Origin of the sequence: Sedimenticola hydrogenitrophicus (genome assembly GCF_029017505.1) — a bacterium.
Lineage (GTDB): Bacteria > Pseudomonadota > Gammaproteobacteria > Chromatiales > Chromatiaceae > Sedimenticola > Sedimenticola hydrogenitrophicus_A.
In genome coordinates, this window is record NZ_JAQGEI010000042.1 from 1 (window position 1) to 48,305 (window position 48,305).

Annotated in this window: 45 protein-coding genes, 1 tRNA gene and 1 pseudogene; 29 read left to right on the forward strand and 18 right to left on the reverse strand. The window is 60.4% G+C overall.

The window, feature by feature from the left end; genetic code table 11:
* Nucleotides 1–91: 91 nt before the first annotated feature.
* The 9 genes from O9K64_RS20390 to O9K64_RS20430 form a co-directional block, all read right to left on the reverse strand.
* A complete protein-coding gene (locus O9K64_RS20390; protein ID WP_275099955.1) occupies nucleotides 92–385 on the reverse strand; it encodes a thioredoxin family protein in 294 nt (97 codons plus the stop codon).
* Between the two features lie 136 nt (nucleotides 386–521).
* Nucleotides 522–1,583, reverse strand: coding sequence for a permease (locus tag O9K64_RS20395; protein ID WP_275099957.1), 1,062 nt, complete (start codon nucleotides 1,581–1,583; stop codon nucleotides 522–524).
* Nucleotides 1,584–1,701: 118 nt separating this feature from the next.
* Nucleotides 1,702–2,238, reverse strand: a complete 537-nt coding sequence (gene sigZ, locus O9K64_RS20400; protein ID WP_275099958.1) for an RNA polymerase sigma factor SigZ — start codon at nucleotides 2,236–2,238, stop codon at nucleotides 1,702–1,704.
* 55 nt (nucleotides 2,239–2,293) lie between these two features.
* Entirely contained in the window at nucleotides 2,294–3,565 is a 1,272-nt protein-coding gene (gene arsJ, locus O9K64_RS20405; protein WP_335342327.1) for an organoarsenical effux MFS transporter ArsJ, read from the reverse strand.
* A complete protein-coding gene (locus tag O9K64_RS20410) occupies nucleotides 3,562–4,008 on the reverse strand; it encodes a C-GCAxxG-C-C family protein (protein WP_275099959.1) in 447 nt (148 codons plus the stop codon). The genes arsJ and O9K64_RS20410 overlap by 4 nt, the downstream gene beginning before the upstream one ends.
* 1 nt (nucleotide 4,009) lies before the next feature.
* Nucleotides 4,010–5,017 (reverse strand): ArsJ-associated glyceraldehyde-3-phosphate dehydrogenase, encoded by a 1,008-nt coding sequence (locus tag O9K64_RS20415; protein ID WP_275099960.1) that lies wholly within the window; start codon nucleotides 5,015–5,017, stop codon nucleotides 4,010–4,012.
* A 175-nt stretch (nucleotides 5,018–5,192) separates the two neighbouring features.
* Nucleotides 5,193–6,110 (reverse strand): sulfurtransferase, encoded by a 918-nt coding sequence (locus O9K64_RS20420; RefSeq protein WP_275099961.1) that lies wholly within the window; start codon nucleotides 6,108–6,110, stop codon nucleotides 5,193–5,195.
* Nucleotides 6,111–6,112: 2 nt separating this feature from the next.
* The gene (arsB, locus tag O9K64_RS20425; protein WP_335342328.1) at nucleotides 6,113–7,213 is read right to left on the reverse strand and encodes an ACR3 family arsenite efflux transporter; all 1,101 of its coding nucleotides are present in this window, start codon (nucleotides 7,211–7,213) and stop codon (nucleotides 6,113–6,115) included.
* Nucleotides 7,214–7,250: 37 nt separating this feature from the next.
* A complete protein-coding gene (locus tag O9K64_RS20430) occupies nucleotides 7,251–7,598 on the reverse strand; it encodes a metalloregulator ArsR/SmtB family transcription factor (protein WP_275099962.1) in 348 nt (115 codons plus the stop codon).
* Between the two features lie 208 nt (nucleotides 7,599–7,806).
* On the opposite strand from O9K64_RS20430, the gene O9K64_RS20435 reads away from it, so the two are divergent.
* Complete coding sequence (locus O9K64_RS20435; protein WP_275099963.1) at nucleotides 7,807–8,085, forward strand: CopG family ribbon-helix-helix protein; 279 nt, start codon at nucleotides 7,807–7,809, stop codon at nucleotides 8,083–8,085.
* A complete protein-coding gene (locus O9K64_RS20440; protein ID WP_275099964.1) occupies nucleotides 8,073–8,363 on the forward strand; it encodes a type II toxin-antitoxin system RelE/ParE family toxin in 291 nt (96 codons plus the stop codon). Before O9K64_RS20435 ends, O9K64_RS20440 begins: the two co-directional genes overlap by 13 nt.
* Before the next feature lie 25 nt (nucleotides 8,364–8,388).
* Here O9K64_RS20440 and O9K64_RS20445 read toward each other — a convergent pair whose 3' ends face one another.
* From O9K64_RS20445 to O9K64_RS20455, 3 genes are all read right to left on the reverse strand, one after another.
* On the reverse strand, nucleotides 8,389–10,029 hold the full coding sequence (locus O9K64_RS20445) for an acyl-CoA synthetase (protein WP_275099965.1): 1,641 nt from the start codon (nucleotides 10,027–10,029) through the stop codon (nucleotides 8,389–8,391).
* Between the two features lie 208 nt (nucleotides 10,030–10,237).
* On the reverse strand, nucleotides 10,238–10,957 hold the full coding sequence (locus tag O9K64_RS20450) for a response regulator (RefSeq protein ID WP_275099966.1): 720 nt from the start codon (nucleotides 10,955–10,957) through the stop codon (nucleotides 10,238–10,240).
* Nucleotides 10,954–13,020 (reverse strand): PAS-domain containing protein, encoded by a 2,067-nt coding sequence (locus O9K64_RS20455; RefSeq protein WP_275099967.1) that lies wholly within the window; start codon nucleotides 13,018–13,020, stop codon nucleotides 10,954–10,956. Before O9K64_RS20455 ends, O9K64_RS20450 begins: the two co-directional genes overlap by 4 nt.
* Before the next feature lie 184 nt (nucleotides 13,021–13,204).
* Here O9K64_RS20455 and O9K64_RS20460 point away from each other — a divergent pair, with 184 nt between their 5' ends.
* The 5 genes from O9K64_RS20460 (at nucleotide 13,205) to O9K64_RS20480 (ending at nucleotide 18,087) form a co-directional block, all read left to right on the forward strand.
* Entirely contained in the window at nucleotides 13,205–13,984 is a 780-nt protein-coding gene (locus O9K64_RS20460) for an ABC transporter ATP-binding protein (RefSeq protein ID WP_275099968.1), read from the forward strand.
* Nucleotides 13,977–14,714, forward strand: coding sequence for an ABC transporter ATP-binding protein (locus tag O9K64_RS20465; protein ID WP_275099969.1), 738 nt, complete (start codon nucleotides 13,977–13,979; stop codon nucleotides 14,712–14,714). Before O9K64_RS20460 ends, O9K64_RS20465 begins: the two co-directional genes overlap by 8 nt.
* Nucleotides 14,715–14,747: 33 nt before the next feature.
* Entirely contained in the window at nucleotides 14,748–15,956 is a 1,209-nt protein-coding gene (locus O9K64_RS20470) for an ABC transporter substrate-binding protein (RefSeq protein ID WP_275099970.1), read from the forward strand.
* A gap of 238 nt (nucleotides 15,957–16,194) precedes the next feature.
* Nucleotides 16,195–17,112 (forward strand): branched-chain amino acid ABC transporter permease, encoded by a 918-nt coding sequence (locus tag O9K64_RS20475; protein ID WP_275099971.1) that lies wholly within the window; start codon nucleotides 16,195–16,197, stop codon nucleotides 17,110–17,112.
* A 48-nt stretch (nucleotides 17,113–17,160) separates the two neighbouring features.
* Nucleotides 17,161–18,087: a branched-chain amino acid ABC transporter permease gene (locus O9K64_RS20480; protein ID WP_335342329.1), complete on the forward strand. Its 927-nt coding sequence runs from the start codon at nucleotides 17,161–17,163 to the stop codon at nucleotides 18,085–18,087.
* Between the two features lie 319 nt (nucleotides 18,088–18,406).
* On the opposite strand, the gene O9K64_RS20485 is transcribed toward O9K64_RS20480, so the two are convergent.
* Nucleotides 18,407–18,483 (reverse strand) — tRNA-Arg (locus O9K64_RS20485).
* A gap of 424 nt (nucleotides 18,484–18,907) precedes the next feature.
* Between O9K64_RS20485 and O9K64_RS23695 the strand changes: the two genes are divergently transcribed.
* Nucleotides 18,908–19,495, forward strand: a complete 588-nt coding sequence (locus O9K64_RS23695; RefSeq protein ID WP_335342330.1) for a c-type cytochrome — start codon at nucleotides 18,908–18,910, stop codon at nucleotides 19,493–19,495.
* A gap of 362 nt (nucleotides 19,496–19,857) precedes the next feature.
* Here O9K64_RS23695 and rep read toward each other — a convergent pair whose 3' ends face one another.
* On the reverse strand, nucleotides 19,858–21,867 hold the full coding sequence (rep, locus tag O9K64_RS20495) for a DNA helicase Rep (protein WP_275099972.1): 2,010 nt from the start codon (nucleotides 21,865–21,867) through the stop codon (nucleotides 19,858–19,860).
* Between the two features lie 473 nt (nucleotides 21,868–22,340).
* On the opposite strand from rep, the gene O9K64_RS20500 reads away from it, so the two are divergent.
* From O9K64_RS20500 to O9K64_RS20545, 10 genes are all read left to right on the forward strand, one after another.
* Complete coding sequence (locus O9K64_RS20500; protein WP_275099973.1) at nucleotides 22,341–23,054, forward strand: TIGR00730 family Rossman fold protein; 714 nt, start codon at nucleotides 22,341–22,343, stop codon at nucleotides 23,052–23,054.
* A 397-nt stretch (nucleotides 23,055–23,451) separates the two neighbouring features.
* Nucleotides 23,452–23,784: a DUF2782 domain-containing protein gene (locus O9K64_RS20505; RefSeq protein WP_275099974.1), complete on the forward strand. Its 333-nt coding sequence runs from the start codon at nucleotides 23,452–23,454 to the stop codon at nucleotides 23,782–23,784.
* Nucleotides 23,785–23,914: 130 nt separating this feature from the next.
* Complete coding sequence (gene phoB, locus O9K64_RS20510) at nucleotides 23,915–24,613, forward strand: phosphate regulon transcriptional regulator PhoB (protein WP_275099975.1); 699 nt, start codon at nucleotides 23,915–23,917, stop codon at nucleotides 24,611–24,613.
* Nucleotides 24,610–25,908 (forward strand): phosphate regulon sensor histidine kinase PhoR, encoded by a 1,299-nt coding sequence (gene phoR, locus O9K64_RS20515; protein ID WP_275099976.1) that lies wholly within the window; start codon nucleotides 24,610–24,612, stop codon nucleotides 25,906–25,908. The genes phoB and phoR overlap by 4 nt, the downstream gene beginning before the upstream one ends.
* A gap of 443 nt (nucleotides 25,909–26,351) precedes the next feature.
* On the forward strand, nucleotides 26,352–27,398 hold the full coding sequence (locus O9K64_RS20520; protein ID WP_275099999.1) for a PstS family phosphate ABC transporter substrate-binding protein: 1,047 nt from the start codon (nucleotides 26,352–26,354) through the stop codon (nucleotides 27,396–27,398).
* A gap of 120 nt (nucleotides 27,399–27,518) precedes the next feature.
* On the forward strand, nucleotides 27,519–28,907 hold the full coding sequence (gene pstC, locus O9K64_RS20525) for a phosphate ABC transporter permease subunit PstC (RefSeq protein WP_275099977.1): 1,389 nt from the start codon (nucleotides 27,519–27,521) through the stop codon (nucleotides 28,905–28,907).
* A complete protein-coding gene (gene pstA, locus O9K64_RS20530; RefSeq protein ID WP_275099978.1) occupies nucleotides 28,900–30,198 on the forward strand; it encodes a phosphate ABC transporter permease PstA in 1,299 nt (432 codons plus the stop codon). The genes pstC and pstA overlap by 8 nt, the downstream gene beginning before the upstream one ends.
* A gap of 217 nt (nucleotides 30,199–30,415) precedes the next feature.
* Nucleotides 30,416–31,162: a phosphate ABC transporter ATP-binding protein PstB gene (gene pstB / locus O9K64_RS20535; RefSeq protein ID WP_335342331.1), complete on the forward strand. Its 747-nt coding sequence runs from the start codon at nucleotides 30,416–30,418 to the stop codon at nucleotides 31,160–31,162.
* A gap of 3 nt (nucleotides 31,163–31,165) precedes the next feature.
* Nucleotides 31,166–31,894 carry a phosphate signaling complex protein PhoU gene (gene phoU / locus O9K64_RS20540; protein ID WP_275099980.1) on the forward strand — a complete coding sequence of 243 codons (729 nt, stop codon included), beginning with the start codon at nucleotides 31,166–31,168 and terminating at the stop codon, nucleotides 31,892–31,894.
* A 342-nt stretch (nucleotides 31,895–32,236) separates the two neighbouring features.
* On the forward strand, nucleotides 32,237–33,211 hold the full coding sequence (locus O9K64_RS20545; protein ID WP_275099981.1) for a quinone oxidoreductase family protein: 975 nt from the start codon (nucleotides 32,237–32,239) through the stop codon (nucleotides 33,209–33,211).
* 298 nt (nucleotides 33,212–33,509) lie between these two features.
* On the opposite strand, the gene nhaA is transcribed toward O9K64_RS20545, so the two are convergent.
* From nhaA to O9K64_RS20560, 3 genes are all read right to left on the reverse strand, one after another.
* A complete protein-coding gene (gene nhaA, locus O9K64_RS20550; RefSeq protein ID WP_275099982.1) occupies nucleotides 33,510–34,706 on the reverse strand; it encodes a Na+/H+ antiporter NhaA in 1,197 nt (398 codons plus the stop codon).
* Nucleotides 34,707–35,071: 365 nt separating this feature from the next.
* Nucleotides 35,072–35,995 (reverse strand): ribosome biogenesis GTPase YlqF, encoded by a 924-nt coding sequence (ylqF, locus tag O9K64_RS20555; protein WP_275099983.1) that lies wholly within the window; start codon nucleotides 35,993–35,995, stop codon nucleotides 35,072–35,074.
* Between the two features lie 319 nt (nucleotides 35,996–36,314).
* Nucleotides 36,315–38,108 carry a methyl-accepting chemotaxis protein gene (locus O9K64_RS20560; protein ID WP_275099984.1) on the reverse strand — a complete coding sequence of 598 codons (1,794 nt, stop codon included), beginning with the start codon at nucleotides 38,106–38,108 and terminating at the stop codon, nucleotides 36,315–36,317.
* A 627-nt stretch (nucleotides 38,109–38,735) separates the two neighbouring features.
* Here O9K64_RS20560 and O9K64_RS20565 point away from each other — a divergent pair.
* Nucleotides 38,736–39,338, forward strand: a complete 603-nt coding sequence (locus tag O9K64_RS20565; RefSeq protein ID WP_275099985.1) for an HD-GYP domain-containing protein — start codon at nucleotides 38,736–38,738, stop codon at nucleotides 39,336–39,338.
* Nucleotides 39,339–39,536: 198 nt separating this feature from the next.
* On the forward strand, nucleotides 39,537–40,250 hold the full coding sequence (locus O9K64_RS20570; RefSeq protein WP_275099986.1) for a cyclic nucleotide-binding domain-containing protein: 714 nt from the start codon (nucleotides 39,537–39,539) through the stop codon (nucleotides 40,248–40,250).
* A 46-nt stretch (nucleotides 40,251–40,296) separates the two neighbouring features.
* Here the strand turns inward: O9K64_RS20570 and O9K64_RS20575 are convergent, their stop codons facing one another.
* Nucleotides 40,297–41,904, reverse strand: a complete 1,608-nt coding sequence (locus O9K64_RS20575; RefSeq protein ID WP_275099987.1) for a PAS-domain containing protein — start codon at nucleotides 41,902–41,904, stop codon at nucleotides 40,297–40,299.
* Nucleotides 41,905–42,084: 180 nt separating this feature from the next.
* Here O9K64_RS20575 and O9K64_RS20580 point away from each other — a divergent pair, with 180 nt between their 5' ends.
* From O9K64_RS20580 to tnpA, 9 genes and pseudogenes are all read left to right on the forward strand, one after another.
* On the forward strand, nucleotides 42,085–42,969 hold the full coding sequence (locus O9K64_RS20580) for an alpha/beta fold hydrolase (protein ID WP_275099988.1): 885 nt from the start codon (nucleotides 42,085–42,087) through the stop codon (nucleotides 42,967–42,969).
* A 168-nt stretch (nucleotides 42,970–43,137) separates the two neighbouring features.
* Complete coding sequence (locus O9K64_RS20585; protein ID WP_275099989.1) at nucleotides 43,138–43,938, forward strand: type IV pili methyl-accepting chemotaxis transducer N-terminal domain-containing protein; 801 nt, start codon at nucleotides 43,138–43,140, stop codon at nucleotides 43,936–43,938.
* A gap of 134 nt (nucleotides 43,939–44,072) precedes the next feature.
* A complete protein-coding gene (locus O9K64_RS20590) occupies nucleotides 44,073–45,008 on the forward strand; it encodes a 2-dehydropantoate 2-reductase (RefSeq protein ID WP_275099990.1) in 936 nt (311 codons plus the stop codon).
* A 106-nt stretch (nucleotides 45,009–45,114) separates the two neighbouring features.
* Entirely contained in the window at nucleotides 45,115–45,570 is a 456-nt protein-coding gene (locus O9K64_RS20595; protein WP_275099991.1) for a response regulator, read from the forward strand.
* A gap of 301 nt (nucleotides 45,571–45,871) precedes the next feature.
* The gene (locus O9K64_RS20600; RefSeq protein ID WP_275099992.1) at nucleotides 45,872–46,060 is read left to right on the forward strand and encodes a hypothetical protein; all 189 of its coding nucleotides are present in this window, start codon (nucleotides 45,872–45,874) and stop codon (nucleotides 46,058–46,060) included.
* Nucleotides 46,061–46,134: 74 nt separating this feature from the next.
* A pseudogene (locus O9K64_RS20605) lies at nucleotides 46,135–46,359 on the forward strand (type II toxin-antitoxin system RelE/ParE family toxin); the annotation flags it as partial.
* Nucleotides 46,360–46,420: 61 nt separating this feature from the next.
* Nucleotides 46,421–46,828, forward strand: coding sequence for a hypothetical protein (locus tag O9K64_RS20610; protein ID WP_275099993.1), 408 nt, complete (start codon nucleotides 46,421–46,423; stop codon nucleotides 46,826–46,828).
* Between the two features lie 79 nt (nucleotides 46,829–46,907).
* Complete coding sequence (locus O9K64_RS20615; RefSeq protein WP_275099994.1) at nucleotides 46,908–47,771, forward strand: DMT family transporter; 864 nt, start codon at nucleotides 46,908–46,910, stop codon at nucleotides 47,769–47,771.
* A 169-nt stretch (nucleotides 47,772–47,940) separates the two neighbouring features.
* Nucleotides 47,941–48,237 carry an IS66 family insertion sequence element accessory protein TnpA gene (tnpA, locus tag O9K64_RS20620; RefSeq protein WP_275099995.1) on the forward strand — a complete coding sequence of 99 codons (297 nt, stop codon included), beginning with the start codon at nucleotides 47,941–47,943 and terminating at the stop codon, nucleotides 48,235–48,237.
* Nucleotides 48,238–48,305 lie beyond the last annotated feature (68 nt).

A 48,305-nucleotide genomic window follows, 5' to 3' on the forward strand; every position in this document is an offset into this window, starting at 1 on the left:
GGACTCGATTGATCAGTGACCGCGCTGGAAACGCATTGGCTTGAGTAGGTTAATCGAGTCTGACCCCATTGAAAGCCCTGGTTGATTCAGGTTACTCACAACACTTGCTGGTTGCGATGTTGCCGCCACAGCAACCGCCACCGTTGCTGCTGCCGCTGAGCCAGCCGTCGATCTTCTCTTTGGACGGGATACCGCCGGCATGCACCACCTGGCCATCCAGCACCACGCCGGGCGTGCTCATGACGCCGTACCGCATGATTTCGCTCAGCTCTTCCACTTTCTCCAGCTTAACTTCAACCCCCTTGGCTTGCGCCGCCTCCTGGATCAGTTTGAGGGTGGTCTTGCAGCTGGCGCAGCCGGTACCGAGTACTTTGATTGTCTTCATTGGGTTTCTCCTAAACAAAAATTTAAAGAATAATGTCGTTGTAATTTCGTTGGGGTCGGAGTCAAACCGGGTTCAATTTAGCGGGATTTGGCCACGGCATTGATCCGGTTTGACTCCGACCCCTATTGATTGGCTCTCAGATCAGCAGATTGAACAGGAAGCCGACCACCAGGATGCCACTGGCGACCACGCCGACGAAGGTGGCGATCAACGGCAGCTTGAGCACCTTGCGCAGGATCAGTATCTCCGGCAGTGACAGGGCGATAACGCTCATCATGAAGGCCAGGGTGGTGCCGAGCGCCGCCCCCTTGCCGATCAGCGCCTCCACCACCGGAATGATGCCGGCGGCATTGGTGTACATCGGTACACCCATCACCACCGCGGCGGGCACCGACCACCAGGCCTCCTTGCCCATGAACGAGGCCATGAAATCCTCGGGCACGAAACCGTGGATGGCGGCGCCCACCGCGATGCCGATCAGGATATAGGGCCAGACCTTGCCGACGATCTCCCTTACATGGTGCCAGCCGGCCAGGAAGCGGGTAGGCCAGTTCAGTTCGGCGCCATCGGTCGGTAGGCCGCCGCCGGCGTGGATTTCGCGCACCCAATCCTGCAGGTGCCGCTCCATCCCCAGCTTGCCGATCAGCAGTCCGGCCAGGATGGCCACCGCCAGCCCGAGTCCCAGGTAGAGCGCCGCCACCTGCCAGCCGAACAGGCCCAGCAGCAGGGCGAGGGCGATCTCGTTGACCATCGGCGCCGAGATCAGGAACGAGAAGGTGATGCCCAGCGGCACCCCGGCGGAGAGAAAGCCGATGAACAGCGGTACCGCCGAGCAGGAGCAGAAGGGGGTGACGATGCCGAGCAGCGCCGCCAGGGTGTTGCCCACCCCCAGGCGTTTGCCGGCCAGCAGGGCGCGGGTGCGCTCCGGGGCGAAAAAGGTCTGGATAATGCCCATGAAGAAGACGATACCGATCAACAACAGCAGCACCTTGGGGGTGTCGTAGGAGAAGAAGTGGATCGCCTCGCCCAGTTGGTTGCCGCGGTCAAAACCGGTCAGGGAGAGGACTGCATCTGCGAAGTCGGTGAGGTGGAAATAGGCCAGGAACCACAGCGGAACCGCCACCGCCAAACCGATCAGCCAGGCGGAGGTGCCGGGGTTGGGGGTGGCGTGAAGGGTCTCTGTCGAGGTGTCGGTCATCTACGGCGTTTCCAGTCAGGTTGCTCCCGCAAGGGATGGTTCACCTATGAAGACGAATGACCGGACAAAAGGATGCAGTTGAGAAGTGTGAAGTTTGAAGGAGCCCTCTTTTCAAACTTCACACTTTAGAAGGGCGTGGGGTAAAACCGCACACCTTACCGGACTCGTCATAGCGCACCTGGCATGCCTGTTTGAGCTGCTGCTTAAGGCGCTTGCGGGCCCGCTGGATACGCGACTTGGCGCCGGCGGGGGTGAGTCCCTTCAGGGTGGCGTATTCGGCCTGGGTTATACCCTCGATATCGCACAGGGTGATCACCTCGCTGTCCTGTGCTGACAGCTCCTTGAGTACCCGGGGCAGGCATTGCGTCAGGTCATCCACCACGGGCGGTTCGGCGGGTGGCGGTTCGGCCAGGTCATCGGGAATCTCGACGAGTCGCTTGTGTGTCCGGCGGTAGTCGATCAGGCGGTTTTTTGCCACCCGGAACAGCCAGGCGCGGCTGTTCTCCAGCTGGCAGAAGCGGCTGCCTTCGGCAAGCGCCTTGAGGAAGGTCTCCTGCAGCAGATCCTCGGCGAGGGCGGTGTCGTGCATCTGCCGGCGCAGATAGTTCCGTAGTTCGCTCTCATGGTTGGCCCAGGCGGTAATGATACAGTTCATTCAAACTCCATCCCGGCATACGCCGACTGGATGTTGCGGCGGACTTGTTCCCGTCTCATCCTTTCTGGTCCTCGAGCTGTTGTCGGTTTTCATCGATCTGGGGCAGGCCGAAGGAGAACAGGCCGGTCATCAGCACGAACGCCGCCGACCACCAGAGACAGCCTTCCAGCCCCTGGGTCTGATAGGCCCAGCCGGAGAGCACCGTGCCCGCGAGGCGGCCGCCGGCGTTGGCCATGTAGTAGAAGCCGACGTTCATGGAGACCCGTTCGTGATCCGAGTAGGCGAGGATCAGGTAGGAGTGCACGGCCGAGTTGATGGCGAAGACGATGCCGAACAGGATCAACCCGATAATCAATACCCACTGCGCCGGCCAGCCCTGTTGCAGGCCGAGGGCGATACCCGCCGGGAACAGCAGCAGAACAAAGGCCCAGAGCCGCGCCGTGTCGCCATCCGTTTTCAATGGGGTCAGACTCGATTGATCTATCAGTCGAGTCTGACCCCATTGAAATAGGCGGAGCAGTCGCGGGGCGTTGGCCTGCACCAGGCCGTAACCGATCACCCAGAGGGCGAGAAAACCGCCCACCTGGCTGAACGACCAGCCCAACACTTCGTAGAGAAACACCGGTAGGCCGACCACGAACCAGACATCGCGCGAGCCGAACAGGAAAAAGCGTGCCGCCGCCAGCCGGTTGATGGCCGGGACCTTGGAGAATACCTGGGTGAATTTGGGCTTGGTCTTCATCTTGCCGACAGCGGACGGCAGCAGCAGGGCGGTGGCGATCAGGACGATCACCAGCATTCCGGCCAGCAAGGCCAGGGCACCGCGAAAACCGACCGACTCCAGTAGCGCGGCGCCGATAAAGAAGCCAGCCCCCTTGAGGGCGTTCTTCGACCCGGTCAGTATCGCCACCCATTTGAACAGCTTGCCCTCGCCACCGCCGCTCATGAACTTGACCGAGGCCTTGGCCGACATCTTGTTGAGATCCTTGGCGATGCCGGAGAGCGCCTGCGCCGCCATCACGTAGGGGACCGAGAGCCAGGCATCCGGTAGCGTGAGCGCCAGCAGTGCCAGCACCTGCAGCCCCATGCCGATGTGCATGGTGAGGTTGAGGCCGATGCGTGCCCCCAGCCAGCCGCCCACCAGGTTGGTGACGATGCCGAAGAACTCGTAGAACAGGAACAGCATCGCCACCTCGAACGGCGAATAGCCGAGCAGGTGGAAATAGAGCACCACCAGCATGCGGATGGCGCCATCGGTGATGGTGAAGGCCCAGTAACCCCCCGTAACCACGAGGTAATTGCGTAACGAGCTCACATCATCCATCATCGCGGACTCAATATGTCCGCTGTCATGTCAGCGGCTCCGCTGGTGAAGTCCCGGCATCGGTGCCAGAGTTCGTTTTTGGTAAAATGCTCCTGGCCCTCCGGTTTCCCCAGGTCGCACCCCAGCAGTTCACCGCACATCGTGCTGCCGAAACGTTCCCGAAATCCCTCCACCAGTTGGCGAATGGAGGCATAGTTCGGTTCGACAGATTGTTCCGCCCCGTCGCGTCCGGACATCAGGTTAATCGCCAGTATGGCCCCACTGACCGCCCCGCAAGTCCCGCCGGTACGTGCCATGCCGCTGCAAAACCCGGTGGCAATACGCGGGATAAGCGGGGAATCGAATCCGTAGTGATCGGCAACGCTCTGCAGTACGCTTTCAGCGCAATAGAGTCCCGCCTCAAACCCCGCGGCGGCCGCCTTGCCCAGGTCATCCGTGTCGTTCATCTCACAGGCCTCCCGAACGCACCACTTTCTGGAGCAAATCGATCAGCCGGTTCACATAGCCCCACTCGTTGTCATACCAGGCGTAGATCTTCACCTGGGTGTCGTCGATCACCATGGTGGAGAGGGCGTCGACGATCGACGAGCGGGGATCGTTGAGATAGTCCACCGAGACCAGGGGACGCTCTTCGTAACCGAGAATGCCCTTGAGTTCGCCCTCGGCCGCCGCCTTGAAGTAGCCGTTGATCTCCTCCACTGTCACCGGGCGCGCCGCCTCGAATACAAAATCGGTGAGCGAGGCGTTGAGCAGCGGCACCCGCACCGCCAGGCCGTTGAGTTTGCCGGTCAGTTCCGGGAAGATCTTGGTGATCGCCCGGGCCGAACCGGTGGAGGTGGGGATCAGCGACTGGCCGCAGGCGCGCGCCCGGCGCAGGTCCTTGTGGCCTTTGTCGATAATGGTCTGGGTGTTGGTGATGTCGTGGATGGTGGTCATGCAGCCGTGCACGATGCCGACCTGTTCGTGCATCACCTTGACCACCGGCGCCAGGCAGTTGGTGGTGCAGGAGGCGGCGGTCAGCAGGTGGTGGATATCGGGGTCGTAGCGGTCGTCGTTGATGCCGTAGACGATGTCCAGTGCACCCTCTGTGGGTGCGGCCACGATCACCTTCTTGACCCCCTGATCGAAGTAGTGCTGCAGGGTCTCCGGCTTCTTGTGGTGCTTGCCGGTCACTTCGATGACGATGTCGCAACCGGACCAGTCACCGTCGGCAATCGTCGCATGGCTGCTGTAGGCCAGCGCTTGGTCATCGATCACGATGCGTCCGTCCCGGGCATTCGCCACCCGGTCCCAGGTACCGTGTACCGAATCGAACTGCAGCAGATGGGCCGATCCGGTGGCGTCCGTAGCGGTCTCGTTGATGCGGACGAAGTCGAAGTCTGGCCGCTGCCAGCCGGCGCGCAGGCCCAGCCGACCCATGCGGCCGAAACCGTTGATGCCTACCCTGATGGTCATGACTGTTTAATGCCTCGTTGAGTTAGAGTACGTACTGAGCCGTAGGGTGGATAAGCGACAGCGCATCCACCATGGCATTGGTGGATGCGCCTACCGGCTTATCCACCCTACATCTGTTATGTTCAAGTTTGTAGTTGGGGTTCGCTCCTCACCCCAACCTACGGGCTGTGGCGGATCACAGCTCGTAATCACCGCTGTAGGGCGCCTCGCCCTGCACCACCGGCAGGGTCAGCTCGTTGCCCCAGTGGGACCAGCCGCCGTTATAGAGTCGCACATCCTTATAACCGAGATATTTCAGCTGCAGATAGGCCAGGCTCATGCGGAAGCCATCGTGGCAGTAGGCGTAGACGGTCTTATCCTTCGGGATATCCCGGTACAGTGCCGCCAGCTCCTCATCGGATTTCCACTTCTGGCCGCTGGTCCCCTCCAGGCTCACCACGTTGACGGCGCCGGGGATATGGCCGCCCTGGATGGCGTGCTGGATCACCTTGCCGGTGTACATGTCGCGGGGCCGTGCATCCAGCAGCACCACGTCGGGATCGCGCCGCGACAGCACGTCGTCATAGACATCGGTCCATTCGACGAACAGTGCCGGGTTGGCCTCTTTCAGGGTCACTGTCCCCGGCGTCCTTTGCGGAGTCGGCTCCTTGCTCATCTCTTCGAAGGCACTCCACTCCACGGTGCTGCCGTTGAGGATCTTCACCTGCGCCATGTCGAAGCCGTAGAGCTCCAGCAGATAGTGGATACGCGACACCAGGGCGGTGTTCGAGTCGTCATAGAGCACCAGGGTGGAGTCGTCGTGGACCCCCCAGCGGCGCAGGGTCGCCTGGAACGCCTCCCGCGAGGGGAAGCGCATCAGCGGCGCGGCCTGGTTATCCCCCAGGTCCCTGAAGCGCTGCACCTGCACCGCGCCCGGAATATGGCCGACCGTGTAGTGGCGGTGCGGATAGTAGCGCGCCTCCAGCACGATCAGGTTCTCCTCGTCGATGCGCTCCGCGAGCCACTCCGAATCGACCAGAAAGGCGGGGGCGGCCCAGCCGAGGGCAGGCAGCAGGAACAGTAGGGCGGCAAGCCCCTTGTTGATGAAATTCATGGTTATACTCCAGGTGATTTTATGGCCGATTCATACCAGCCTTTGGTGTTATTGACGATCTTGACGACCGAGAGCATGACCGGCACCTCGATCAACACGCCGACCACGGTGGCCAGTGCGGCGCCGGACTCGAAACCGAACAGCACGATGGCGGTGGCCACCGCCAGTTCGAAGAAGTTGCTGGCGCCGATCAGGGCCGAGGGTGCCGCCACGCAGTGGGCGACGCCGAAGTGGCGATTCAGCAGATAGGAGAGGCCGGAGTTGAAGTAGACCTGGATCAGGATCGGCACCGCCAGCAGGGCGATGATCGTCGGCTGCGCCAGGATCTGCTCGCCCTGGAAGCCGAACAGCAGTACCAGGGTAATCAGCAGGGCCATCAGGGAGAGCGGGCCAAGCCGCTCCAGGGTGCGTTGCAGCGCCGCCGGCCCGCCGCTGTGCAGCAACAGCCGGCGCCACAGCTGGGCAATCGCCACCGGGATCAGGATGTACAGCACCACCGAGAGAAACAGGGTGTCCCAGGGCACGCTGATGGCGGAGAGTCCCAGCAATAGCCCGACGATGGGGGCAAAGGCGAAGATCATGATGGTGTCGTTGAGTGCCACCTGGGTCAGGGTGAAGTGGGGTTCGCCGTTCGACAGGTTGCTCCAGACGAAGACCATGGCGGTGCAGGGGGCGGCGGCCAGCAGGATCAGCCCGGCGATGTAGCTGTCGATCTGGTCGGCCGGCAACCAGTCGGCAAACAGGCCGCGGATAAAAATCCAGGCCAGTAGGGCCATGGAGAAGGGCTTGACCGCCCAGTTGACGAACAGGGTAACGCCGACCCCGCGCCAGTGCTCCCTGACCTGCTGCAGGGCGCCGAAGTCGATCTTCAGCAGCATCGGAATGATCATCAGCCAGATCAGGATCGCCACCGGAATATTGACCTGGGCGATCTCCATCCGGCCCAGCAGCTGAAACGGGGCGGGGAGCAGATGGCCCAGCAGGATGCCGGCAATGATGCAGAGAAAGACCCAGAGGGTCAGGTAACGCTCAAAAAAATTCATGCGGGCGCCGCTCTGCTGTTTCGCGGCACCTTCATGTTGACTGGCACAATGGCTGGACATGGGGGATCCTTGTGGTCGGATGTTGGGGCTGCGGGTGTCAGCTGGCGCAGAGTTCGACGGCGCGCCGGGTCGCTGCATGCAGCGTGGCGCTGTCCCCGGCGAAAGGCTCCTGGTCACGGATGCCCGCCGCGGTGGTGCCTATCACATCCCTGGCCCAGGTCGGCAGACCGGGGTTGATCCGGTAATGGATCCACAGCCCCTCCTTGCGGTCCAGCACCAGCCCCGCCTTGCGCAGGGCGCCGAGGTGGTGGGAGATCTTGGGCTGTGGCAGATCCAACGCCTGGGTCAGCTCGCAGACGCAAAGCTCATCGCTTTCGGCAAGCAGCGACAGGCAACGCAGGCGGGTGGGGTCCGACAGCGCCTTGAAGAGTTGGGTGGGATCCATATCTATCTGCCTCTATATCTAGATAGGTAGATATATTACTGGAATTTCCTATTGGCACAAGCACCAAGATACAGCGCGTTGGGGTAAGCCTGCGAACCCCAATTCGTCCAAGATAATGGCAGGGTGGCCGACGATAGACAGATAGACAGCAGGACAGGAAATAGCTAAAGTAGCGTTAGGTATTACCTTTTGCTGAGGAGGCTTCGTTATGGCAACGGCAACATCCATCAAGCTCGACGATGAGCTGAAAGGGCGTGTACAGCACCTGGCCGAAGCGCGCCGCCGCACTTCGCACTGGATCATGCGCGAGGCCATCGCGCAGTACGTCGAGCGCGAGGAAAAACGCGAGGAGTTCAGGCAGGATGCGCTGCGCGCATGGGAAGGGTATCAGCGGACGGGCCTGCACCTGACGCTTGAGGAAGCCGATGCCTGGCTGGCGAAACTTGAAGCCGGCGAGGATGCGGAGCTGCCTGAGTGTCGGGTCTGATCTGGACACCGCCGGCGCTGGCTGACGTTCAAAGACTCTACCGTTTTCTTGCACCGAAAGATGCTGACGCCGCACAGCGGGGCGTGAAGGCGATTCGCACGGGGGTCAAGGTTCTGGCCCATCAGCCACACCTCGGTCGTCCCGTAGAGGAGATGGACGCGGAATATCGGGAATGGCTGATCGACTTCGGAAACAGTGGCTACGTTGTCCTGTATCGCATCGAAGGTGAGACGGTCGCTATCTTGGCCGTTCGCCACCAAAAAGAGGCGGGGTATTGAATGACGAAGATGGCGAGCCTGCCGATCATAACGCCTTCGCCTGCGCTCTCAATACGAACTTCTTTATTTTCCCGGTGGATGTTTTCGGTAGCGGACCGAATACCACGGTTTTGGGCGCCTTGAAATGGGCCATGCGCGCCCGACAGAACGCGACAATCTCCTCCGCGGTCGCTTCGATGCCCTCTTTTAGCGCCACGAAAGCACACGGAGTCTCGCCCCACTGGGTATCCGGGCGGGCGACCACCGCAGCCTCCATGATGGCCGGATGGCGGTAGAGGGTCTCCTCGACCTCCAGGCTGGAGATATTCTCACCACCGGAGATGATAATGTCCTTGGAGCGGTCTTTGATCTCGACATAGCCATCGGCGTGCCAGACCGCCAGGTCACCGGTATGAAACCAGCCGCCGGCAAAACTCTGGGCCGTGGCCTGCGGATTTTTCAGATAGCCCTTCATCACGTTGTTGCCACGCAGCATGACCTCGCCCAGGGTTTTGGCGTCACGCGGAACCGGTACCAGCGTATCCGGGTCGGCCACCATCAGCCCTTCAAGCATGTGATAGCGTACACCCTGGCGCGCCTTGAGCACCGCCTTTTCCGCTGCCGGGAGATCATTCCAATCGTCTTTCCAGGCGCAGACCACCGTCGGTCCATAGACCTCGGTCAAACCATAGACATGGGTGACCTCGATGCCCAGTCGCTCCATCTCCTCGATCACCGCGGAGGGTGGGGCGGCACCGGCCGTCATCACCTTGACCTTGTGCTTTATGCCCTGTTTCAGTTTATCCGGTGCATTGTTCAAGGTGTTCAACACGATCGGCGCGCCACAGAAGTGATCCACCTTCTCTTGCTTGATCGCGGCGAAGATCGGCTCCACACGCACCTGGCGCAGACAGATGTTGGTCCCTGACAGCAGCGCCACCGTCCACGGAAAACACCAGCCATTGCAGTGAAACATCGGTAGCGTCCACAGGTAGACCGGATGCTGGGGCATATTCCAGGCCAGCGCATTCGAAACCGCATTGAGATAGGCGCCACGGTGGTGATATACGACCCCCTTGGGATTGCCCGTGGTGCCCGAGGTGTAGTTGAGACAGATGGCATCCCACTCGTCCGGCGGGTTGTCCCAGGGGAAATCGGCGTCGCCCTCGGCGATCAGGGCTTCGTAATCGAGTTCGCCAATGAGTTCTCCCCCTGCATAGCCGGGGTCGTCTATGTCCACTACCAGCGGGCGCTGGTCAAGTGCCTGCACGGCTTGTTTGACCACAGATGAGAACTCGCGATCGGTGACGACGACCCTGGCTTCGCCATGCATGAGAATAAAGCCGATGGCATCCGCATCGAGGCGGGTATTGATACTGTTCAATACCGCACCCGCGGCGGGCACGCCGAAGTGCATCTCAAACATTTCCGGCGTATTGGCGGCGATCACCGCCACGGTGTCGCCTTTTTGGACGCCGCGCTTCCGTAGCGCGGAAGCGAGTTGTCGGCAGCGAGTGAAGGTTTTCGCCCAACTTCGCCTGGTTTCTCCATGTACCACCGCGATGCGGTCAGGAAACACCGCGGCCGATCGTTCGATGAAAGTCAGCGGACTGAGCGAAACGAAGTTGGCGGGGTTGGCTGTCAGCCCCGCGTCAAACCGGGTTGTTGAAGGGAGGATGTTGCTCATAGTCGTGACTCCTCGATCGCACGCCAATGGAGGTATGTACGGGTGACTATGAATGCGGATATTAAAGAGAATTCGTGGCGGCGGATTTGTTTATTTAAATGTTTGTAAAAGGTTGTAAATGGGTAACTACTCACCCGGTCTGTAAGTGATTGGCCTGTCTTGTTGGCCTATCACCCCGTGAGTAGTTACGTAAAGGGCCACTATTCCGTTACTGTGTCGCCACCTTGGCGGCAAACATGTAGCCGGCGCCGTGTACCGTTTTTATTATTTCGGGGTGGCGTCGGTCGTGCTCAATCTTCTGGCGCAGGTGACCGATGTGTACATCAATGCTGCGGTCGAAGGGAGTACCTTCACGGTCACGGGCGAAATCGAGGATCTGATCACGGGTTAATACCCGGTTGGGATGGGTGGCCAGGGTGACCAGTACATCGTATTGCGCGGTGGTCAGTTCCACGGGTTGGCCGGCCTCCGTTTTGAGCTGTCGGGTATGGAGGTCCAATATCCAACCGGCAAAATGCAGCTGCCGTTTGTTGGAGAGCGTGACGTTTTCACTTTCCGGCTTGACGCGGCGCAATACGGTACGCACCCGCGCCAGCAGTTCCCTGGGCTCGAAGGGCTTGGGGAGGTAATCATCCGCACCCAGTTCCAGGCCGACAATACGGTCTACCGGTTCACCGCGTGCGGTCAGGATGATGACGGGAATATCCATCTCTTGCCGCAGATTGCGGAGGTACATCAAGCCATCTTCGCCCTGGAGGTTGAGGTCGAGCACAATCAGGTCATAGAGCTTGTCGCTAATCCGCTGCTGCATCTCGGCACCACAGTAGGCCGTCTCCACCTCATAGCCACCCGGTTGGAGGCAACGTGCGACCAGATTGCATACCTCAGGCTCATCATCGACCACCAGTACGTTCTGTGTCTCTTTCATGATCCGTGTCCAGTGTCCGGATTTGCCGGGTTGTCCAGTGCCTGACGAACCCGTTCCGCCAGTTCCGTATGCTCAAAGGGTTTGCACAACAGGTCGCTGTTTCGCAAGGGAAAACTATCATTGACAAAGACCTTGTCGGGATAACCGGACATGAGAAGATATTTCATGTGTGGCGCATGGCGAATGGCCGAGCGAACCAGATCGATGCCGCTGATACCACCGGGCATCTCGATATCGCTCAACAGCAGGTCAAACGACAGACCCTCCTTGATCAAGGACAGGGCACGGATGCCGTCGCACGCCTCGGAGACACGGTATCCCAGTTTACCTAATACCTTCGCGGTAAAGTTTCTTACCGCCGTTTCATCCTCCACCAGCAGGATCTGCTCACTGCCGTGCGGCATGCTGTATCTGTCCGGTTGTTGAATCACGGATACCGCTTCGTCGCCTGTGTGGCGTGGCAAATAGAAACTCACCTGGGTGCCTTTTTTCGGTTCGCTCTCGATGGTGACATATCCGCTGGAGCGGCGCACAAAACCATAGACCATGCTCAGGCCCAGGCCGGTACCACGGCCCTGTTGTTTGGTGGTAAAAAATGGCTCGAAGACCCGCTCCAGGATCTCCTTGGGCATGCCGCCGCCGTTATCCCTGACCGAGACGACGACATAGTCGCCGGGCTCGACATGCTGCTGCACAACGGGATCACCCGGTAGCACCGTTCTTCCCCCCACATCGATCACCAGTTTTCCGCAGCTGGGCATGGCATCACGACTGTTAATCACCAGATTCAATACGGCACTTTCAAGTTCGCTCGGATCAGTGTGAACATTCCACTGTTCACCGCTAATGCGCACCGCCACTTCGATTGTGCTCCCCAGGGTACGGTGCAACAGCTCGCTCATGCCGAGAATGGTCTGTTGCGGATCATACACCATGGCCCGCAACACCTTTTTACGTGAAAATGCCAGTAGCCGGTTGACCAGTGCCGCGCCCCGGCGTGCTGCATCCAGGGCCGGGGCAATCATTGGGTCGATGTCCTGGTTGCTCTCCTCGGCATCGTTGATCAGCGCCAGGTTGCCGACGATAATGGTCAGCAGATTATTGAAGTCATGCGCGATGCCGCCTGTCAATTGTCCCACGGCATCCATTTTCTGTGCCTGTCGAAGGAGGGTCTCGGTCCGTTTCAGCTCGGTGATGTCCTGGCTGAGGATAAAGTAGCCTAGCGTCTCGCCGTCCGGCGCCTGGTGGGGAATGTAGTTGACGAGGCAATCGATGGTGCGGCCATCCTGTAACTTCAATGAGAACTCGGCTGATTTCGTGATACCGGACAACGCTTCGTCCAGATCCCGCTGGTGACCCGGATACAGTTCACCACCCAGGACTTCCCATACCGGTTTGCCAACGACTTGCTCGGGGCTTTGGCCGAACCACTCCTGGTATCCCCGATTACAGAATCGATAAATCTTGCCCGCATCCACGTAGCCGATGAGTGCGGGCACGGCGTCCGCGATACGGCGAATCCACTGTTCGCTCTGGCGCAGGTTTTCCAAGGCCTCATGCAGTGCCGCGGTCCGTTCACGTACACGCAGCTCAAGGGTGTCGATGCTCTCCTTCAGCGCTTCCTCGGCACGGGCCTGCTCGGTGATATCCTTGTACACGGTGACGAATCCGATGCCCGGTATGGGGTTGCCGCGTACCTCAAGCACCTGCCCGCTTGGCCGTCGCCGGATGACGTTGTGTGACTCGAAATTTTTTGCCAGGCGTACACGTTCCGCAGCCAGCTTTTTCGGGTCGCCCCGGCCGTACTCGCCCCGTTCGGCGTTGAACAGCATGAACGCTTCGAACGGTGTGCCCCGCCGGGCCAGGTGCATCGGGAATTCGAGGAGGGTGAAAAAACGCTCGTTCCATGCCAGCAGGTGCAGGTCACGATCAAAAATCGTAAATCCCTCATCCATGTGCTCCACGGCGGTTTGAAATATGGCCGCCCACTGTCTGTCTGACAGCTCCCAGGGGAGCGCCTGGGCGTGTACTTGATGGTCGCCGACGGGACTGGACTTGGTCATTTCGGGTATCGTGACTCACTTAGCTACATAGGCCTAAGGGAACTCCATTTTGGGTTCAGGCGCAAGTGAATTCATAAAAATTTACAAATACTCAACAACCTTTTTGTGGATTACATATTCGTTTTACAACCGCGCCGCAACATCGTTACCAGCCATACCGGGTACAGAGATAAGAGCTGGATTCATGACCACTTTCTTTCATACTGCCGAGCAGCGCGAGTACATCTTGGAAACGGTCGGACTGTCCAAGGAGTTCCGGGGTTTTGTGGCCATCAACCAAGTGGACCTGAAGGTGCGTAAAGGCACCATTCATGCGCTGATTGGTCCCAATGGTGCCGGTAAAACCACCGTGTTTAATCTGCTGACCCGGTTTCTCAAGGAGACCGCCGGCGCGATCATCTACAAGGGGCGCGATATCACGCACAGCCGTGCGGATTCCATTGCCCGACTCGGGATCGTCCGCTCGTTCCAGATCTCTTCGGTATTTCCGCACTTGACTGTACGCGAGAACGTGCGCGTTGCCTTGCAACGCAAGCATGGGATGGATATGCATTTCTGGCGCCCCGCCAGGGAGTTGAACCGGCTTAACCGGGAGGCCGACGCATTGCTGGACGAGGTGGGGCTTGAGTCGTTCGTCAATCTTCAGGCAGTGGAACTATCCTATGGTCGTAAGCGGGCACTGGAGATCGCCACCACGCTGGCCCTCGACCCGGAACTGATGTTGCTGGATGAACCCACCCAGGGCATGGGGCATGAAGATGTCGGACGTATCGCCGATCTGATCCGCAAGGTGGCTGCCAACCGCACCATCCTGATGGTGGAACACAACCTGGACGTCGTTGCCAACCTGTCACATTGGATCACCGTGTTGCAGCGGGGCGAGGTCCTGGCGGAAGGCAGCTACGACGAGGTCTCGGGTAATCCGCAGGTGATCGAGGCCTATATGGGGACCGCGCATGGCTGATTCGGCAGAGATCAATGCAAGCCGGGGTGACACCGTGCTCCAGATCCAGGGGCTGCAGGCCTTCTATGGTGAATCGCATATCCTTCACGGGGTCGGGCTTGACGTGTGCGAGGGTGAAGTGGTGACCCTGTTGGGTCGTAATGGCGCCGGCAAGACCACCACGTTGAAATCGATCATCGGCATGGTAAGCCAGCGCGAGGGGTCGATCCGCTACCGCGGGCAGGAGACCATCGGACTCAAGTCCAACCGGATCGCACGCATCGGTATCGCCCTCTGCCCGGAGGAGCGTGGCATCTTTTCCAGCTTGACGGTGGAGGAGAATCTGTATCTGCCGCCGGTTATCGCGGAGGGCGGGCTTTCCATTGCTGAGCTTTACCAGCTTTTCCCCAATCTTGAGGAGCGGCGTCACACGCGCCAGGGGACGCGCCTGTCCGGTGGGGAGCAGCAGATGCTCGCCATCGCGCGGATTCTGCGTACCGGTGCCCGCCTGCTGCTGCTCGATGAACCCACCGAGGGCCTGGCCCCGGTGATAGTCCAGCAAATTGGTCGCGTCATCGAAACCTTGAAAGCGCGCGGCTTCACCATTCTGCTGGTCGAGCAAAACTTCCATTTCGCCTCGGCGCTCGCCGACCGCAACTATGTCATGGAGGACGGCAAGATAGTCGCCGTCGTGCAGCGCAACGAGTTGCGCGAGAAGGAAGCCTTACTCCAGGAATACCTGGGCGTATAACAAAACGCTATCTATGAGAGAGGAGTCACCAGCATGTTTAAACACACCCTACTGGCCAGTGCATTGGTCGCGACGCTCGCCTCCGGCCCGGCAACCGCGGATGCGATCTCCGGCGACAAGATAAAGATCGGCGTGCTCACCGATATGGCGGCCGTCTACGCGGACCTGTCCGGTACCGGCTCCGTCATCGCCGCCGAGATGGCGGTGCAGGACTTCGGCGGCACGGTGCTCGGTAAACCGATCGAGGTGGTATCCGCCGACCATCAGAATAAGGCCGACATTGCCGTCTCCAAGGCGCGTGAGTGGATCGATGCCGAGGGTGTCGATATGATCACCGACCTGGTCACCTCATCGGTGGCACTCGCGGTACAGGAGGTGGGACGTGAGAAAAACCGCGTCACCATGGCGACTGGCGCGGCCAGCTCGCAACTGACCGGTAAGAGCTGTTCTCCGCGCGGCTTCCACTGGGCCTACGATACCTTTTCATTGGCCAATGGCACCGGTACCGCCGTGGTGAAGAACGGTGGCGACAGCTGGTTCTTCATCACCGCGGACTATGCCTTTGGCCACGCCCTGGAGGGGGATGTATCGGATATCGTGAAAGCCAATGGCGGTACGGTGGTGGGTGCGGTCCGGCATCCGTTCCCGTCGTCTGACTTTGCCTCTTTCCTGCTTCAGGCGCAGGCGTCGGGCGCCAAGATCGTCGGTCTTGCCAACGCCGGTTCGGACACCATCAACGCCATCAAGCAGGCGGCAGAGTTCGGTATCGTGGAGGGCGGACAGAATCTGGCCGGCCTGCTGATGTTCGTTACCGACATCCACAGTCTTGGTTTGAAGGCCGCCAAGGGGCTCTATATGACCACCGGTTGGTATTGGGACCTCAACGACGAAACCCGTGCCTGGGCGGCCCGTTTCGAGCAGAAGGCCGGCAAGAAACCGACCATGATTCAGGTGGGTACCTACTCGGCGGTACTCAGCTACCTGAAGGCGATAGAGAAGGCGGGTACCGACGAAGCGGGGGCTGTCGCCGAGACGCTCAGGTCGATGCCCGTCAACGATGTCTTTGCCAAGGGCGGGATGGTGTATGCCAACGGCCGCATGGCTCACGATATGTACCTGGCCCAGGTGAAGACGCCGGCGCAATCCAGTGGCGCCTGGGACTATCTCAATATCGTGCACACCATTCCGGCACGCCAGGCCTTTCAGGATCCGGCCAAGAGCGGTTGCGCAGTCATAAACTGAGGCTGTTGGGTAATGGCACTTACTTAAGGCGAATTGCAGGATCTTCGTCATTCCGGCGCAGGCCGGAATCCAGGAATACCGCCACCATTAAGCAGTCTGGATGCCATCCTTAGGTCCGTAAACGGTGCATCCCTGCACCACTCCTCCGGCCTGCGCCGGGATGACTGTGGTTCTTGGCTTAAGTAAGTGCCATTCTTTCCAGGCCCCAATACTTTGCTGTCTCCGTGGGTGAAGAGCGATGACGACAATATTTGACCTTCCTGTATCGTATTTTGGGTTGCAGTTTTTGATCGGCCTGCAAAACGGTGCATTCTATGCACTGCTCAGCCTGGGGCTTGCGGTGATCTTCGGCATGTTGAACGTCATCAATTTTGCCCACGGCGCGCAGTACATGATGGGGGCATTTCTCGCCTGGCTGCTGTTGGATATTGCCGGTATCTCTTACTGGTGGGCGCTGCTACTGGTGCCACTCATCATGGGTTTGCTGGGGGTGGTCATCGAGCGCGCCTTTTTGCGCTGGCTCTACGACCTGGACCATCTCTATGGATTGCTGCTCACCTTCGGACTGGTGTTGATCATCGAAGGTCTCTTTGTCAGTGTCTTCGGTTCCTCGGGACTGCCCTATGAAAAACCCCAGGCACTCGCCGGTGCGCAGCGCATACCGCTGGCCATGATTACCGGTAATGAGCGCGACATGATGATGATTCCGCTCTATCGCCTGTGGATTGTTGCTGTCTCCATCGTCTGCTGTTTCGGTACCTGGTACGCCATCGAGCGGACCCGGCTTGGGAGCTATCTGCGCGCCGCCACGGAGAATCCCGCGCTGGTGCGTTCCTTCGGTATCAATGTCTCTGTGCTGATCACCCTGACATACGGTTTTGGCGTGGCCCTGGCCGGGTTTGCCGGCGTGCTTGCCGCCGGAGTGCAGGCACTCACCCCGCACATGGGTTCGAATCTGATAATTGTGGTATTTGCCGTGGTGGTAATCGGCGGCATGGGTTCAATCCTGGGTTCCATTATCACCAGTTTTGGACTCGGTATAGTCGAGGCACTGGCCAGGATCGCCTATCCGGAGGCCTCCGGTGTAGTGGTTTTTGCGATCATGATTGTTGTGCTGCTGATGCGGCCGGCGGGTCTGTTCGGAAGGGAGAATTAAGCTATGTGGTCATCCAGTCTGCAACGTCGTTTGCCACGGATTGTCGATATGCCACGAATGACCATCGTGGCCGGTATTATCGTGCTGGGCGCACTGCTGGTCCTGCCACAATTCATCTATCCCGTCTTCCTGATGAAGGCGATGTGTTTCGCACTGTTCGCCTGCGCCTTCAACCTGCTGTTGGGATTTACCGGGCTGCTCTCATTTGGCCATGCGGCATTCTTCGGCTCGGCATCCTATATCTCCGCGCATGCGCTGAAGGTGTGGGGATTCACCCCGGAGCTGGCCATTCTGGCCGCCACCCTGAACTCGGCGCTGTTGGGCTATCTGTTCGCCTATGTCGCCATACGCCGTCAGGGGATTTACTTTGCCATGATTACTCTGGCGCTTTCGCAAATGGTTTTCTTCGCCGCACTGCAGCTTCCGTTCACCGGCGGCGAGGATGGTATACAGGCGGTGCCGCGCGGGGCGCTTTTCGGTTTTATTGACCTCTCCGATAACCGGACCCTCTACTTCTTCGTGCTTGCGATCTTTCTGTTCGGCCTGTTTGCGGTCTGGCGCATCGTGCATTCGCCATTTGGCCAGATCCTGAAGGCCATACGGGAAAACGAAACGCGCGCGATGTCACTGGGCTATAGGGTGGATTATTACAAACTGGTTGTGTTTGTGCTCTCCGCTACCCTGTCAGGTCTCGCGGGTGGCACCAAGGCGCTGGTGGTGCAGGTGGCGAGCCTGACCGACGTCACCTGGCAAATGTCCGGCGAGGTGGTGTTGATGACGCTTCTCGGGGGTATGGGCACTATCTTTGGGCCGGCGGTTGGCGCCACCGTCGTACTGTCACTGCAGAACTACCTCAGTTCGTTGGGTTCTCTGGTCACCATTATCATCGGTGTCATCTTTGTCGTCTGCGTGTTGGCGTTCCGGCGCGGTATCGTGGGCGAACTCCAGGCGCGCTGGCCACGGCGCAACCAATAGGTCTCGACCAACGAGGCTAAACTCAAGTTTCGGAGTTCGGTTCCAAATGCCGGGCGGGCCACCCCCTTTCCGGGACACGCTGTGAATACGTCCCTGTACGCTCGGCGTCGGCATGGCATCCTCGGCTCCGTAAACGGTACATCCCTGTACCACTCCTCCTGCCTCCGACGGTCCCGGAAAGGGGGTAGCCCGCCCTGAACGACGCCTTTTGAACTCCGAAACTTGAGAGCTAAAGATGCTTATTGGCCCGCAAGGCCGCGCATGCCGGCGTGCAACAATGACGGAAGCCGTGGGTATTATATTGAAATACAAAGGGAATTGGCGCGCCCGACAGGATTCGAACCTGTGACCCCTGCCTTCGGAGGGCAGTACTCTATCCAGCTGAGCTACGGGCGCTTGCGATCGTGGACCACCGTTTTGGGGCAGCGGCGGCCGAAGAGGGCGTATCTTACCCTGAGGTACCGGTGGCGTCTATCCCATGGCGCCTATTTCCAGGCGGGGAGACCGGCTTGACGGTCGATCTTTATGGCGGTTGTCGCTATACTGCGCCCCGTTAGGGCTCGCGCAAGAATAATTCCGTGGTACCGAGGGCGTTCCTGGGCCCCGCTGGCAAGGCACGTTTTGCAGGCATGGCCTCCGCGGCATAAGTCCATCCCTGGACAAAGCTGTTCCCTTGGCAAAAAGCGTAACGCTGCCAGCGGGGTCCAGGGACGACCGAATAGAGGAACTTATTCTTGCGCGAGCCCTTAAATCGGGGGCGGGGCCGATGCATGGCGCCAGACGCCCGTTCATTTGGTCCTGAAGTATAAGGAGTTAGATTGTGAGCCCTAACGGTGTATCCCTGTTCAAGAGTATGTCCCTAGCGGCCATCGCCGCCCTGATTGTGAGCACCCCCTTGATGGCGCAGGAACGGGCCGAGGTGATCGAGCGTATCAAGCCGGTCGGTCAGGTCGCGATCGAGGGACAGGCCCAGGTGGCCGAGACCCCCGCCGCCGCTCCCGCCGCGGCGCCCACACCTGAAGCGGCTACCCCGGCGGCTGCAGCCGAAGCGCCCGCACCTGAAGAGGCTGCCCCGGCGGCTGCAACCGAAGCGGCCGTCACTCCGGCGGAGTCGGCCCCGGCCACCGCCGCGCCGGCAGCACCGGCTGCATCAGCCGATTCGGGTGCGGCACTCTATACCGCCAAGGGCTGCGTTGCCTGTCATGGTGCCGGCGGCACGGCGCCGATCATGCCCACCTATCCCAAGGTGGCCGCCCTGCCGGAGCCGTACATTGTGAATCAGATGAAGGATATCAAGAGCGGTGCCCGCAGCAACGGCCAGAGTGCGGTGATGAAGGGGATCATGGCGACGGTATCCGACGAGGAGATGCAGGCGATCGCCGCCTGGCTGAGCAAGCAGCCGCGCTAGGGCGTCAGGCTCTGGACGACAAAAGGGCATGCCACGGCATGCCCTTTTTGGTTGTGCGACCAGCCCGTAACCCAACGCGTCCACGGCCGTCAACAGTGGGTATGCATTCCCACGCGGAGCGTGGGAACGAGGGGGTAACCAGCCCGTAGGTTGGGTTAGCGGCGCACTGGCACTGCACGTCCAGACCACAACAATGCCTGGGCGCCGCGTAACCCAACGCATCCACGGCCGTCAAACGGTGGATATGCATTCCCACGCGGAGCGTGGGAACGAGGGGGGACGCATCCACGGCCGTCAAACGGTGGGAACGAGGGGGCGGCAGCGGGTATTCGCGCTGGATTGGCGTCAGGTCCGACAGTCGCCTACCGGCCCAGCAGCGAGCGCAGGTTGGCCAGGTGGGCGTTGCCCCGTTCCTGTTTCTCCTCCCTGGAGAGGCTGTCGCCCTGGCGCCCCTCCCACTTCAGGTCGGCCTCCGGCAGTTCGGCCAGGAAGCGGCTCGGGGCGCAGGCGATGATCTCGCCGAAGCGCTTGCGCTTCTCGGCAAAGCTGATGGTGAGGGTGCGCTGGGCGCGGGTGATGCCGACGTAGGCGAGGCGCCGCTCCTCCTCGATATTGTCCTCCTCGATGCTGCTCTTGTGCGGCAGCAACTCCTCCTCCACACCCACCAGGAAGACATGGGGGAACTCCAGCCCCTTGGAGGCGTGCAGGGTCATCAGGTGCACCTGGTCGTTGCCGCTGTCGTCGTCCTGCCGCTCCAGGATGTCCTGCAGCGCCAGGTGACTCACCATCTCGGCCAGGCTCTCACCCACCTTGTCGCCCTTGTGCAGATGGTCCAGCCATTGCACCAGCTCCAGGACATTTTCCCAGCGCCGTTCCGCCACCTTGTCACTGGAGGCCTTTTCGTACAGCCAATCCTCGTACTGCAGCTCCTTGAGCAGGTCGCGCACGGTCTCGACCGGGTGGTCGCGCTCCGCCCGCTGCTGGAACTGCCGGACCCAGCCGGCAAACTCGCGCAGGCGCTCCAGCGGCCGCGCCGAGAGGTGCTGCTCCAGTCCCAGTTCGTCGCAGGCGGCCAGCAGGCTGGCATCGCGCTCGGTGGCGTAGCTGCCGAGCCGCTCCAGGGTGCTGGCACCGATCTCGCGCCGCGGGGTGTTGACGATACGCAGAAAGGCGGCGTCGTCCTCCGGGTTGGCTAGCAGGCGCAGGTAGGCCATCACGTCCTTGATCTCGGCGCGGCTGAAGAACGAGGTGCCGCCGCTCAGGAAGTAGGGGATGTTGTGCTGGCGCAGGGCCGACTCGAACAGCTTGGCCTGGTGGTTGCCGCGATAGAGGATGGCGTAGTCGCCGTGGGCGGCACCGGAGGTGAATTTGTGGTGGATGATCTCCGAGACCACCTTCTCCGCCTCGTGCAGCTCGTTCTTGCAGCTCATCACGCGGATCGGCTCGCCCGGGCCCAGGTCGCACCAGAGGCGTTTCTCGAACACGTGGGGGTTGTTGGCGATCAGGGTGTTGGCGGCCTTGAGGATGCGTCCCGAGGAGCGGTAGTTCTGCTCCAGCTTGACCACCTTGAGGCGCGGGAAATCCTCCTTCAGGCGGATCAGGTTCTCCGGCCGGGCGCCGCGCCAGGCGTAGATCGACTGGTCGTCGTCGCCTACCACGGTGAGGGACTGGCGCACCCCCACCAGCTGCCGCACCAGTTCGTACTGGCTCAGGTTGGTGTCCTGGTACTCGTCCACCAGCAGGTGGCGGATGCGGTTCTGCCACTGCTCCAGGGTGTCGGGGGACTCGCGGAACAGCCGCACCGGCAGCAGGATCAGGTCGTCGAAATCCACCGCGTTGAAGGCGCGCAGGGAGCGCTGGTAGTGGGCGTAGAGCAGCGCCGAGCGCTGGTCCAGGTCACTCTCGGCGCGGGACAGGGCCTCCTCCGGGCTGAGCATGTCGTTCTTCCATTCGGAGATGCGCCACTGGTAGCTGGAGGCCACCTCGTCGTCCCCCGCGCCCTTGCGCAGCAGCTCCTTGAGCAACCCCTCGGCATCCTGGGCATCGAAAATGCTGAACCCGGATTTCAGCCCCAGCAGCTTGTGCTCGCGGCGGATGATGTTGAGTCCCAGGGTGTGGAAGGTGGAGATGCCGAGCCCCTTGGCGTTTTTTCCCCGCAGCAGGGCCGCGACCCGCTCCTTCATCTCCCGCGCCGCCTTGTTGGTGAAGGTGACGGCGGTGATGTGGCGCGGCTGCATGCCGATGGTTTCGATCAGGTAGGCGATCTTGCGGGTGATCACCCGGGTCTTGCCCGAACCGGCCCCGGCCAGCACCAGCAGCGGGGAATCGATGTGTCGGGCAGCCTCTTGCTGACTGGGGTTTAGGTCGGACATCGCTAATTTAAGGGCTCGTGCAAGAGTTACTTCCTATAGGGGGCGGAGTCAAATGGCACTTACTTAAGGCGAATTGCAAGATTTTCGTCATTCCGGCGCAGGCCGGAATCCAGGAATACCGCCACCACTAAGCGGTCTGGATGCCATCCTTAGGTCCGTAAACGGTGCATCCCTGCACCACTCCTCCGGCCTGCGCCGGGATGACGGTGGTTCTTGGCTTAAGTAAGTGCCATTCGGGTCGGAGTCAAATTTGATGAACATTGTCGTATGACATACCCCGTTTCCTTGATCAAATTTGACTCCGACCCCCTGCGCGAATGAATAACTCCCCGCATTCGGTGCCACGGAGCGGAGCTTTCGCGGCCCGTGAACAGAAAACAGGATAGAATCTGGTAATTTGGGTGCCACTATTCGGATGGGAGCGCCGGCAGGTCACTGGCGGTATTATGCGGAAAAGACGAGGAATAGACCAGATGGCGAAGAACAAAGATTACAGCGAGCGGCCACAACAGAGCCAACTCTCCCGCGAGTCCTGGAAGGTGTTCCAGATCATGGCGGAGTTTGTCGAGGGCTTCGAACAGCTCTCGGGCATCTGGCCTGCGGTCAGTATCTTCGGTTCGGCGCGCGCCGGGCGGGAGAGCCCGGACTATCTGAAGGCGGAACAGATCGCCTATCTGTTGTCGGAGAGCGGCTTCGCGGTGGTCAGCGGCGGCGGTCCCGGCATCATGGAGGCGGCCAACAAGGGCGGTCATCGCGGACGGGCGCCCAGCGTGGGGCTCAATATCGAGCTGCCGAAGGAGCAGCTGCCCAACGCCTACCAGGATATCTCGCTGCATTTCAAACACTTCTTCTCGCGCAAGGTGATGTTCGTGAAATACGCCTCGGCCTACGTGGTGATGCCGGGCGGCTTCGGCACCCTGGACGAGTTTGCCGAGATCCTCACCCTGATCCAGACTGGCAAGACCCGGCGCATCCCCATCATCCTGGTCAATGCCGGGTTCTGGAGCGGCCTGCTGGAATGGATGCGCAACACCCTGTGCGTCAGCGGCACCATTTCGGCCAGTGAGCTGGATCTGGTGCAGATCTGCGAGGAGCCCCAGGAGGTGGTGGACGCCATTTTTACCCACTATGAGTCGCGTGGCTTCGAACCCTCGCTCTCCGAGCAGGAAATCCTCCTGGAACTGTAAGGCCATTTCCGGTCAAAATTGTACCTTTGTGCGGCGCATACGGGTGCGCTGCGGCGTTACTCCTCGCTTGTGTGGGCCAGCCACACCGCGCTCGTCGCGCCTTGCATCGCATCCCGTCTGCATCCGAACATTAGGTACAATTTTTCCCTGCAATGGCCTAATATGATTCCGCTTCCGGCCTGCCTCCGGCCTGCAGCAGGCCGGATCGACGCGGTACAGGTAATTCGGAACGGGGTGACTAGACTTAAAGTAGGGAACACCACCGACGGTTTGCCGTCCAAATTATTATGGGTTTGGGCCGGCAGCATGCCGGTGTTGGACCCGGGTCTCAGAAATCGAGGGCAGAATCTGCTACCTATTGGGACAGGTTGCCCGGACACAAGGAAACGAGAACAAAATGAAAAAAACATTGCTGGTCACACTGCTTTTGCTGATTGCGCCGTATCAGCTTCTCGCCGAGGAGTCGGCCCCGCAGCCCCAGTCACCGGATCTGCCGCCCAAGGTGGAGAGCGGCGAGGTGCTGGAGCCGGAGGTGACCATTATCGAGAGCGACCGCGGTACCACCGAGGAGTACCGCATCAACGGCCGGCTCTACATGGTGAAGATCACCCCGATTGCCGGTCCGGCCTACTATCTGTTGGACAGCGATGGTGATGGCGAGCTGGATGTGCGTGAAGAGGCGCGTCCGGGCAACATCTCCATCCCGCAGTGGGTGCTGTTCAGCTGGTGACCGCTTACCGACCCGACTGCTCCAGGGGACTGTCGGCGCGGTTGGTGGGAACGCCTGTCATCAAACTGTAATGTTGCAACTGTGTAATATTCGCTCCCAGGCTGAATGACAGAAGGCAGAGTGAGCTGACATGGCGACAAAGATACTGGTCGTTGAAGATGAATCCGCGGTACGGGAGATGATCCAGTTCGTGCTTGAGCAGTCCGGTTACGACGTGATCGGCGCGGCGAGTGTGGACGAGGCGAAGGAGCGCATGGCGGCTGTGCCGCCGGATATGATCCTGATGGACTGGATGTTGCCGGGCATCAGCGGGGTGGAGTACACCCGGGAACTGAAGCAGGATCCGGTCACCCGCGATATCCCGATCATCATGCTCACCGCCCGCGGCGAGGAGGATGACAAGGTGCGCGGGCTGGAGTGCGGCGCCGAGGATTACGTCACCAAGCCGTTCTCGCCCAAGGAGCTGGCGGCCCGCATCAAGGTGATCCTGCGCCGGGTCGCCCCGCATGCCACCGAGGAGGCGGTGCAGGCGGGCGGGATGCGCCTGGATCCGGTCTCCTACCGGGTCACCATGGACGATCGGCCTATCGAGCTGGGACCCACCGAATTCAAGCTGCTGCACTTCTTCATGACCCATCGGGACAAGGTCTACAGCCGCTCCCGGCTGCTGGACAAGGTGTGGGGCACCAATGTGTATATAGAGGAACGCACGGTGGATGTGCATATCCGGCGCCTGCGCCAGGCCCTCGAACCCTTCGAAATGGACGGGCTGATCCAGACGGTCCGCGGCGCAGGTTATCGATTCTCGGAGCAGGTCACTACTCGATGAGTTTGGACCAGGCGTGGCGGAGTGAACTGGTCGGTGTCGGATTTATCACCCTGCTGCTCATACCCCTCGGTCTGGGCATCGGCCATCTGGCCATCCTCCTCTGGGGCGGCCTGAGCCTCTACCTCGCCTGGCACCTGTACCAGCTCTATCGCTTCACCCGCTGGCTCGGCAAGCCCAAGAGTCACCCGCGCCCCCATCTGTTCGGTATCTGGCGTCCCCTGATGCGGCGGGTGGACGAACTCTCCGGCCGCGGCCAGAAACGCAAACGCAAACTCAGCCGCATGCTCAGCGGGTTCCTGGAATCCACCGGGGCCCTGCCCGACGCCACCCTGGTACTGAACGATGAGGGGCGGATCGACTGGTGGAACAGCGTGGCGGCGGAATTTCTCGGTCTGGACCGGAAACGGGACAAGGGGGCGCTGATCGACGACCTGATCTCCGATCCGGTGTTCCTGAATTATCTGCACACCGGCCACTACGGCCGGCCGCTACAGATGCCGGCGCCGGTCAATGCCAATGTCAGCCTGGAGGTGCGTATCGTCCCCTATGGCAAGGGCAAGCGCCTGCTGCAGGCGCGGGACATTACCCGGCTGCACCAGTTGGAGATCGTCCGCCGCGACTTTGTGGCCAACGTCTCCCACGAGATCCGCACCCCCCTGACCGTGGTGCACGGCTATGTGGAGACCATGCTGGAGAGCCGCGAGGCGTTTCTCGGACCCTGGAAACGGATCCTCGGCCAGATGCAGATCCAGACCCTGCGCATGCAGCGGATCGTGGAGGACCTGCTGCTGCTCTCGCGACTGGAGACCCAGCGCAGCAACGAGGGGCAGGGCGTGGTCGGGATCTATCCGATGCTGCGCGGGATAGTCGAGGGAGCGCGCCACCTGAGTGGCGACCAGGGGCACCGGATCAGCCTGGAGGCCGACGAGCGGCTGCGCCTGGTGGGCAACTGCCATGAGCTGGAGAGCGCCTTCGCCAATCTGGTCTATAACGCGGTTCGCTACACCCCGGAGGGTGGGGATATCCGCATCCGCTGGTGGCTGTCGGGCAACGGCCCCTGTTTCTCCGTCAGCGACAGCGGTATCGGCATTGCCCCCGAACACATCCCGCGCCTGACCGAGCGCTTCTACCGGGTGGACGTGGGGCGCTCCCGGGAGAGCGGCGGCACCGGGCTTGGCCTGGCGATCGTCAAGCACGTACTGAGCCGGCACGATGGCAAGCTGGTGGTCGAGAGCGAGCCGGGCAAGGGGAGTGTCTTTACTTGCCGGTTTCCGCATGCCCGGGTGGCTTCCTGAAGTTTGAAGGTCACTACTCACCCGGTCTGTAAGTGATTGGCCTGCCTTGCCGGCCTCACATGATGGCTTGCTTCCTCGAATCCGGCCCCATTTTCAGCGCCTGCCCAAACTCGCTTCGCTCAAACAAGGGCAGGCTTGAATCTGAAAAAGGGGCCGGATTCGAGGCGCCATCAAGATCGGCCAACAAGGCAGGCCAATCACCCCGTGAGCATTGGTGAGGAGTGGTACATGGATGTACCCTTTACGGACCTGAGGGTGGCATGCGCCTACCGGCTTATCCACCCTACATCCTTACCCCATGAGTAGTTACGTTTGAAGTTTGAAGGGGGGGAGGCACTGTCATAAAACTGTAATATTAAACCAAGATTCCTGTAACAAAAGATCCCGATAATCTCCTCCAGGTTGAAAACAGCAATTACCCAAATGACCTGGAGGTCTCAGTGATCAACAATCGTATCTTCCTGGCTGCCGCCCTGGCTGCCACCGCCGTCACCACCGCCCAAGCCGCCTCGCGCGACTATATCTCGATCGTCGGCTCGTCCACCGTTTACCCGTTCTCCACCGTGGTCGCCGAGACCTTCGGCAAGACCACCGCCTTCAAGACCCCCAAGGTCGAGTCCACCGGTTCCGGCGGCGGCCTCAAGCTGTTCTGTGCCGGTGTTGGCGTCGAGCATCCCGATATCACCAACGCGTCACGCCGGATCAAGAGCTCGGAAGTCGAGAATTGCGCCAAGAACGGCGTCACCGACATCGTCGAGGTGAAGGTCGGTTATGACGGTATCGTCATCGCCAACTCAAAATCCGCGCCGCTGATGCAGCTGACCCGCCGGGATGTATTCCTGGCGCTGGCCAAGAAGGTACCGAACCTGAACGGCGGCGGCGAGCTGATCGACAACCCCTACAAGACCTGGAAGGATGTCAACGCCAGCCTGCCGGACACCGCGATCGAAGTGCTGGGGCCGCCCCCCACCTCCGGCACCCGCGACGCCTTCGTGGAACTGGCCATGGAAGGCGGCTGCAAGACCTTCGACTTCATCAAGGCGATGAAGAAGCAGGACAAAAAGGCCTACAAGGGAATCTGCCACACCATCCGTGAGGATGGCGCCTATATCGAGGCGGGCGAGAACGACAACCTGATCGTGCAGAAACTGGAGAGCAACCCCAAGGCACTGGGCGTGTTCGGCTTCAGCTTCCTCGACCAGAATGCCGACAAGGTGCAGGGCTCCATCGTCGACAAGATTGCCCCGACCTTCGAGGCCATCGCCGATGGCAGCTATCCAGTGTCGCGTCCGCTCTTCTTCTATGTGAAGAGGGCGCACGTCGGCAAGATCCCGGGTATCGCGGAGTACCTCGCCGAATTTACCAGCGATAAGGCCTGGGGTGACGAGGGCTATCTGGTGGACAAGGGCATGATCCCGATGCCAAACCAGGAGCGCAACCAGTTCGCCGCCGACGTCAAGGGGCTGAATCTGCTCAAGCTGACCAGGTAAGTCGATCGCTCATGCAAATCGTTGTGCATGCATGGCGCGACGTGCTGTAACAAGGCCCTCTCCCGGTTACCGGGAGAGGGCATTGCCGTTGATAAGCTGAGTCGTTGTTGCTGAAGTATTATGTCTAACACCCTACTCATTCTGATCCTGCTGGGCCTGATGGCGTTGGCCTACCGGTTGGGCATGCGCCGCTCCCAGCGGTTGGTGGGCGGTCCCGGCGGCGTGCGTGACCTCCACTCGCTGCCCTCCTATTATGGTTTCTTCACCGCCATCTGGTGCGGCTTGCCGGCGCTGCTGGTGCTGTTTCTCTGGGTCTCCCTGCAGTCCGGGGTGATCCGGGATCTGGTGATAGCGGATCTGCCGGAGGCGGTGCGCGCGCTGCCCCCCGCCCAGCTGGGCCTGGTGATCAACGATATCCAGAACCTGGCCCAGGGCAATATCGTCTCCGGCGAAGTGAGCCTGGAGATGGAGCGGGCGGCGGCCCATTACCAGCGCCTGCGGCAGACCAGTTTCGCCGCCTCCGTGGTGGTGGTGCTGAGCCTGGCGCTGCTCGGCCTGTCCGTCGGCTGGCGCCTGGTGTCGCCGACGTTCCGCGCCCGTAACCGGGTAGAGTCGGTGATCAAGTGGCTGCTGGTGGGCTGCTCCACCATCGCCATCTTCACCACCCTGGGGATCGTCCTCTCGGTGCTGTTCGAGTCGATCCGTTTCTTCGAAATGGTGCCCATCGGCGAATTCCTGTTCGGTCTGGATTGGAGTCCGCAGATGGCCATCCGCGAGGACCAGGTCGGGTCCTCGGGTGCCTTCGGCGTCATCCCCCTGTTTGCCGGCACCCTGCTGATCGCCCTGATCGCCATGCTGGTGGCGGTGCCGATCGGCCTGATGTCGGCAATCTATCTGTCCGAGTATGCCGGTGCCCGGTTCCGCGCCTGGGCCAAGCCGCTGCTGGAAATCCTGGCGGGTATTCCGACCGTGGTGTACGGCTTCTTCGCCGCCCTCACCGTGGCCCCCTTCATCCGCGACAACGGCGCGCTGCTGGGCCTGGATGTCTCATCCGAGAGCGCCCTGGCGGCCGGTCTGGTGATGGGCATCATGATTATCCCGTTCATCTCGTCGCTCTCCGACGATGTGATCAACGCGGTGCCCCAGAGCATGCGTGACGCCTCCCTGGGGATCGGTGCCACCCATTCGGAAACCGTGCGCAAGGTGATCCTGCCGGCGGCCCTGCCCGGCATTGTCGGCGGCATCCTGCTGGCGGTCTCCCGCGCCATCGGCGAGACCATGATCGTGGTGATGGCAGCGGGACTGTCGGCCAATCTGACCGCCAACCCGCTGCAGAGCGTGACCACGGTAACGGTACAGATCGTCACCCTGCTGGTGGGCGATCAGGAGTTCGACAGTCCCAAGACCCTGGCCGCCTTCGCCCTGGGGCTGCTGCTGTTCCTCATTACCCTGGTACTCAATGTGGTGGCCCTGCACGTGGTGAGAAAATATCGGGAAGCCTATGAATAAGCCTGCAGTCGATCAGATCCGCACCATTGACCGGGTCAATGCCACCCTCAAGCAGCGCTACAACCGGGAGCGCCGTTTTCGCCGCTTTGGTTTGGCCGCGGTGATCCTGGGCCTGCTGTTTGTTGCCCTGATGTTCCTGAATATCATCAGTCACGGTTATAGCGCCTTTTATCAGACCCGTATCCTGCTGGATATCGAGTACCGCCAGGAGGTGATCGATCCGGCCGGGGCGCGCGATCCCGCCACGCTGTCGGCGGCCGATTACGCCGCCCTGGTCAAGACCGCGTTGCGTACCCTGTACCCGGAGGTGAAGGGGCGCGGCGAGAAGCGTGAGCTCTATGGCATGGTCAGCAGCGGGGCCGCCCTGGTGCTGCGGCAACGGGTGATGAGTGATCCTGAACTGATCGGTAGCCGCCAGACGCTCTGGTTGCCGGCGGATGACGATATCGACATGCTGGTGAAGGGGCGTATCGACCGCAACGCGCCGGAGTCGGAGCGTCGTATCAAGAACCGGGTGCTCGCCTGGGTGGAGCAGCTGGAGGCCCGCGGGGCGATCGAAAAGCAGTTCAACCTCGGCTTCCTCACCGGCGGCGATTCACGCGAGCCGGAACTGGCCGGAATCGGCGGTGCCGTGATGGGCTCCCTCTACACCCTGATCGTCACCCTGCTGCTGTCGTTTCCCATCGGTGTGGCGACGGCGCTCTATCTGGAGGAGTTCGCCCCGCGCAACCGCTGGACCGACCTGGTGGAGGTCAACATCAACAATCTGGCGGCGGTGCCCTCCATCGTCTTCGGCCTGCTCGGCCTGGCGGTGTTCATCAACTTCTTCGGCCTGCCGCGCTCGGCCCCGCTGGTGGGCGGCATGGTGCTGACCCTGATGACCCTGCCGACCATCATCATCGCCAGTCGCGCGGCGCTCAAGGCGGTGCCGCCGTCGATCCGCGAGGCGGCCCTGGGTATTGGCGCCTCGCGCACCCAGACCGTGTTTCACCACGTCCTGCCGCTGGCCATGCCCGGCATGCTGACCGGCACCATCATCGGTATGGCCCAGGCCCTGGGCGAGACCGCGCCGCTGCTGATGATCGGCATGGTGGCCTTCATCGTGGACATTCCCGGCGGGGCCATGGATCCGGCCACGGTCCTGCCGGTGCAGATCTTCCTCTGGGCCGACAGCCCGGAACGGGCGTTCATGGAGAAGACCTCGGCCGCCATCATGGTGCTGCTGGGCTTCCTGATCCTGATGAATGTGATTGCGGTCATTTTGCGCAAGCGCTTCGAACGCCGCTGGTAAGCGCTGCCGATACAGGGCGGATATTGAATTGACGAGCAGTAACTGAGTAGACAGCTGAATGCAGAACAGGAGTGACGAAATGTTGAGCATAACACCAGACACGGTGGTCTTGGGCACCGCCCGAAAGAGTGTCATCACCGCCGGTTTCAGCCCGGTCGCGGACGACGCGCGGGCGATCAATGGCACGGTGGGTGACATCACCTCCGCCGACCCCCGCATGACCGCGCGCAATGTGAATGTCTACTACGGCGACAAGCTGGCGATCAACAACGTCAGCCTGGACATCGGCGTGAACGAGGTGATTGCCATGATCGGCCCGTCCGGCTGCGGCAAGTCGACCTTCCTGCGCTGCCTGAACCGGATGAACGACACCATCGATATCTGCCGTGTGGAGGGCGAGATCCGGCTGGATGACCAGGACATCTACGACAGCGGCCTGGATGTGGTGCCGTTGCGCGCCCAGGTGGGGATGGTGTTCCAGAAACCCAACCCGTTCCCCAAGTCGATCTATGACAACGTGGCCTACGGGCCGCGTATCCATGGCCTGACCAGCAACAAGAATGACCTGGATGAGGTGGTCGAGCAGGCGCTGCTGAAGGCGGGGCTGTGGGACGAGGTGAAGGACCGCCTGGATGAGGTGGGTACCGGTCTGTCGGGGGGGCAGCAGCAGCGGCTTTGCATCGCGCGCACCATCGCCGTGGCCCCGGAAGTGATCCTGATGGACGAGCCCTGTTCAGCCCTGGACCCGATCGCCACCGCCCGCATCGAGGAGCTGATCGATGAGCTGCGCGAGCAGTACACCATCGCCATCGTCACCCACTCCATGCAGCAGGCGGCGCGCGTCTCCCAGCGCACCGCCTATTTCCACCTCGGCGAGCTGGTCGAGGTGGGCAAGACCGATGACATCTTCACCACTCCCCGTCATCGCCTGACGGAGGACTACATAACCGGAAGGTTCGGATAAGGTATGAATGAGATGACCGACGGCCACATCGTCAGCAGCTACAACAAGGACCTCAATCACCTGCATCAGCTGGTGATCGAGATCAAGGATCTGGCCTGCAAGCAGGTGCGGGAGGCGATTCAGTCACTGGAAGACGAGGACGTCGTAGCGGCCCAGCACGTGATTGTCAGCGATCGTGAGATCGACGCCCTGGACATCAGGGCGGACGAGGAGATCCTGCGGCTGATCGCCAAGCGTCAGCCGATGGCGCGGGATCTGCGGGAGATCATGACGATAGCCAAGATCGTCGGCGATCTGGAGCGCATCGGCGACCAGGCACGGCGCCTGGCACGCCTGACCATCCGCTTCTACGAGGGCGATGCGCCGCCACCCAACCACCAGTTGCTGCAGGACCTGATCAGGATGGCGGCGTTCGTCAATGATATGGTGGGGGATGCGGTAATGGCCTTCGATGAGCTGGATCTCGACCGGGCACTGGATGTAATCCGGCGTGACGGTGTGGTCTCGGATGATTTCCGCTCGGCGCTGCGTCGCCTCTCCACCTTCATTATGGAGGACGCCCGCAGTGTCGGTCACATGGTGGATGTGGTGCTGGGACTGCGTGGCCTGGAGCGCATCGGCGGACACGCCAAGAATATCAGTCGCTATGTGGTGTTTCTGGTGAAGGGCAAGGACGTCCGTCACAAGGATCTGGAGGCGGTGGAGGCGGAGATCGCCGCGTCGCTGAGATAATCGAACCAGCGCGCGCTCGCCCGGCGGCGGCAGTTTTTACCGGCAGGCGAGGTCAATACAGTGCAGTACCTGTAGGGTGGATAAACTTGCGCATCCACCGATCAATCGGCTTGGCGCCGCCCGCCCATGGTATGTCTTCGGTAGATGCGCCTACCGGCTTATCCACCCTACAAGCCTTCCCTGGTCGATAATCCGTTTCCATCCTTGGTCCATCCCCATCCTGCGCATTCAACGGTTCGGGACTCGCGAAATGATCTCCGAGATTTAAGTTATCGCTGGCGCTCGGGGTCAATGCGGTTAAACTTCTCCTGATAATCCCAAACAAGCCGGAGGAGATCGCCCGTGAACAGTGCAATACGTATCCATCAGTACGGAGGGCCGGAGGTCCTGACCCTGGAGTCGGTCGCGGTCGGCGAGCCGGCGGCCGGCGAGGTCAGGGTAAGGCATAGCGCCATCGGCCTGAACTTTATCGACGTCTACCAGCGTACCGGGCTCTACCCCGTGGCGGGATTCCCGCAGACCCTGGGCATGGAGGCGGCCGGTGTCATCGAGGCGGTCGGTGCCGGGGTCGACGGGTTTGCCGCGGGCGACCGGGTGGCCTACGCCATGGCGCTGGGCTCCTACTGCAACGCGCGGCTGATGGGGGTGGACAAGCTGGTCAGGTTGCCGGACACCATTGATGATCAAACCGCCGCCGCCATGATGCTGCAGGGGATGACGGCGCGCTACCTGCTGAAGAGCTCCTTCCCGGTGCAGGCCGGGGATGCCATCCTGGTGATGGCCGCGGCCGGCGGCGTCGGCACCCTGCTGTGCCAATGGGCCAACCACCTGGGCGCCACGGTGATCGGCTGCGTCGGCAGTGCCGACAAGGCCCGGTTGGCGCAGGAGAACGGCTGTCATCACACCATCCTCTACAAGGAGGAGGATGTGGCCGCCCGGGTGCGCGAGATCACCGGCAATGCCGGGGTAGCGGCCGCCTATGATGCGGTGGGCCAGGCGACCCTGATGGCGTCGCTCGATTCACTGCGGCCCACCGGCACCTTCGTCAGCTACGGTAACGCCTCTGGGCCGATCAGCGATTTCAATATCGGGCTGCTGGCGCAGAAGGGTTCGCTCTACCTGCAACGGCCGACCCTGGCCACCTATATTCGCAACCGTGAGCTGCTGAATGAGTGCGCCCAGGATCTGTTCGACGTGGTGCAGTCCGGGGCGGTGAAGGTCAGGATCGGCCAGACCTACCCGCTGGCCGAGGTGGCTCAGGCGCACCACGACCTGGAGGCGCGCCAGACCACCGGGGCGACGCTGCTGCTGCCGTAGCAGCCGTTGCTCCGGCCAGTGAGGGGCTGATTGTAGGAGCGCCTCTGGCGCGATGGTTGTTCGCGGCAGAGCCGCTCCTACGGTGATGGACGTGGAATCAACTCAGCACCGTAGCCTGGATGAAGCCGTCACCCCCCAACAGGAGAATCGCATGCGCCCGCGGCGGCGGAATCCGGGGGGCGTGCTTCGACCTGGCACCACCCCGGATTTCGCCCGTTCGGGGTTGTGCGCCGGTTAAGCTCCCATGGCGCGGGCTCCATCCAGGCTACAAATTACGTAGGGTCGCGGCGGTAATGACTCAATGGCTTTGATTGGCGGACGCGGGCAGGCTGCGCCGCAGCACCAGGTAGCCCACCAGGCCGGAGGCCAGCGAGCCGAGAATGATGCCGAGCCGCTCATCGAAGATGAGGTTGATGTCGGTCTCCTCAAACGCCAGTGAACCGATGAACAGGCTCATGGTAAAGCCGATGCCGCAGAGGGCGGCGGTGCCGTAGAGTGAACTCCAGGAGATGCCCCGGGGCAACTGGGTCAGACCAATCCGGATGGCCAGCCAGCAGAAACCGAACACCCCGATCTGCTTGCCGACGAACAGCCCCAGGGCGATGCCGACGGGCACGTTGTGCAGGAGCTGCTCGATGCCGATGCCGGTGAGGGTGATGCCGGCGTTGGCGAAGGCGAATATCGGCAGTATCCAGAACGCCACCACGGAGTGCAGGTCATGTTCCATCTCCTTCAGCGGTGACTGGCGCGGATCGACTTTCGATTGCATCGGGATGAACAGGGCGAGGATTACCCCGGCCAGGGTGGCGTGCACGCCGGATTTCAGCATGGCGACCCACATGACCACCCCCACCATGATATAGAGACTCTTCGATTCCACCCGACGGCGGTTGAACAGCAGCAGCAGGGGGATGCAGCAGGCGACCAGGATCAGGGCGCTGAGCGAGATCTTCGCGGTATAGAAGACCGCGATGATCAGGATGGCGCCGATATCGTCGAATATGGCCAACGAAGTGAGGAAGATCTTGATCGAGGTGGGAACGCGCGATCCCAGCAGCATCAGCACGCCCAGGGCGAAGGCGATATCGGTGGCGGCCGGGATCGCCCAGCCCGCCATGGCGGTGTGGTCTCCCAGATTGAAAAAGGTGTAGATCGCCGCGGGTACGGCCATGCCGCCGATGGCGCCGATCCCGGGCAGGATGATATTACGCCGGTCGGCCAGCTCGCCTTCGAGCAGTTCGCGTTTCAGTTCCAGCCCGACCAGGAAGAAAAACACCGCCATCAGGCCGTCGTTGATCCACAACAGCAGCGGTTTGGCGATTTCGAAGGCGCCGATGCGGATCGCCACGGGGGTATCCAGGATCAGTGCGTAATAGGTCTGCAACGGGGTATTGGCGAAGATCAGCGCCAATACCGCGGCGAGCATCAGGATAATGCCGCCGGCCGATTCCAGTTTGAAAAAGTCGAGGCTGAAGATCTCTTGTGAATTGCTCATGGATTTCCCTGGTCTGGCGGCCGTTGCCCCGGCGGGGTGACGCTGTCCACCGGGTGGCGAGTTTGCGACTAGTACTACTTCACTTTGATAAGGTACTTTTGTAGGGTGGATAAGCGACAGCGCATCCACCACCGCCGCGGTGGATGCGCCTACCGGCTTATCCACCCTACGAAACTGAAACAGCTTTACCCGGCATATTAAATTGGAGGATTAGGCGTTCGTCCGGTTTTTCCGCAGTCGATCAGCGTTAAGTCCGACAGACTCCTAGTCTGCCGATTCCCGCCGGCGATCTCAACCCTGCGGCGGGTGGTTATTGGCCAGTCACTTTCCACGCTTGCCCCTGCCACCGCCGGGGCGGCCGGCACTCAATCCCCGCCGGGCGCGCGGCGTGCCTTCCGGGCCACCCGCTTGGCCGCCTTTTCCGCCTGGATGCGTCGGGTCTCCTCCTGCTCCCGCTCCATCATCCCCGGCGTCTCCAGGGAGATCCGCCCCAGCTGGCCGGCGCGCAGTTCGGTCAGCAGCAGCTTGCCGGCCTTCTCCATGTCCACCCGGCCGCCGCCGCGCAGGCAGCCCCGTTTGCGTCCGATCAGCTCCAGCAGTTCATGTTCGGTAGCGGGGAGCTGGTCAATCCGGTAGCGGGTTCGGAGGTTCTCCGGGTAGGTCCGCAGCAGATACCCGGCGGCATAATGGGCCACATCGTCATTCTGCATGGCCGTCTCCTTGATCGCCCCGGTGGCGGCCAGACGATAGCCGCTGTTGTGGTTTTCAATGTTGGGCCAGAGTACCCCGGGGGTATCCGAGAGGATGATGCCGTCGCCCAGATTGATGCGCTGCTGGGCCTTGGTGATGGCGGGTTCGTTGCCGGTCTTGGCCACGGTGCGGTTGGCCAGGTTATTGATCAGGGTCGATTTCCCCACGTTGGGAATGCCGACGATCATGGCGTGGATACCCTTGAGGCTTTTCGCCTTGGCCGGGAACAGGTCACGGCAGAGTTTCGGCAGCTGTTTCAGGGTGGCGGGCTCCTGGCAGCTGATGGCCAGGCTCTTCACCCCCTGCTCCCGCTCCAGGTAGTGTTGCCACTGCGCCGTGATCCCGGGATCGGCCAGGTCGCTCTTGTTCAGGACCTTGATGCAGGGCTTGTCGCCACGCAGGGTGGAGAGCATGGGATTGGTGCTGCTGAAGGGGATGCGCGCGTCCAGCACCTCGATGATCACGTCGACCTGGGGCAGGGTCTCCCTGATCTGCTTGCTGGCCTTGTGCATGTGGCCCGGATACCACTGAATCTGCATGGATGTCTACCTGTTGCCGCCGGGGTCAGCCGCTCTGACACACGTCCTGGCGGGGCAGTATAGCGAAGTTTGCCGGCGGGGGTAGATAGCCGGGCGCGTGGTCGGGATTATCTCTATGGCTGAATAGGTCGGAGTCAAGCCGCGCGAACCCGGAAGATTCTCCCGCCGCCGGTGCGCGGCTTGACTCCGACCCCGGTGTGTTGCCGAAGATATCACCAATGTAGGATGTCGGTGAGCTTGCGAACCGCATCATTTATCCGATGATTGATGCGGTTCGTGCCTCACCGACATCCTACGGGTGGTTTTTCTGCTTGCGGCTTCAGCCGCGTTCCAGCAGACACTCCGGCTTGAAACCGAGGATGAAGCCGCCCCAGTGCTGGCCGTTGACATAGAGCGGCAGCGACAGGTCATTGAGCACTTCGCCGGTATCGCGGATATAGGTCTGCAGCAGGAACGGCTCGGTATTGGCCGCCCGGCGTTTTTCCGCGCGATTGTTGTTGTAGATCTTGAGGTGCCGGCTGTTGAGGTTGTCGGTCTCGAAATTCCCGGTCATGGGTTTGGAGAGGTGTCTGTGGTGTGCCGGCAGGAAGCCGTTCTTGTCCACCGGAACCGCATAGATGAATTCGGGGCGCGCCTTGATAAAGCCGTCGATCAGCGGCTGGATGAGCGGCTCATAGGTGGATACATAGGGCAGATTGTATTTCTGCGGGTTGGTGTTGGGGACCGGCTGGTAATTGGTATCGAACAGATTGACGCCCCGGGCGGCCAGCTCATTGAGTACCTGCTGGATCTGGTTGGCCCACTCCCGGGCGGTCAGGATCATGTTTTCAAAGCCGCCACGACCGATGATGAAGCGGGAGAGCAGTTCCTGGGTCTGTTCGGTGGCCACCTCCAGCTCATTGGCGTATTTCTCCGAGCCATCCATGTCGGTCTTGATGCTCTTGCTCAGTTCGGCAATCTCGCTGACGTTGCGGTGCGATTCCTTGTTGGTGATCGACAGCTCTTCAATGGCCGCGCTGATCTCGATCAACTGGGAGTTGACGGAATCAAAATCGCTGATCATCTTGCGGAACTGGGAGGCGGTGTCGGCGATCACGGTCTGGGTATTTTCGGTGTAGTGCTGGATCTCCTGGGTGCCTTTCTTGGTGCTCTCCACCAGGTGCGACATCTCGCTGATGTTTTTGCTGATCTCGCCGGTGGCGTTGTTGACCTTGTGGGCGAGATTGCGCACCTCGTCCGCTACCACGGCAAAGCCGCGGCCGTTCTCGCCGGCGCGGGCCGCCTCGATCGCGGCATTGAGCGCCAGCAGGTTGGTCTGGTCCGAGAACTCCTGCACCATGGTCAGAATGGTGCGGATATTTTCCGAGTTTTTGCTCAACAGATTGACGGTCTCATTGAATCCATTCAGCAGTGTGCCGACCGCCGCCACCTGCTCGGTCACCGTGGTGAGGCGTTGCGAGGAGACATTGGCCTCCTCGAGATTGGCGCAGTTCTGTTCCGAGATGGTATTGGTGTGACGGGCGATCTCGTCTATGGCACGGGTTGCCTCGCTACTGGACTGGAACACCTGGGTGGCGTTCAACTCCTGCCGGTCGACCCGGTCGTGGGCAGAATGGATCATCTTGTCCAGTCGGGTCGAGCCCAGTGCCACGCTGACCGTGCGGCGACGGGTCTCGTCGATGATGTTACGCAGGTTTTCCGCAAACCGGTTGTAGCTCTGTGCCATCTCGGCGATTTCGTCCTGGGTGGTGACCGGCAGTATGGCCGAGATGTCGCCGTCCTTTTCGGTAATGGCGTTCAGGATGTCGGTGATTGACCGGACCGGACGCAGGAACAGATGGCGCATATAGAATACGATACCAATAGCCGCCACCACGCTCAGCAGGGTGATGCCGAGCAGCAGCATCAGGTGGTGGTCCAGCTGCGCCAGCAACCGGCCGGCCAGCGCGCTGTCCGACGCGCCGCCCTGCAGGATCGAGCGGATGTCGCCGATATGGCTGTAGGCGAGCCAGAAGGTGAGGAGTTGAAACAGCAGCAGGAAACCCACATTGCCGACGAACTTGCGGGTGAGGGTGTGGAAGAAACTCTTTTCGATCTGGGTATATAGGCTCATGGTTCGTCTCTGACTTGTTATAGTAGATTTAGGAGTCTGTCGGGCTTAACACTGATCTACTGCGGAAAAGCCGGATTTGGCCATATTTTCCGATCTTTCTCGTTAAATAGGTCCACTATTCCATCCTTAGGTCCGTAAACGGTGCATCCCTGCACCACTCCTCTCCTCGAAAGATCGAAAAATCTGTCTCAAACCGGCTTTCCCTCGCTACGATCGGTCAAGCCCGGCAGACTCCTAGCCAGGGCCCTCCCATGCCCTGTTACTGCTTCTGCGACGGCTCCGTCGTCAATGGTCGTTGGCGGTATCCGGCCCGCTTCCTCTCGTGCCATTCCTCTGCCCTCCGGGCATAAGGCCTCCTGATGTATGGAGGTTGTCGGGCATATGACACATTTCTTTAATTTATATTGCCATTAAGGGAACTGTTTGGTAACAAGACGAAAGTCGGTTTGTCCGGTTACCGCGAACGGGGTTCTGGTATGGGCTGATCCGCCACTGATTGGCTATACTCGGGGTGACGGACCGACCCGGGCGTACCGGGGAACAACGCGGGGGGGCGCGCGGCCGACAGTCCGTCATCCGGAAATCACCCGCTGGTCATTCAACAGCGTTACGGTGGAAATAGAGGGCATGAAAGAACTATTCCCGGATCTTCAGCTTGATCCCGGTTCCCGGGCGCTGGGGGCTGCCCTGGATGAGCGGGATCATTACACCCAATGCCACTCCAAACGGGTGGCGGGTTTCTCCCGTATGCTTGGTCTCGCCTGTGGTCTCGAGCAGGCCGACCTCGAGGCGCTCGAACTGGGCGCCTTTTTTCACGACATCGGCAAAATCGGCATTCCCGACCATATCCTGCTGAAACCGGAGCAGTTCACCGCCGATGAGATGGAGGTGATGAAGGACCATCCTGTCAAGGGGGAGGGGATCGTCAGGCAGTTGGGGCTCCAGGCCGGCGATCAGGTTGCCCGGGCGGTGCGCCATCATCACGAACATTTCGATGGCGGCGGTTACCCGGATGGTCTCCGCGGGGAGGATATTCCGATCCTCGCGCGCATCATCTCGGTGGCCGACAGTTTCGATGCCATGACCGAGACCCGACCCTATCACGAGGCGCGGCCGGCGGTGGAGGTGCTGGCGATCATCTCCGGCGAGGCCGGGACCAAGCTGGACCCCTACCTGGTGCATAAACTGCGGCGCCTGGTGTCATCTTGGCGGGATGAGGGGGGCGGCTGAGCCGCCCCGGCTTTCCCTCGCTACGATCGGCCAAGCCCGACAGGACTCCTGGGGCGATCCAGTTCCGCCCGGTCGCCGTTCCAAGCGACACCCGGCGATGCAACCTGCCTGGCGCCGTTCTGTGTTAACCTTAATCTCCGCAGGACGCAGCCGGGGCTTGGATGCTGGTCATTGTCAATCTCATAAAGCCTACTGATTATGATTGCAGCAAAATTACTGGAGCAGATACCCCTGTTTGCCGACATGAGCCACGAGGACCTGGAGCGGGTGGCGCAGCACACCGAGGAACTGGTCTGCGAGAAGGGCAATTACCTGTTCCGTGAAGGCGACAAGGCGAACGATCTCTATGTGCTGCTCAGCGGGCTGGCGCAGATGACCGCGCGGGGCCCGGAGGGGCAGCAGACGGTGATCGAGATAATCTATCCGGGCGACTCCTTCATCCTGGCGGCGGTCATCAGCGGCAAGCGTTTCCTCATGTCCGCCGAGGTGGTGAAACGTTCCCAAGTCCTCAAGATCCCGGGGACGGCGCTGACCGAACTGATCCGCAACGGCGGTGATTTCGGCCTCAGCATGCTGGCCACCCTGTCCACCCAGTACCGGAGCATGGTGCGGCAGGTGAAGAATCAGCGCCTGCGCACCACCGCGCAGCGGGTCGCCGCGTTTCTCCTGGACCTGGCCTATGATCAGGGGCGCGGGGAGAACCGGATCACCCTTCCCCACAGCAAGAAGATGCTGGCGGCGCTGCTGGGCATGTCCCAGGAGGGGCTTTCGCGCACCTTCACCGCCCTGCGGGAACAGGGGGTGGTAATCGATCACAAACAGGTGCAGATCGAGTCCATCATCAAGCTGCGCCGGTTCTGTGGTTTCAGCAACAAGCTGGATGCCTCGGACCGGATCTCCATGAAAGAGTAGCGGCGCCGCAGGCGGTCGTCCGGTGCCGCCTGCCGACTGGACCGGCTTACTCTATCCCCATAATCGGCAGTGTGACGCTGAAGACGGTCCCCTTGCCGGGTTCCGTGGCAAAACAGAGTTCGCCGCCATGCTTCTTTACGACAATATGGCGCGCGATGGAGAGACCCTGGCCGGTGCCCCTGCCCACCTCGCGTGTGGTGAAAAACGGCTCAAAAATCCTATCCTGAATCGTTACCGGGATCCCGGTGCCGTTGTCACCTATGCGGATCAGCACCTGGTCATCCTGTTGTTGGCTGCTGACGCTGATACGACCCTTGCCTGCCATCGCCATCTCTTCGATGGCATGGGCGGCATTCACCAGCAGGCTGAGAAAGACCTGGTTTATCTCGCCGGGGTTGCAACTGACATAGGGTAATGAGGGGTCCAGCCGTGACTCCACCGTGGCCAGGTGTTTCCATTCGCTGCGGGTGATGGTGAGGGTGTTCTCCAGCAGGTGATTGATGTCCACCGGCACCTTGCCGGAGTCATCCCCGGGATGGGCAAACTCCTTCATCGCCAGGACAAGGCGGGAGATCTCGGCTATCCCCTTGATCGACTGCTCGATGGCGGTTGGCACCTCACTCAGCAGGTAATCGAGATCGATCGCCTGTTTCTGCGCCACCAGTTCGGTCCGCGCCCCCTGTAGCGGACTGTCGGGGGGGATTCGCTCGATCAGGGCAAGACTCCGCTCCAGCAGCCGCCCCAGATCCCTGTGCGTCTCGGCAAGGAACTTCAGGTTGTCCCATAGGTACTGGGACGGCGTGTTGATTTCGTGGGCGATACCGCCGGCGAGCTGCCCGATCGCCTCCAGTTTTTGCGCCTGGTTGAGCTCGCGTTCCAGTTCCGACTGCAACTGCTGCGCCCGCTTCAGAGTGCTGATGTCATAGACCCAGGCGAAGTAGGAGGGTTCGCTGTGGTAGGTGGTCGGGCTGAGCGACATGAGCGCCGGAAACGGCTCCCCGGAGCGGCGCTTCAGGGTCACTTCATAGTCGGTGACCTTGCCCTCCAGACGGCATTGCTCCAGGATCACCTGACGATCTTCCAGATTGGCGTAGAGATCCCGGGCGTGGAAGCCCACCATCTCGCTGGCCGGCATGCCGACCATCTCCGCCAGGCGGCTGTTGACGAAGGAGAGTTTGCCATCGGCCAGGCGGGAGATGCCGAATCCGGCCGGACTCGCCTCGATGATGCTCTTGAGAAAGGTCTCGTACATTACCTTCTCGGTAATGTCGGTGTAGGTGGTGACGAATCCACCGCTGCTCATCGGGCTGCCGTCGATCTGCAGAATGACGCCGGAGGGTCCCTGACGCTGAAAGCTGTGCGGCGTGAACTGCCGGGCCAGTTCGATCCGCTCCCGCACCTGGGACTCCACATCCCCCGGGCCATACTCTCCCCGTTCGGCGTTGTAGCGGAACATATCCGCCAGGCTGGTGCCCACCTTGACCAGTGATTCCGGCAAATCCAGCAGCTCTATGAGGCGGTCATTGAAAAAGACCAGAGAGAGGTTGTCGTCAAACACGCTGATGCCCTGTACCAGGTGGCCGAAGGCGTCCCGCGCTATATTGACCAGATAGCTGACATCGTCTTGCGCGTGTGGGGGGGAGGGTTTATCCATTCTCGGGCTCCAATCAAAACCTCAGGCATTATTGTCCGTACCCTGTGTGACAATAACTCCCTGAACAGGTGATGGCGGGCATCTGCCGTCGTCCCACGGCTTGTTCGAATCGATGGATGTTTCATATGATGGCGGCCACTGGTGTCATCACTTTAATTATTCAATAACCGGGAGCACCACATGGATAGGTACGTACAGGCCAACGGTATTCGGCTGCACTATTTGGATCATGCCGCGGAGGGGTTGGATCATGCCGCGGAGGGGCTGGATCAGGCCGCGGAGGGGCCGACCCTGTTGCTGATGCCGGGCCTGACCGCCAATGCCCACTCCTTCGATGCCCTGGCGAGCGCCGGGCTGGTGCCGGCCGTCAGGTTGCTGGCCCTGGATCTGCGCGGGCGTGGCCTGAGTGACCAGCCGGGATCCGGTTATACCCTGGCGGATCACGCGGCCGACGTCATCGGCCTGCTGGACAGTCTCGACCTGGACCGCGTGGCGCTGGGCGGGCACTCCTACGGCGGCCTGCTCGGCCTCTATCTGGCGGCACACCACCCGGAGCGGGTGAGCAAACTGGTGGTGATCGACGCCGCCGCCGAGATGCACCCGGACACCCGGCGCCTGATCCAGCCGGCCATCGACCGGCTGGGCAAGCCGGTCCCGTCCTGGGATCACTACCTGGCGGCGGTGAAACTGATGCCGTGCTTCTATCGCTGGTGGGATCCGGCCATCGAGAGCTATTTTCGGGCCGATGTGCGGACCTTGCCGGATGGCCGGGTGATCTCCCGCTCATCGCCCGCCGCCATCACCGAGGCGGTGGAGCATGTCCTGGCCGAGGATTGGCAGGCCAAGCTGCCGCTGATCGATCAGCCGACCCTGCTGCTCAATGCCACGGGTGGCTATGGCCTGCCCGGTGCGCCGCCGCTGCTGCCCCGTGCCCAGGCGGAGGCCACGGTTGCCGCCCTGCGGCACGGCCGCTACCGGGCGGTCCCCGGCAACCACATCACCCTGCTCTATGGCGAGGGGGCGGCGCTGATGGCCAAGGAAATAGTCAAGTTTATGCTGGATTAGTCGCTAAGTTTTTCAGCCACCCGCAGATCAACACCCGACGCAGTAGCGAGTGAACCCGAAATTTCCGGCCGAGGACCGGGATGGCGGGATTAATGCGTTTTTTTGTGGCGAGGAAAATTGTCAAAGCCGGCCGCCGGCCTGGGCCGATCAGAGGGGATGGGGATACCAATGAAAGCCAATAAAAATGTACTGATACTCTGCTGCATGGCGGCCTTGCTATGGCTGCCGCTGCTGGCATCCAATGCCGTCGCCGCCGACATGGCGGCGCTGGTCAACACGGCAGGCATGCAGCGCATGCTGTCGCAACGCATTGCCAAGGATTATCTCTTTCTCGGCGGCCAGATTCGCGCCGGCAAGGCGACGCGGCAGATGCAGGGGAGCGTCGCGCTGATGCTGAACAACCACGACGTGCTGAAAAAATCGGTCACCGATACCAAGGTACAGGGGTTGCTGGGCGAGATCGACCCGTTGCTGGAGAAGCTGGTCAAGATCACCAAGGCGCCCTATGCCCAATTCAGCGGCGCCACCATGCTCGAATTGAGCCAGTCGCTGCTGGAGCTGAACCAGGCCGTGGTGGAGACGCTGGAGGGGCAGCAGGCGGAAAAGACCGTCGTCGCGGTCAATATCGCCGGGCGTCAGCGCATGCTCTCGCAGCGGATCAGCATGCTCTACGCCGCCCACCAGGTCGGGTTCAAGAGCGATGCCACGGTGGCGCAGATGCAGCGGGCGGTGGAGGAGTTTGAAAGCGCCCACGCCAGCCTGGAGGGCAACAGCCTGAACTCGGATAAGATCAACCGGGAGCTGCAGGGGGTGGAGAACCTGTGGAAGACCGTCCGGCACTATTTTACCGCGAACAGCGAGAGCGGTTTCCCGGTGACCATCTTCGTCACCACCGACGACATCATGAAGCGGATGAACGCCATCACCCTCCTGTACGTGAAGGCCCACTGGGCTGCCAAGGCCAAGTAGCCGGAGCCGCCGGCACCGGTTGACCCCCGCCGATCCCGTCAATAGCCGTCCCCCCGGGTTTTTCGACCCGGGGGGATAGGCTATGCTTGCCCTTTCAAACAGGTTCGGCAGCGTTGAAACCGGGGGGCATCCTGATGAAGATAGCGGTATATGGCAGTGGCGGCGTGGGTGGCTATTTCGGCGGCCGGGTGGCCAGCATCGGCCACGAGGTGGCGTTCATCGCCCGCGGCGCCCATCTGCAGGCAATGCGCCGGCAGGGGCTGGCCGTGGAGAGCATCAAGGGCGATTTCACCCTCGCATCGCCCCGCGTGACCGACAACCCGGCGGAGATCGGGCCGGTGGATGCGGTGCTGGTCTGTGTCAAGAGCTGGCAGGTGCCGGAGGTGGCCCGGGCCATGACGCCGCTGCTCGGGGCGGAAACCTGCGTGGTCTCCCTGCTGAACGGCGTAGAGGCGCCCGATCAACTCAGCGAGGTGCTGGGCCGGGAACGGGTGTTGGGGGGTGTGGCGAAAATCTTCAGCTTTATCGAGCGCCCCGGCCTGATCCGGCATATCGGACACGAGCCGACGCTGCTGCTGGGGGAACTCGATGGCTCGCGCAGTGAACGTCTGAAGCGGTTGGCGGGGGTGCTGAGCGAGGCTGGGATCAGCGTGGAGCTACCCGATTCGATACGCCTGGAGATCTGGCGAAAATTTCTCTTCACCACCGGCTGGGGCGGCCTGGGTGCGATCAGCCGGGCGCCGATCGGCATCCTGCGCCAGGAGCCGGGTACCCGCGCCATTATCGAGGCCTGCATGCGGGAAACCGTGGCCGTAGCACGGGCCGCCGGCATCGCCTTCCCGGCGGATATCATCGACCGTACCTGGGCCTTCACCGACGTCCTGGAACCGGACGGCACCAGCTCCCTGCAGCGCGATATCGCGGCCGGCCGGCCGTCGGAGTTGGACGCGTGGAACGGGGCGGTGGTGCGCCTGGGAGCGCGTTATGGCGTGGCGACACCCACGCACCGGCTGATTTCCGACGCGCTGCTGCCCCTGGAACGTCGGGCACGTGGAGAACTCACCTTTTAGCCGGCTTCAATCCGGGCCATTTTTCAGATTGCGCCTATAGCCAGGCGGGCGCTTTCGACTACTATTGAATCTGCTCTTCTAACCCAGTGCTTCAAGGCGCAAAGAGATGGGATTCTCAGGTTTTTACCGATTATTTCGCCGCCGCCGGCCCACTGCCGATAAGGATCGCCGGCACAACCGCCGGGTGATACCCAGCGAAGGCACCACGGTGTTGATCGTCGATGACTCGCGGACGGTTCGCCGGGTAATGGGCATCATGTTGCGCCAGTCCGGTTACCGCGCCCTGGAGGCGGCCGATGGGGAGCAGGGCATCACCTTGGCCCGCCGTCATAAACCGAACCTGATCTTCATGGACGTGATGATGCCTGGCATGGACGGCTTCCAGGCCACCCGCAAGCTGCAGATGGATGTGCAGACCCAGGATATCCCGGTTATCATCATCAGCGGCAACCGCCAGGCAACGGTCCAGAACTGGGTAGAGAAAACTGGCGCCAAGGGCTTCATGGCCAAGCCGTTCGAGCGTGGCGAGCTGTTCCGCCGGCTGGAGAGTGCCATCTACTGATCCGGTGCCTTTTGCCTTTCACCCAACTTTCGATTGGCCGGCCTCGGGGGGGCAGTAGTGGCCAAAGGCTGAAAAATGAGGCACCATGAAGAAAAATCGCCATACGGGATGATCGAAAGCCTTCAGGAAGCGGGGCCGAAACCGGTTACACGGAAGACCTTCCTGCGCTATCACCCAAAATAGCGAACCACCGGGCAACGGGTAAAATAATAGATGCTTATTAGTAGAGCTGGGCGACCCTGTCCAGGATGGCTCGGTTCAATAGGCATTTATATGCATAAACTTAAGGAGGTGATGCCTTATGAATACAGCAAAAGATGAAGTGAAAGCACTTCTGGACAAACTCCCTGACGATTGTTCACTGGAAGATGTCCAGTATCACCTTTACGTAGCGGAAAAAATCCATAGAGGGATCGAGCGTGCCGAGAAGGAAGGTACGATTAGCCAGGATGAAGCTGAGAGGAAGTTCAGTAAGTGGATCTCGAAGTAAGGTGGTCGCCAGAGGCGGTAGAGGACCTCGAAGCCATCGCTGAATAGTTAGCGCGGGATTCTGAGTATTATGCTCGGGCGGTTGTCGCAGAAACGTTGTCGGTCTCAAGGAATACCGGTGAATTTCCCCTGGTAGGCCGTATTGTTCCCGAAATTGGTGACGAGAACATACGAGAACGATTTATCTACAGCTATCGTATGATATATCGGGTTGAGCCCAAGAGAATTCTGATAGTGGCAGTGATCCATGGAACGAGATTGCTTGAAAATATCTCAGATCGGTTCGAAGAAAGCACATAACGAAGCATTGCAGCGGACAAGCCGCTGAATGCGGCGGTTATGTTTTCAAGGTGACGAATTGATGGATCCAAAATTATTGGCAGTATTGATTGGTATCATTTCCGGTGCAGCAGGTTACTGGTTTAGCACATTCTCAATACAGCCGGTTCTAAGATACAGAAATCACCGAAACCCAGTGCTGATGGATTTCATTTACTATGCCCAAGTGGTTAATGCTGATGGGCTAAATGATGAAATGAAGGCTCTATATAGAGAACGGGTTCTTGCCAATAGAAAGTCCTCTGCACAACTAACAGCAGCCATCTTTGAACTGCCATGGTGGTACATGCAGTGGATTCGGATAAAAGGGCAGGCCCCTAAAGAGGCTGCTGCCAAACTAATCGGATACTCAAATACAAAAGATTGGGACGCTGCGCATGATATTGAAGATTATATCCGCAGGAAACTTGGGTTACCAAAGCAAACATAACACGGCGCTTCAGCCGACGTCGGCGCTGTCGCGCCTCCTCGGCTGAGCTTGGCGTAGACAGACAACGGAGCAATAAAGCTTGATATTGTCCCAAGGTGTACATTTTGCCTTACTAAGCATGCTTTTTGCGGGCATTAACGATGTAATATTTAAAAAGTATGCCATGAAAAACCGATCTAGGGGCATGTATGTTCTGGGCGTTGGTTTTACATGGGCAATTTTGCAGATTCTATACTCATCTTTCTCGGAGATATTATTCAGCTTCGATATTCTAACGATCAAATACGGGTTGTTGGCAGGCGTGATTTTGGCTGTGGCTAACATTTCACTTATTGAGGGGCTTACTCATATTGACGTGAGTCTTGGCTCCACTGTTTACCGCTTGAATACCGTTGGTGTCGTGATCCTATCATTTGTTTTTTTAAGTGAACGAATTGAGCCCATTAAACTGGTTGGAATCACGTTTGGCATCATATCTGTATTGCTTTTGTATAAAAGTAACAACGGTAAAAAAGCCAATCATACGGCGAAAATATTCTTTTGGTTGGTAGTGCTTGCTTCGTTATTTCGCGCAGCATACGGCGTTGTGTCCAAAGTTGCTCTACTAGGGTCAGCAGATAAGAACACAATCATTTTGTTGGCTTCGCTTTGTTGGGTTGTTGGTGGAGCATTCTATGCAAAATATGTCGAAAAACGCTTTACTGTAACCCCCCAAAAGGCTCTCTATTCAGCAGTATCTGGTGTTCTTGTATTTTGCATTGTGAATTTTCTCATTCTTGGCCTTAAGGTCGCACAGGCAAGTATCGTAGTACCAATAGCAAATATGAGTTTCATTATCGCTCTGCTCATTTCTGTTCTAATAGGAACTGAAAAAATGAATTTTAAAAAAATTGTCGCGGTAGCATTTGCGGCAGGTTCGATAGTGTTACTTTCGAGTGTCTAACCAGGCGCTGCACGCGGACGCCAATTTCGCTGCGCTCCATTGCCGCCGGTGAGCTCGGCGTTGAACTAAACCGCTTCGCGGTAGCCTCGTAAGCGCTCGATAAACCCCACCTAAAATATCACCCCTGCTATTGGTACCCTGTGATCATTGATAACTACAGGAAACTCACATGGCATCATCCACCGAAAAGAGAGCGCGCTGGCAAGCACATATTCAGGACTGGAAAGCGAGCGGTCTATCGCAACGGAAGTTCTGTCGCCAGAACCAGCTTTCCTACTCAATGTTCAGCTACTGGCGTACCCGCCTGAATCGGATGGCCCGCGACAGTCGCAAACTGATCCCGGTTACCCTGACGGCACCGGCGACCCTCAATATCTATCTGCCTTGCGGCGTGCGGATCGAGACACCGGCACATTTGCTGGGCCAGTTACTTCCCCTGCTGCAGACAAATCCAAGGGCCGACTGATGCTCCGGCCGGCACGCGACGCAAAAGTGTATCTCTATGCCGACCCAGTCGATATGCGCAAGTCCATC

Coding starts and splice junctions, on each gene's coding strand:
- O9K64_RS20390 (WP_275099955.1), bottom strand. CDS start 385: ATGAAGACAATCAAAGTACTCGGTACCGGCTGCGCCAGCTGCAAGACC.
- O9K64_RS20395 (WP_275099957.1), bottom strand. CDS start 1,583: ATGACCGACACCTCGACAGAGACCCTTCACGCCACCCCCAACCCCGGC.
- sigZ (WP_275099958.1), bottom strand. CDS start 2,238: ATGAACTGTATCATTACCGCCTGGGCCAACCATGAGAGCGAACTACGG.
- arsJ (WP_335342327.1), bottom strand. CDS start 3,565: ATGATGGATGATGTGAGCTCGTTACGCAATTACCTCGTGGTTACGGGG.
- O9K64_RS20410 (WP_275099959.1), bottom strand. CDS start 4,008: ATGAACGACACGGATGACCTGGGCAAGGCGGCCGCCGCGGGGTTTGAG.
- O9K64_RS20415 (WP_275099960.1), bottom strand. CDS start 5,017: ATGACCATCAGGGTAGGCATCAACGGTTTCGGCCGCATGGGTCGGCTG.
- O9K64_RS20420 (WP_275099961.1), bottom strand. CDS start 6,110: ATGAATTTCATCAACAAGGGGCTTGCCGCCCTACTGTTCCTGCTGCCT.
- arsB (WP_335342328.1), bottom strand. CDS start 7,213: ATGTCCAGCCATTGTGCCAGTCAACATGAAGGTGCCGCGAAACAGCAG.
- O9K64_RS20430 (WP_275099962.1), bottom strand. CDS start 7,598: ATGGATCCCACCCAACTCTTCAAGGCGCTGTCGGACCCCACCCGCCTG.
- O9K64_RS20435 (WP_275099963.1), top strand. CDS start 7,807: ATGGCAACGGCAACATCCATCAAGCTCGACGATGAGCTGAAAGGGCGT.
- O9K64_RS20445 (WP_275099965.1), bottom strand. CDS start 10,029: ATGAGCAACATCCTCCCTTCAACAACCCGGTTTGACGCGGGGCTGACA.
- O9K64_RS20450 (WP_275099966.1), bottom strand. CDS start 10,957: ATGAAAGAGACACAGAACGTACTGGTGGTCGATGATGAGCCTGAGGTA.
- O9K64_RS20455 (WP_275099967.1), bottom strand. CDS start 13,020: ATGACCAAGTCCAGTCCCGTCGGCGACCATCAAGTACACGCCCAGGCG.
- O9K64_RS20460 (WP_275099968.1), top strand. CDS start 13,205: ATGACCACTTTCTTTCATACTGCCGAGCAGCGCGAGTACATCTTGGAA.
- O9K64_RS20465 (WP_275099969.1), top strand. CDS start 13,977: ATGGCTGATTCGGCAGAGATCAATGCAAGCCGGGGTGACACCGTGCTC.
- O9K64_RS20470 (WP_275099970.1), top strand. CDS start 14,748: ATGTTTAAACACACCCTACTGGCCAGTGCATTGGTCGCGACGCTCGCC.
- O9K64_RS20475 (WP_275099971.1), top strand. CDS start 16,195: ATGACGACAATATTTGACCTTCCTGTATCGTATTTTGGGTTGCAGTTT.
- O9K64_RS20480 (WP_335342329.1), top strand. CDS start 17,161: ATGCCACGAATGACCATCGTGGCCGGTATTATCGTGCTGGGCGCACTG.
- rep (WP_275099972.1), bottom strand. CDS start 21,867: ATGTCCGACCTAAACCCCAGTCAGCAAGAGGCTGCCCGACACATCGAT.
- O9K64_RS20500 (WP_275099973.1), top strand. CDS start 22,341: ATGGCGAAGAACAAAGATTACAGCGAGCGGCCACAACAGAGCCAACTC.
- O9K64_RS20505 (WP_275099974.1), top strand. CDS start 23,452: ATGAAAAAAACATTGCTGGTCACACTGCTTTTGCTGATTGCGCCGTAT.
- phoB (WP_275099975.1), top strand. CDS start 23,915: ATGGCGACAAAGATACTGGTCGTTGAAGATGAATCCGCGGTACGGGAG.
- phoR (WP_275099976.1), top strand. CDS start 24,610: ATGAGTTTGGACCAGGCGTGGCGGAGTGAACTGGTCGGTGTCGGATTT.
- pstC (WP_275099977.1), top strand. CDS start 27,519: ATGTCTAACACCCTACTCATTCTGATCCTGCTGGGCCTGATGGCGTTG.
- pstA (WP_275099978.1), top strand. CDS start 28,900: ATGAATAAGCCTGCAGTCGATCAGATCCGCACCATTGACCGGGTCAAT.
- pstB (WP_335342331.1), top strand. CDS start 30,416: ATGACCGCGCGCAATGTGAATGTCTACTACGGCGACAAGCTGGCGATC.
- phoU (WP_275099980.1), top strand. CDS start 31,166: ATGAATGAGATGACCGACGGCCACATCGTCAGCAGCTACAACAAGGAC.
- nhaA (WP_275099982.1), bottom strand. CDS start 34,706: ATGAGCAATTCACAAGAGATCTTCAGCCTCGACTTTTTCAAACTGGAA.
- ylqF (WP_275099983.1), bottom strand. CDS start 35,995: ATGCAGATTCAGTGGTATCCGGGCCACATGCACAAGGCCAGCAAGCAG.
- O9K64_RS20560 (WP_275099984.1), bottom strand. CDS start 38,108: ATGAGCCTATATACCCAGATCGAAAAGAGTTTCTTCCACACCCTCACC.
- O9K64_RS20565 (WP_275099985.1), top strand. CDS start 38,736: ATGAAAGAACTATTCCCGGATCTTCAGCTTGATCCCGGTTCCCGGGCG.
- O9K64_RS20570 (WP_275099986.1), top strand. CDS start 39,537: ATGATTGCAGCAAAATTACTGGAGCAGATACCCCTGTTTGCCGACATG.
- O9K64_RS20575 (WP_275099987.1), bottom strand. CDS start 41,904: ATGGATAAACCCTCCCCCCCACACGCGCAAGACGATGTCAGCTATCTG.
- O9K64_RS20580 (WP_275099988.1), top strand. CDS start 42,085: ATGGATAGGTACGTACAGGCCAACGGTATTCGGCTGCACTATTTGGAT.
- O9K64_RS20585 (WP_275099989.1), top strand. CDS start 43,138: ATGAAAGCCAATAAAAATGTACTGATACTCTGCTGCATGGCGGCCTTG.
- O9K64_RS20590 (WP_275099990.1), top strand. CDS start 44,073: ATGAAGATAGCGGTATATGGCAGTGGCGGCGTGGGTGGCTATTTCGGC.
- O9K64_RS20595 (WP_275099991.1), top strand. CDS start 45,115: ATGGGATTCTCAGGTTTTTACCGATTATTTCGCCGCCGCCGGCCCACT.
- O9K64_RS20600 (WP_275099992.1), top strand. CDS start 45,872: ATGAATACAGCAAAAGATGAAGTGAAAGCACTTCTGGACAAACTCCCT.
- O9K64_RS20610 (WP_275099993.1), top strand. CDS start 46,421: ATGGATCCAAAATTATTGGCAGTATTGATTGGTATCATTTCCGGTGCA.
- tnpA (WP_275099995.1), top strand. CDS start 47,941: ATGGCATCATCCACCGAAAAGAGAGCGCGCTGGCAAGCACATATTCAG.